The organism is Streptomyces sp. NPDC048604, assembly GCF_043199435.1.
Taxonomy (GTDB): domain Bacteria; phylum Actinomycetota; class Actinomycetes; order Streptomycetales; family Streptomycetaceae; genus Streptomyces.
Window position 1 is genome coordinate 1 of the sequence record NZ_JBICVX010000015.1, and the last position, 57,671, is coordinate 57,671.

General features: G+C 71.4%; 47 protein-coding genes and 2 pseudogenes (1 of these 49 running past the window's edge). 19 read left to right on the forward strand and 30 right to left on the reverse strand.

Annotated elements, in window-relative coordinates; all coding sequences use genetic code 11:
- From ACGFMM_RS27785 to ACGFMM_RS27805, 5 genes are all read left to right on the forward strand, one after another.
- A partial coding sequence (locus tag ACGFMM_RS27785; protein WP_393649323.1) for an aldehyde dehydrogenase family protein occupies positions 1-114 on the forward strand: 114 nt, incomplete at its 5' end.
- 188 nt (positions 115-302) lie between these two features.
- Complete coding sequence (locus ACGFMM_RS27790; RefSeq protein WP_393649196.1) at positions 303-1,730, forward strand: flavin monoamine oxidase family protein; 1,428 nt, start codon at positions 303-305, stop codon at positions 1,728-1,730.
- A 67-nt stretch (positions 1,731-1,797) separates the two neighbouring features.
- On the forward strand, positions 1,798-3,336 hold the full coding sequence (locus ACGFMM_RS27795; protein ID WP_393649197.1) for a flavin-containing monooxygenase: 1,539 nt from the start codon (positions 1,798-1,800) through the stop codon (positions 3,334-3,336).
- A gap of 10 nt (positions 3,337-3,346) precedes the next feature.
- Complete coding sequence (locus tag ACGFMM_RS27800; protein ID WP_393649198.1) at positions 3,347-4,258, forward strand: alpha/beta fold hydrolase; 912 nt, start codon at positions 3,347-3,349, stop codon at positions 4,256-4,258.
- A 148-nt stretch (positions 4,259-4,406) separates the two neighbouring features.
- A complete protein-coding gene (locus ACGFMM_RS27805; protein WP_393649199.1) occupies positions 4,407-5,669 on the forward strand; it encodes a PucR family transcriptional regulator in 1,263 nt (420 codons plus the stop codon).
- Positions 5,670-5,706: 37 nt separating this feature from the next.
- Here ACGFMM_RS27805 and ACGFMM_RS27810 read toward each other — a convergent pair whose 3' ends face one another.
- Both ACGFMM_RS27810 and ACGFMM_RS27815 read right to left on the reverse strand, forming a co-directional pair.
- On the reverse strand, positions 5,707-7,035 hold the full coding sequence (locus tag ACGFMM_RS27810; protein ID WP_393649200.1) for an NAD(P)/FAD-dependent oxidoreductase: 1,329 nt from the start codon (positions 7,033-7,035) through the stop codon (positions 5,707-5,709).
- Positions 7,032-7,532 carry an SRPBCC family protein gene (locus ACGFMM_RS27815; protein WP_393649201.1) on the reverse strand — a complete coding sequence of 167 codons (501 nt, stop codon included), beginning with the start codon at positions 7,530-7,532 and terminating at the stop codon, positions 7,032-7,034. Before ACGFMM_RS27815 ends, ACGFMM_RS27810 begins: the two co-directional genes overlap by 4 nt.
- Positions 7,533-7,744: 212 nt before the next feature.
- On the opposite strand from ACGFMM_RS27815, the pseudogene ACGFMM_RS27820 reads away from it, so the two are divergent.
- Together ACGFMM_RS27820 and ACGFMM_RS27825 are read left to right on the forward strand one after the other, a co-directional pair.
- Positions 7,745-8,152 (forward strand): annotated as a pseudogene (locus ACGFMM_RS27820) (MMPL family transporter); the annotation flags it as partial.
- Positions 8,153-8,194: 42 nt separating this feature from the next.
- Positions 8,195-8,615, forward strand: a pseudogene (locus ACGFMM_RS27825) (VOC family protein).
- Between the two features lie 120 nt (positions 8,616-8,735).
- On the opposite strand, the gene ACGFMM_RS27830 reads toward ACGFMM_RS27825, so the two are convergent.
- From ACGFMM_RS27830 to ACGFMM_RS27850, 5 genes are all read right to left on the reverse strand, one after another.
- The gene (locus tag ACGFMM_RS27830) at positions 8,736-9,593 is read right to left on the reverse strand and encodes a sugar phosphate nucleotidyltransferase (RefSeq protein WP_393649202.1); all 858 of its coding nucleotides are present in this window, start codon (positions 9,591-9,593) and stop codon (positions 8,736-8,738) included.
- Between the two features lie 165 nt (positions 9,594-9,758).
- Positions 9,759-11,879, reverse strand: coding sequence for a hypothetical protein (locus ACGFMM_RS27835; RefSeq protein ID WP_393649203.1), 2,121 nt, complete (start codon positions 11,877-11,879; stop codon positions 9,759-9,761).
- On the reverse strand, positions 11,879-13,330 hold the full coding sequence (locus tag ACGFMM_RS27840; protein WP_393649204.1) for a hypothetical protein: 1,452 nt from the start codon (positions 13,328-13,330) through the stop codon (positions 11,879-11,881). Before ACGFMM_RS27840 ends, ACGFMM_RS27835 begins: the two co-directional genes overlap by 1 nt.
- Before the next feature lie 183 nt (positions 13,331-13,513).
- Entirely contained in the window at positions 13,514-14,548 is a 1,035-nt protein-coding gene (locus ACGFMM_RS27845; RefSeq protein ID WP_393649205.1) for an Ldh family oxidoreductase, read from the reverse strand.
- Positions 14,542-16,134 (reverse strand): glycoside hydrolase family 3 protein, encoded by a 1,593-nt coding sequence (locus ACGFMM_RS27850; RefSeq protein ID WP_393649206.1) that lies wholly within the window; start codon positions 16,132-16,134, stop codon positions 14,542-14,544. Before ACGFMM_RS27850 ends, ACGFMM_RS27845 begins: the two co-directional genes overlap by 7 nt.
- Before the next feature lie 1,030 nt (positions 16,135-17,164).
- Between ACGFMM_RS27850 and ACGFMM_RS27855 the strand changes: the two genes are divergently transcribed.
- Positions 17,165-18,064 (forward strand): UTP--glucose-1-phosphate uridylyltransferase, encoded by a 900-nt coding sequence (locus ACGFMM_RS27855; RefSeq protein ID WP_393649207.1) that lies wholly within the window; start codon positions 17,165-17,167, stop codon positions 18,062-18,064.
- 112 nt (positions 18,065-18,176) lie between these two features.
- Here the strand turns inward: ACGFMM_RS27855 and ACGFMM_RS27860 are convergent, their stop codons facing one another.
- Together ACGFMM_RS27860 and ACGFMM_RS27865 are read right to left on the reverse strand one after the other, a co-directional pair.
- Entirely contained in the window at positions 18,177-19,505 is a 1,329-nt protein-coding gene (locus tag ACGFMM_RS27860) for a class I SAM-dependent RNA methyltransferase (RefSeq protein WP_393649324.1), read from the reverse strand.
- A 99-nt stretch (positions 19,506-19,604) separates the two neighbouring features.
- Positions 19,605-21,656 carry an APC family permease gene (locus ACGFMM_RS27865; RefSeq protein WP_393649208.1) on the reverse strand — a complete coding sequence of 684 codons (2,052 nt, stop codon included), beginning with the start codon at positions 21,654-21,656 and terminating at the stop codon, positions 19,605-19,607.
- Positions 21,657-21,891: 235 nt separating this feature from the next.
- Here ACGFMM_RS27865 and ACGFMM_RS27870 point away from each other — a divergent pair, with 235 nt between their 5' ends.
- Positions 21,892-22,560, forward strand: coding sequence for a potassium channel family protein (locus tag ACGFMM_RS27870; protein WP_393649209.1), 669 nt, complete (start codon positions 21,892-21,894; stop codon positions 22,558-22,560).
- The gene (locus ACGFMM_RS27875; RefSeq protein WP_393649210.1) at positions 22,560-23,240 is read left to right on the forward strand and encodes a potassium channel family protein; all 681 of its coding nucleotides are present in this window, start codon (positions 22,560-22,562) and stop codon (positions 23,238-23,240) included. Before ACGFMM_RS27870 ends, ACGFMM_RS27875 begins: the two co-directional genes overlap by 1 nt.
- 108 nt (positions 23,241-23,348) lie before the next feature.
- Here the strand turns inward: ACGFMM_RS27875 and ACGFMM_RS27880 are convergent, their stop codons facing one another.
- The 4 genes from ACGFMM_RS27880 to ACGFMM_RS27895 are packed head-to-tail and all read right to left on the reverse strand — an operon-like array spanning position 23,349 to position 27,934.
- A complete protein-coding gene (locus tag ACGFMM_RS27880; protein ID WP_393649211.1) occupies positions 23,349-24,110 on the reverse strand; it encodes a DUF3159 domain-containing protein in 762 nt (253 codons plus the stop codon).
- 3 nt (positions 24,111-24,113) lie between these two features.
- Positions 24,114-24,512, reverse strand: coding sequence for an OB-fold nucleic acid binding domain-containing protein (locus ACGFMM_RS27885; protein ID WP_393649212.1), 399 nt, complete (start codon positions 24,510-24,512; stop codon positions 24,114-24,116).
- A gap of 60 nt (positions 24,513-24,572) precedes the next feature.
- Positions 24,573-25,259 (reverse strand): response regulator, encoded by a 687-nt coding sequence (locus ACGFMM_RS27890; protein ID WP_393649213.1) that lies wholly within the window; start codon positions 25,257-25,259, stop codon positions 24,573-24,575.
- Positions 25,260-25,285: 26 nt separating this feature from the next.
- Positions 25,286-27,934, reverse strand: coding sequence for a DUF4118 domain-containing protein (locus tag ACGFMM_RS27895; RefSeq protein ID WP_393649214.1), 2,649 nt, complete (start codon positions 27,932-27,934; stop codon positions 25,286-25,288).
- 219 nt (positions 27,935-28,153) lie between these two features.
- On the opposite strand from ACGFMM_RS27895, the gene ACGFMM_RS27900 reads away from it, so the two are divergent.
- On the forward strand, positions 28,154-28,543 hold the full coding sequence (locus tag ACGFMM_RS27900) for a YciI family protein (protein WP_393649325.1): 390 nt from the start codon (positions 28,154-28,156) through the stop codon (positions 28,541-28,543).
- 24 nt (positions 28,544-28,567) lie between these two features.
- Here ACGFMM_RS27900 and ACGFMM_RS27905 read toward each other — a convergent pair whose 3' ends face one another.
- From ACGFMM_RS27905 to ACGFMM_RS27920, 4 genes are all read right to left on the reverse strand, one after another.
- Positions 28,568-29,299 carry an ABC transporter ATP-binding protein gene (locus ACGFMM_RS27905; RefSeq protein ID WP_393649215.1) on the reverse strand — a complete coding sequence of 244 codons (732 nt, stop codon included), beginning with the start codon at positions 29,297-29,299 and terminating at the stop codon, positions 28,568-28,570.
- Between the two features lie 124 nt (positions 29,300-29,423).
- Complete coding sequence (locus tag ACGFMM_RS27910; RefSeq protein WP_393649216.1) at positions 29,424-30,191, reverse strand: DUF3710 domain-containing protein; 768 nt, start codon at positions 30,189-30,191, stop codon at positions 29,424-29,426.
- A gap of 1 nt (position 30,192) precedes the next feature.
- Entirely contained in the window at positions 30,193-30,705 is a 513-nt protein-coding gene (gene dut, locus ACGFMM_RS27915) for a dUTP diphosphatase (RefSeq protein ID WP_393649217.1), read from the reverse strand.
- The gene (locus ACGFMM_RS27920; RefSeq protein ID WP_393649218.1) at positions 30,705-31,289 is read right to left on the reverse strand and encodes a PaaI family thioesterase; all 585 of its coding nucleotides are present in this window, start codon (positions 31,287-31,289) and stop codon (positions 30,705-30,707) included. Before ACGFMM_RS27920 ends, dut begins: the two co-directional genes overlap by 1 nt.
- 58 nt (positions 31,290-31,347) lie before the next feature.
- On the opposite strand from ACGFMM_RS27920, the gene ACGFMM_RS27925 reads away from it, so the two are divergent.
- On the forward strand, positions 31,348-31,815 hold the full coding sequence (locus ACGFMM_RS27925; RefSeq protein WP_393649219.1) for a DUF3093 domain-containing protein: 468 nt from the start codon (positions 31,348-31,350) through the stop codon (positions 31,813-31,815).
- A 22-nt stretch (positions 31,816-31,837) separates the two neighbouring features.
- On the opposite strand, the gene ACGFMM_RS27930 is transcribed toward ACGFMM_RS27925, so the two are convergent.
- The 4 genes from ACGFMM_RS27930 to ACGFMM_RS27945 form a co-directional block, all read right to left on the reverse strand.
- Positions 31,838-32,776 (reverse strand): hypothetical protein, encoded by a 939-nt coding sequence (locus tag ACGFMM_RS27930; RefSeq protein WP_393649220.1) that lies wholly within the window; start codon positions 32,774-32,776, stop codon positions 31,838-31,840.
- A 13-nt stretch (positions 32,777-32,789) separates the two neighbouring features.
- Complete coding sequence (locus tag ACGFMM_RS27935) at positions 32,790-33,086, reverse strand: DUF4193 domain-containing protein (RefSeq protein ID WP_003955561.1); 297 nt, start codon at positions 33,084-33,086, stop codon at positions 32,790-32,792.
- Between the two features lie 393 nt (positions 33,087-33,479).
- A complete protein-coding gene (locus ACGFMM_RS27940) occupies positions 33,480-34,718 on the reverse strand; it encodes a sensor histidine kinase (RefSeq protein ID WP_393649221.1) in 1,239 nt (412 codons plus the stop codon).
- A gap of 4 nt (positions 34,719-34,722) precedes the next feature.
- On the reverse strand, positions 34,723-35,376 hold the full coding sequence (locus ACGFMM_RS27945; RefSeq protein WP_393649222.1) for a response regulator transcription factor: 654 nt from the start codon (positions 35,374-35,376) through the stop codon (positions 34,723-34,725).
- Positions 35,377-35,735: 359 nt separating this feature from the next.
- Between ACGFMM_RS27945 and ACGFMM_RS27950 the strand changes: the two genes are divergently transcribed.
- A complete protein-coding gene (locus tag ACGFMM_RS27950) occupies positions 35,736-35,909 on the forward strand; it encodes a hypothetical protein (RefSeq protein WP_393649223.1) in 174 nt (57 codons plus the stop codon).
- An 82-nt stretch (positions 35,910-35,991) separates the two neighbouring features.
- Here ACGFMM_RS27950 and ACGFMM_RS27955 read toward each other — a convergent pair whose 3' ends face one another.
- Entirely contained in the window at positions 35,992-36,834 is an 843-nt protein-coding gene (locus ACGFMM_RS27955; protein WP_393649224.1) for an inositol monophosphatase family protein, read from the reverse strand.
- A 9-nt stretch (positions 36,835-36,843) separates the two neighbouring features.
- Positions 36,844-37,971: a ferrochelatase gene (locus tag ACGFMM_RS27960; protein ID WP_393649225.1), complete on the reverse strand. Its 1,128-nt coding sequence runs from the start codon at positions 37,969-37,971 to the stop codon at positions 36,844-36,846.
- Positions 37,972-38,123: 152 nt separating this feature from the next.
- Here ACGFMM_RS27960 and ACGFMM_RS27965 point away from each other — a divergent pair, with 152 nt between their 5' ends.
- The 3 genes from ACGFMM_RS27965 (at position 38,124) to sepH (ending at position 42,129) form a co-directional block, all read left to right on the forward strand.
- Positions 38,124-39,383, forward strand: a complete 1,260-nt coding sequence (locus tag ACGFMM_RS27965; protein WP_393649226.1) for an MFS transporter — start codon at positions 38,124-38,126, stop codon at positions 39,381-39,383.
- Positions 39,325-40,662 carry a D-arabinono-1,4-lactone oxidase gene (locus ACGFMM_RS27970; protein ID WP_393649227.1) on the forward strand — a complete coding sequence of 446 codons (1,338 nt, stop codon included), beginning with the start codon at positions 39,325-39,327 and terminating at the stop codon, positions 40,660-40,662. Before ACGFMM_RS27965 ends, ACGFMM_RS27970 begins: the two co-directional genes overlap by 59 nt.
- A 393-nt stretch (positions 40,663-41,055) precedes the next feature.
- Positions 41,056-42,129 carry a septation protein SepH gene (sepH, locus tag ACGFMM_RS27975; RefSeq protein WP_393649228.1) on the forward strand — a complete coding sequence of 358 codons (1,074 nt, stop codon included), beginning with the start codon at positions 41,056-41,058 and terminating at the stop codon, positions 42,127-42,129.
- A 79-nt stretch (positions 42,130-42,208) separates the two neighbouring features.
- Here sepH and ACGFMM_RS27980 read toward each other — a convergent pair whose 3' ends face one another.
- A complete protein-coding gene (locus tag ACGFMM_RS27980; protein ID WP_393649229.1) occupies positions 42,209-43,036 on the reverse strand; it encodes a sulfurtransferase in 828 nt (275 codons plus the stop codon).
- A gap of 206 nt (positions 43,037-43,242) precedes the next feature.
- Here ACGFMM_RS27980 and ACGFMM_RS27985 point away from each other — a divergent pair, with 206 nt between their 5' ends.
- Complete coding sequence (locus ACGFMM_RS27985; RefSeq protein WP_393649230.1) at positions 43,243-44,022, forward strand: VOC family protein; 780 nt, start codon at positions 43,243-43,245, stop codon at positions 44,020-44,022.
- 4 nt (positions 44,023-44,026) lie between these two features.
- Here ACGFMM_RS27985 and ACGFMM_RS27990 read toward each other — a convergent pair whose 3' ends face one another.
- The 3 genes from ACGFMM_RS27990 to ACGFMM_RS28000 are packed head-to-tail and all read right to left on the reverse strand — an operon-like array spanning position 44,027 to position 48,978.
- Positions 44,027-45,346, reverse strand: a complete 1,320-nt coding sequence (locus ACGFMM_RS27990; RefSeq protein ID WP_393649231.1) for a polysialyltransferase family glycosyltransferase — start codon at positions 45,344-45,346, stop codon at positions 44,027-44,029.
- A 35-nt stretch (positions 45,347-45,381) separates the two neighbouring features.
- Positions 45,382-46,347, reverse strand: coding sequence for a glycosyltransferase family 2 protein (locus ACGFMM_RS27995; protein WP_393649232.1), 966 nt, complete (start codon positions 46,345-46,347; stop codon positions 45,382-45,384).
- A 39-nt stretch (positions 46,348-46,386) separates the two neighbouring features.
- Positions 46,387-48,978, reverse strand: a complete 2,592-nt coding sequence (locus tag ACGFMM_RS28000) for a YfhO family protein (RefSeq protein WP_393649233.1) — start codon at positions 48,976-48,978, stop codon at positions 46,387-46,389.
- Between the two features lie 272 nt (positions 48,979-49,250).
- Between ACGFMM_RS28000 and ACGFMM_RS28005 the strand changes: the two genes are divergently transcribed.
- Entirely contained in the window at positions 49,251-51,101 is a 1,851-nt protein-coding gene (locus ACGFMM_RS28005) for a ricin-type beta-trefoil lectin domain protein (protein WP_393649234.1), read from the forward strand.
- A 78-nt stretch (positions 51,102-51,179) separates the two neighbouring features.
- Positions 51,180-54,290 (forward strand): glycoside hydrolase family 3 N-terminal domain-containing protein, encoded by a 3,111-nt coding sequence (locus ACGFMM_RS28010; protein WP_393649235.1) that lies wholly within the window; start codon positions 51,180-51,182, stop codon positions 54,288-54,290.
- A gap of 20 nt (positions 54,291-54,310) precedes the next feature.
- Here the strand turns inward: ACGFMM_RS28010 and ACGFMM_RS28015 are convergent, their stop codons facing one another.
- The 3 genes from ACGFMM_RS28015 to ACGFMM_RS28025 all read right to left on the reverse strand — a co-directional run.
- The gene (locus tag ACGFMM_RS28015) at positions 54,311-55,720 is read right to left on the reverse strand and encodes an FAD-binding oxidoreductase (RefSeq protein WP_393649236.1); all 1,410 of its coding nucleotides are present in this window, start codon (positions 55,718-55,720) and stop codon (positions 54,311-54,313) included.
- A 156-nt stretch (positions 55,721-55,876) separates the two neighbouring features.
- On the reverse strand, positions 55,877-56,527 hold the full coding sequence (locus ACGFMM_RS28020; protein ID WP_393649237.1) for a thymidine kinase: 651 nt from the start codon (positions 56,525-56,527) through the stop codon (positions 55,877-55,879).
- Positions 56,528-56,598: 71 nt separating this feature from the next.
- Positions 56,599-57,671, reverse strand: partial view of an alkaline phosphatase family protein gene (locus ACGFMM_RS28025; RefSeq protein ID WP_393649238.1) — the 3' portion only. It continues 139 nt past the right edge of the window; the window shows 1,073 of its 1,212 coding nt (coding positions 140-1,212); its start codon lies off the right edge, out of view; the stop codon is at positions 56,599-56,601.

Here is a 57,671-nt window from a genome sequence, read left to right on the forward strand (position 1 = left end):
GTCGCCGAGATGCCGCACGGCGGCTACAAGAAGTCCGGCTACGGCAAGGACCTCTCGTCGTACGGCTTCGAGGACTACACGCGCATCAAGCACGTCATGACGTCCCTCGGCTGATCGGCTAGGTCCCCTGCACGAGGCGGTGACCGGGCTTCTGCCTGGTCACCGCCTCCGTTTCTCTCCCCGGGTCGCTGTGCAACGTGCACACACCCCGGCTCCAGGCCGGAGCAGAGCGTTGTGGAGACGCCGCCCTCCGAAGCCGCAGGCTGCAGATACAGCCCGGCAACACCTCGGAGAGGAACGTCATGAGCAAGTCGTACACACCGCAGGAGGCCGACGTCGTCGTCATCGGCGCGGGCGTCTCGGGCCTCACTGCGGCCCGCCGTCTCGCGCAGGCCGGCCAGTCCGTGGTCGTCATCGAGGCGAACGACCGGGTCGGCGGGCGGACCGTCAACCTCGACGTCTGCGAAGGCGTGATCACCGAGGGCGGCGGACAGTGGGTCGGTCCGGGGCAGGACCGGGTCTGGGCTCTCATGGACGAGCTCGGCATCGAGACCTTCAAGACCTACACCGAGGGCAAGTCGATCTACCTGCGGAACGGGAAGACCAAGCTCTACCACGGCACCGTCCCCCCGCTCAGTCCCCTCGTCCTCGCCGACTACGCGCAGGCCCAGCTGCGCCTCGAGCGCATGGCGAGCACTGTGCCGCTGGAGGCCCCGTGGACCGCCAAGAACGCCCGCAAGTGGGACAACACCACCTTCGGCCACTGGCTCGACGCCAACACCTTCACCGACGAGACCCGCTCACTGTTCACCCTCGCGTTCAGCGTGACCGACGGCGAGGACCTCCACAGCACGTCCCTGCTGGTCCAGCTGGTCCGCATCGCGGGCTGCGGTGGAATCGACCACCTGGTCAACGTCACGGACGGAGCCCAGGAATCCCGGGTCGTGGGCGGCACCCAGCTGATCTCGCTCCGGATGGCCGAGCAGCTCGGACGGCGGGTCGTCCTCGACTCCCCCGTCTCCGAGATCGTCCAGGACGACCAGGGCGTCCTCGTGAAGTCCGCGCGGATCGACGTACAGGCCAAGCGCGCCATCGTCGCCATGGCGCCGTCCGACGGCAACCGGATCCGCTTCTCGCCCGACCTTCCGACCCGCCGGACCATGCTCCAGCGGCGGTGGTGCAACGGAACCGAGAGCAAGATATTCGCGGTCTACGACAGGCCGTTCTGGCGGGAGCGCGGCTTCAACGGCCAGGCCGTCACCGATCTCCCGGTCGCCGGCTACGTCGTGGACAACTCGCCGCCCGACGGCAGCGTCGGCATCCTGATGACCTTCGTCGGCACGGCCGGCTCCGGCTACGGCCTGCGCTGGACGGATGCGGTCCTGGACGACGCCGAGGCCCGCCGCGCCGCGTTCCTGGCCGACCTGACGGTCCTGTTCGGCCCGGAGGCCGCCCGCCCCACCGCGTACCTGGAGCAGGACTGGACGCACGAGCCCTGGATCGGCGGCTGCGTGAGCTCGCGTCCCCCGGGCGTCATCACCCAGTACACCGACGCCGATCGCGTGCCGGTCGGGCGCGTCCACTGGGCGGGCACGGAGACCGCCGTGCTCAACCAGGGCTACATCGACGGCGCGGTGAGCGCCGGCGAACGGGCGGCCGACGAGGTCCGGCGCGCGATGGGTGTGCAGTCTGCACCATCGGCCGACGCACGTCGCCACACGAAGGTGTAGTGGGCGTCTGATCCGCGCGGGCAAGGTGGCCGCATCGCGAGAGCGAGCCGAACAAAGGGTGAATGTGATGAGGAAATCGAAGAGCGCGGCCGAGGAATTCGACATCGTGATCATCGGTGCCGGGATCTCCGGGATCGGCGCCGCCCGCTATGTGACCGAGGCCTTCCCCCACAAGAAGGTGGTCGTCCTGGAAGGCCGGGACGACATCGGGGGTACCTGGGACCTGTTCCGGTACCCCGGGATCCGGTCGGATTCGGATCTGCACACCTTCGGATACGAGTTCAAGGCGTGGAAGGACCGGGCCGCCATCGCGGACGCCCCCCTCATCCGGGACTACCTCCACGAGACCGTCGAGGAGAACCGGCTCGACCGTCTCATCCGCCTCCGGCACCGCGTCGTCTCGGCCCACTGGTCCACCGCGGAGGCCGCGTGGACGCTGACCGTGGAGGTCGACGGCGCAGAGGGCCAGGAGTCCGTGCGCAAGGAGATCAAGGCGAACTGGATCTTCGCCGGCACCGGCTACTACCGCTACGACGAGGGGTACACGCCCCACTTCGAGGGCCGCGAGGAATTCACCGGCGACATCCTGCACCCGCAGCACTGGCCCGAGGGCTACGACTACGCGGGCAAGAAAGTCGTGGTGATCGGCAGCGGGGCCACGGCGATCACCATCGTCCCGTCGATGGCGACGGGTCCGGGCGCGGCGGCGCACGTGACGATGCTGCAGCGCACGCCCACCTATGTGATGCCCGCTCCGCGGGTGGACTCGCTGGCACTGCTGCTGACCCGGATGTTCGGGGAACAGCGGGGGTACCGGCTGACCCGGTTCAAGAACATCTGGATGGACCGCGGAATCGTGGTGGGCCTGCGCAAGTTCCCGCGTGCGGGCCGGGCGTTGATCCGCTACGTCAACAAGAAGGCGCTCCCCGAGGGCTTCGACGTCGACAGGCATTTCAACCCCCCGTACAAGCCGTGGGACCAGCGCCTGTGTCTGGCACCGGACGGGGACTTCTTCAAGGCGATCAGCGACGGCCATGCCTCCGTGGCCACCGACAAGATCGTCCGCTTCACCGAGAACGGAATCCTGCTGGCGTCCGGACGCGAGCTGAAGGCCGACGTCATCGTGACCGCGACGGGCCTGAACCTGCGCCTCCTGGGAGGAATCAGCCTCTTCAAGGACGGCGAGCCCATCGACCCCGCCAAGTCGATCACGTACCGCGGAACCCTGCTCTCGGGCATTCCCAACCTCGCCATGGCCATCGGGTACACGACCTCGTCGTGGACCTTGAAGATCAGCCTGGTCTGCCGCTACTTCTGCGATCTGGTCAAGCACATGGACGCCTTCGCGTACGACACGGCGGTCGCCGTGGCCGAGCCCGGCATGGAGACGCGGCCGGTCATGGACATCAGCGCCGGGTACGCGCAGCGCGCCAGCGCCATCACCCCGCGGCAGGGGACGGCGCAGCCCTGGCAGATGGCGCTGTCCTACCCGGATGACGCAAAGCTCCTGAGGGGACCGCTGTTCGACGACAGCCTGCGGTTCAGTTCTCGTGGCGACCAGACATTCCGCGAGCCTGCACGGTCGGCTTCGCGCGGCGGCGAGTAGAGGAGCGTCGATGCCCGAGATGACCGAAGCCGCAACAGCTTCACACGATCGTTTCATCCGACTGCCCAACGGCGCCCGGGTCTGCTACCGCCTCGACGGCGAGGCCGGTGCGCCGCCGGTCCTGCTGCTCGGCGGTCTCGGCGAGGACCTCTCCACGTGGTCGCCGCACTTCGTCAGCACCCTCGTGTCCCACGGATTCCTCGTGATCCGCATGGACAACCGGGACTGCGGCCGCTCGACGTACGTCCCGAGCCCGCCGCCGAGCGTCCTCCGCCAGTTCCTCGCACGGCCCCGCCACGACGCCTACACGCTGGTCGACCTGGCCCAGGACAGTGCGCTGCTGCTGGAGCACCTGGGGGTCGGGCCGGCCCATCTGGTGGGCCGGTCGATGGGCGGCATGATCGCACAGTCCGTCGCCGCGCGGTTCCCCGACAGCGTGAGATCTCTGGTGTCGATCTACTCGACGACCGGCGATCCCAAGGTCGGGCAGCCGGCAGCCGCCACGAAACTGCTCCTGGCCAGCCCGCCGCCACGGACCCGGGCACAGGCGGTTCAAGCGCACCTGCGGCTCACCGCCCATCTGGCCGGGACGCGTTATCCGGCGGACGAGGTGGCGGAAGCCGTCCACGCTGTCGCCACCTGGGGCAGAACGGCCGGTGACGGGGCCGCGGGCATCGCTCGCCAGATCCAGGCGATCCAGGCGTCGGGTGACCGTACGGCGCAGCTGGGCGCGGTCAAGGCCCCGACCCTCGTCATCCACGGCGACCGCGACCGCATGGTCGATCTGTCCGGCGGCCACGCAACCGCCGTCGCCATCGCGGGGGCGCGGCTGGTCGTCGTCCCCGGCATGGGGCACCACCTTCCGGACTCCCTGGCGGATCGTGTGACCAACGAGATCGCCGCCCACATCGCGACCGCGTAGCGGACCTCCGGCCGGCTGCGTAGGACGTACGCTCCGGGGCCCGGCGTCGGCCACCGAGACCTCGCGTCCTCGGTGTCCCGCCGGGCGATCCGGCGTGGTCGGGGCCTGCCTGACACCGAGCCTGGGGGCGATGGTGCACCATGCACGTATGGGCGAGACTGGATCAGTTCCGGGAGGATCGCCGGAATCCGAGGAGCTGTGGCCTCCGCCGCGGGACGAGGTGGCCGCGCTCATGCGCGCGGTCGCCGAGCGGTTCCTGCAGGCGTCTCCGGAGATCGTCGACGAGCTGCTTGCGGCCTCCCAGAGAGGCACCCGGTATCGGGCGATCGTCGAGGACCCGGTGCTCGCCGAGGGTGACCGGCGCATGAACAAGGCCAGCCTCATGCACTGGCTCACCGCGACCATCCACAGTCCGGGGCGTCGTGTGCCGCCCTGCGTCGAACCGGAGGTCCTGGCCTTCGCCCGCGACCTGGTTCGGCGCGGCATGCACATCGACGACCTGGGATCCTGGCGGGCCGCGCAGCGCGTCGCGTGGCGCCTGTGGATCGACGCCTGTTTCGCGGCGACGGACGACCGCGACGACCTGCGGGAACTGCTGGAGGTGTCGGCGTACTCGATCGCGACCTACGTCGACGACTCGATCAGCGTGCTGTCCGCCCGCATCGACGCGGAGCGTCAGGATCTGGCCCGCGGCGCGCAGGCCGAACGCCACGCGACGCTGCAGCTGTTGCTCGAAGGCGCCCCGATCAAGAGGGCGCGGGCGGAGGCGCAGCTCGGGTACGCGCTCACCGGTGACCACGTCGCGGCGATCGTCTGGGTCGACGGCATCGAGCGGGCCCACCGCCTGGAAGCAGCGGCCGAGCGGGTGATGCGTGCCTGCGGGGCCGGTCGCCGGCTGACACTGGTCGCGAGCACAGCCGCCCTGTGGCTCTGGATGCCCGCAGCCCGTACCCCGGCCGTGGCGGAGATCGAGCGCGAGCTGACCGACCTGCCAGGCGTACGCGTCACGTTGGGCCGGCCGGCGAAGGACCTCGAGGGGTTCCGCCGCAGCCATCTGGACGCCGCCGCGACGCAGCGGGTCCTGGCCAGGCTGGGCTCCGTACGCGCTGTCGCCCGCTACGAGGACGTCCAGCTGGTGTCCGTCCTGGCGTCGGACCTGACGCAGGCGGAGCAGTTCGTCGCGGACACGCTGGGGGACCTCGCGACAGCGGATACCCAGCTGCGTGAGACGGTGCTCACCTACGTGAGCGAACGGTTCAACGCGTCGAGCGCCGCAGAGCGCCTGTTCACGCACCGCAACACCGTCGAGCGCCGTCTCGCCCGCGCCGATCAGCTCCTGCCACTGCCTCTGGCACAGAACGCGCCCAGCGTGGCCGCCGCGTTGATGCTCGTCCAACTACGCGATGGCTGATCGACCGGACGGCTGCGGTTCGGTTCCCCGCGGTGGATCAGCCCTCCCGGCGGCCGAGCCGGTCCGACAACCGGTCCAGAGCCCACGCGGCCCTCAGCGCGAGCCCGCTGGACGCCGGGGAGGGAGTGAACCAGGGCCGCGGGCGCCAGAGGGTCCGCAGGTCCTCGTGCGGCGTCTCACCGGCGATCCGGTCGGCGAGCAGAGCGCCGAGGTAGGGCGCCTGGGCGAGACCGTGACCGTTGCACGCCATGGCGTAGTAGACGTTGTCGGTGGCTTCGCCCACCACCGGCAGCCAGGACGGGGTCATCGCGATCCATCCGCCCCACGCGCGCCGCGGTGCGACGTCGCGCAGCGAGGGGAACCTCTGCCGGAAGCCCCGCACCAGGTCGGCGGCGACCCTCGGATCGACCTCGCGCGCGCCGAGGGCACCACGGGCGGCCTCGGGCCGGCGGACGCCGAAGATGATCGTGTTGCGCGGGGTGATGCGGTAGCTCTCCAGGACGAGATGGTGGGTGGAGATGCCCACCCGGCTCGACCAGCCTGTCGCCAGCAGCCGCCCGGGATCGATGGGCTCGGTCTCGACGAGCGAGACCCACAAGGGTGCGGACATCCGGGGCGGGGTGATGGCGAGGTCGCGGGAGTGCGCGTTGTTGGCGATGACGACACGCTCCGCCCGGATCCGTCCGCCGGCCGTGGTCACCACGATGCCGGCGGGACCGGGCCGGATCTCTCCGACGGGGCTGTTCTCGAAGACCTTGGCTCCCGACTTGAGCAGCGCGTCGCGCAGTCCTCGTGCGTACATCCCAGGGTTGATCACTCCGCCCGCCCGCTCGAAGATCCCGCCGAGGAAGGCGTCCGGCAGGCCGAACTCGGGGCCGTGGACGAACTCGGCGTCCGCCCCGGCATCGACCAGGATCCTGGCACTCTGCCGAGACTTCCTCAGCTGCCCCTCGGTCACCGCGGCAATCACATTGCCTGTCCGCTCGTAGGCGCACTCGATGCCGTGCCGCTCCATCAGTCCCTCCGAGTACGTGACGGAGGAGTCGGCGAAGCGAATGGCCCCGCTCAGGCGCCGCGGATGAAGAGCGGCCAGCATCCGGGCGTCCCCGGCCAGGGTGTTCGTCAGGTAGCCGGCGTTGCGTGAGGCCGCGCCCCAGCCGCAGAACTGCGACTCCAGCAAGGTCACGTCGATGCCCCGCTCGGCCAGGCGCAAGGCCGTCCCCATGCCGAGCAGGCCGCCACCGACGACGACCACGTCGGTCTCGATGTCGCCCTCCAACGCCGGCGCGTACTCCGTGGGGCGATCGATCCATCCACTGAACGACGTGTACTCGATCCCCGTCGTGCCCGTGACTCCCGCGTTCATACCGCACCGCCCTTGTACGAGGCCGTGGCCCGCTGTGCGGCGAGTTGCTCGAGTGCGGCCAGGGACGTGGTGAACTCGGCGACGAGCATGCCCCTCAGCAGGCGCGCCACGATCCGGTCGAAGCCCTTGAGACGGAACGCGAGCGACGATCCGTAGGTGACGTGGGTGTGTTCCGCTCCGGACGCGTCGAGCATCGACTCGAACCGCAGGAAGGGCCGGACCTCGCTGACGCCCGGGAATCCCTTTCCGGTGTACCTCCGCTCGCGGTGGTGGTCGCTGCTCAGCAGCGTCCACGTGGTGATGGACGTCCAGGGGCCGAGCACGACGCTCCGCTCCTCAAAGCTCTGGCCGACTTCGAGGCTGTGGTCGGCCCGGGTCACCCGCTTCACGTTGTTGCACCACTCGGCGTTGCGGCGCGGATTGCTGGCGACATCCCACACCGCTGCCACAGGGACCGGCATCAGTCGGGAAGCACTGAACTCGTGGAAATTTGGCATACCGCTACGGTGCCGAGGCGGCCGTGCCCATCTCCACGCAGGAGTGCACCGGAGCGGGCGGCGGGATGCGACAGAGTGCACCGCCGTCACCGCGACGGTGAGTCGGTGCCCGTCGTCAGCCCTCCGATGAGGTCCCCGACGAGGCTCGCGGCCTGGTCCCTGGCCTGTCCGGGGTCGTCCGACTCCGGACTCGTGAAGGCCAGTTCGACGAGGGCACCGTAGAAGGCTGCGGCAATCAGCCCGACCGGGTCCTGGTGTCCCGCATGCGCGAGGCGTACGTCCACTGCGCCCGCCCCGCCGAGGCGGTCGTCACCGGCTTCCGCTACGGCGGCCGGGTCGTCAGCGCCGCGGCGATCATCATGACCAGCGTCTTCTCCGGCTTCATCATGGAGGACAACGACTTCGTCAAGATGATCGGCTTCGGCCTGGCCACCGCGGTCCTCTTCGACGCCTTCGTGGTCCGCATGGCGATCGTCCCCGCCCTCTTCGCCCTCCTCGGCAGGTCCGCCTGGTGGCTCCCGAAGTGGCTGGACCGCCTGCTCCCGAACATCGACGTGGAGGGCGAGAACCTCACCCCGCCCACCCGCATCACCCCCAAGGAGAAGCACCTGGTGGGCTGAGAGCACGCACGGGCCCGGCGGTCCTCCCGCCGGGCCCGACGTGTGTCTACACTCACCGCCATAGCATGCCGCATCAGCGAGTTGGTCATCGACTGCGCCGACCCCGAACGGCTGGCCGCGTTCTGGAGCGAGGTCCTCGGTTACGTCGAACTCGACCGCGAGGACGGAAGCAATCGAGATCGGCCCGCCCGACGCCGGCTTCGGCGGCCCGCAGCCCACCCTCATCCTCAGCCCCAGCAGAGATCCGCGCCCCGCGAAGCTCCGTCTGCACATCGACGTCAACCCCACGGACCGCGACCAGGACGCCGAACTGGAACGCCTCCTCGCCCTCGGCGCCGAGCCCGCCGACATCGGCCAGACAGGCGCCGAGAACTGGCACGTCCTCAGGGACCCGGAAGGCAACGAGTTCTGCCTGCTCCACAAGCGCCTGAAGCCACTACCGCCGCACACGGCCAACCGATAGCGGACCGACCGACAACGTCCGCAGCCTCCGTGTGAGCGGAGGTTCGCAGCAAGGGTTCAAACGAGCGAACCGGGTCGGCAGCGTGTGCGGACCCGGTTCGACAGCGTGACGTGGTGGGGGTTACCGGGTCTGGACACCCGGAACGGCCAGGCCCCGCGCCTGCGCGGCCGCGTGGTTCGCCGCAAGCCATCCGGTGGTGTTGCCGCAGTCGTAGTACTGCCCGCGGACGGGATGGATCAGGACGTCGTGATCACGGGCGTACGCAGCGACTGCGTCGGTGGCCTGGTACTCGCCATTGGCCGCCGGCTTCAGCTCGAGGAAGTACGGCACCGCATCCCCCGGCAGAAGAGTGCGGCTGATGTTGATGTAGGCGGTCGCTTCCTGGTACTCGGTCGGCTTCTCAAGAAGGGCGTCGAGCACCTGGTGGCCCTGAGCTCCGGCTCGGGGATTGAGGATGCCGTACCTGTGCGCGTCGGCCCCGGGCACGCTGGCAGCCGCCATGGCCGCCGGGGTACCGGCGGCGGCGCGGGCGGCCACGAGGTCCGCGAGGTCGGAACCGCCGTCGGTGCGGAGGAGGAGGTCGTCCCCCGCGAGAAGGAGGAAGTCGTCCCCGTCGATGAAGTCGCCGGCGAGCATGGCAGGCAGCGCGGTGCCGTACCTCTCGTCGCGGGGCTGCTCGATGAACGTGAAGTCGGCCTGGTCGTGCAAGTGGGCGATGGCTTCGTACTTGGCCTGCCAGCCTCGGCCCGCGAAGTACTGCTCGAGGTCCGGATCGTGGGTGAAGTAGTGGCGCACCTGACGGCCGGTCTCCCCGTCTGCGGTGACGAGCGCGATCTCGCGTGCACCGGCGGCGAGGCAGTCGGCAACCGCGTAGGCGACGACGGGCTCGTTCAGCACCGGCAGCATGCACTTGTTGATCGTCTTTGCCACCGGGAAGAAACGGCTTCCCATGCCGGCGACCGCGACTACAGCCTTCACGCGTGACCTTTCGTACCTGGACGTGGGACCAGTTGGGGGGTTGCCCCGCAGGCCGGTCCGCTATCGATCAGTTCTGACAGTCTACGCACTGCCAGGGATCGGTGGACGTATGGCAGGTGCCACGACCGAGGGGCGGGCTGCCCGGGCAGCCCGCCCCTCGTGCACTCAGAGTGGAGTGGTCGAGAACGTCAGGTCGACGGGCTGCGGCTGGGCGGCCGCGGCGAGGGATCCAGCCGCGCGGACCTTGTCCCACATCCGGGTGGACCGGGCCTCGGGATCGAAGCCGTGGCGGACTGCCTGGAGGTGGACGGCGGCGAGCATGGTGTCGTAGTCCCGCGGCGTCCCGACTCGGCCGTCCACATAGTGGTGGAGAGCGGCGACGCCGACTTCGGCGACAGTGTGACCGGCTCGCTGGAGGACGGCGAGCAGTTCGGTGTCGAAACTCAGCCTGCGATCCGCGACGAGGGGCAGGGCGGTACGCACCGCGGGCGAGGTGAACGCCTTGAAGCCGGCCTGGGGATCGGTGACATCCAGGTCGAGGAGTTCGTTGACGACCTCCTGGTAGAGGCGGGTTTCACGGGTGGGTCCGGCGGGCGGGTAGTAGCCGTGGGAACCGGCGAGGCGGCGGGAGCCGATGGCGGCGCCGGTACCCGGGTGGTCGAGCGTCGCCAGCAGGAGGCCGAGCTGGTCGAGGGGGTAGGTGAGGTCGAGGTCGGTGTAGGCAAGAGTGGTGTGACCGGCGTCGAGGAGCTGCGCCAGGCCCCACAGGACGGCACCACCCTTGACGCTGGTTCCGGGCTCGGACCGGGTGGCGATGGTGAGCTGGATCTGAGGGTGGCTCGCGGAGATCCCGGCGGCGGCGCCGGCCGAGGCTCCGTCGGGGTCCTCGTCGACCAGCAGGATCTGGGCGTGGGCGTCGGGGCGTGCTTCGAGAAGCCAAGCCAGCTGGGCGACCTTGGTCGCGAGCGCGTTCTCGCCGTCCTCGGCACCGGGGCCGGACGGGCGGATGCGGTGGGCCTCGTCCCGGGTGGGGATGACGATGCCGATGTTCTGAGTGGTGGGATGGGTGAGCAGGTGAGCCTTGGAGCGGGCGGCCTTGACCGCGGCAACAAGACCGGAGATCTGCAGGCCGCCGGGGATCTTGTCGCGCCGGTTCTTCGCCAGCCCGCGGATGAAGGAGATCAGCAGGGCGTCGTCGAAGTGGGACAGCGGGCTGTGGCCGTCATGTCCCGTGAGGTGGTCGGCGATGACGTGGATCAGGGCGCGCCCCGCGGGGTCCATGGCCCAGCACTGGGTGGGGGTGGGCGGGGTCTCGCGGTCCGCGCAGGCTGTGCGGACGTGGGTGGCGAGCAGGTCGTAGCCTGCGACGAGCGCACGCTGGGTGGGGTCCCACAGAGAACCGTCTTCGGTCGTCTCGGCCGCGGTCCATGCCCGGGTCCAGACGTCGGGGTGCGAGCGCGCGGTGCGGGCAGCTGCTGTGACCTGGTGCCAGCGGGCCTGCACGGCTGGCCAGGTGCACTCCGGATCCTCGCCGGCTCCCAGGGCAGCGCCGGCGAGGCCGACCAGGGCGAGAGCCCTTTCAGCCTGCTCACTGGTGTCGGCGGCGGCCGTCACCGCGTCGTACCACGTGGTGGCGGCCAGGGTCAGGCCCCCGGTGTGCTGGGCGATCTCACTGATCGTCTGCTCTCGCCGGGCGACGAGCGCCTCGCGAAGGTGGCCGAGGCGGGTGCGCTCCCGGGCGGCATCCGCGGCCAAGGACAACGGCGAAGTCACCGGACGGGCGGCGAGCAGAGCAGCCAGGCCGGCGTCGGCGGACTCGGCGAGCCGGGCCGAGGACAAGAGCGGGCCGAGGAGGTCGTGCAGTGCCGACTCGTCGGCCGCGCCGGCCGCCGTGTGGAAGCGGTCGGTGCTCAGGAAGTACTCGTCGATGTTCTCGGGTCGGTGAGCGAGGGCAGCCATGGTCCGGGTGAAACGGTGGCAGCCGGCACCGTCCGGGAAGAGATGGTTCTTGAGACGGCTGGTGGCCTTCTTGAGGTCCGGTCGCTGGGCGACGAGGACCGCGAGTGCGTCCGGGCCGAGGTCGGTGCGCTCGTCGAAGGCCTGGGCGATTCGCTCGGCGACGTCGGAGCGGGTGATCGACAGCAGCGAGCGGAGGGTGGCCAGGTCCGGGGCGGCGGTCTCGGCGAGGTTCACAGCGAGATCGGCGTACTCGGACGCGGCTTGCTGGGCGGCGAGCAGCGGACTCTCGGCCAGCGGAAGGAAGGTTCGGACGGGCGCGGTGGTCATCAGCGGATCCTTCCAGCGATGAGATCGGCGGCCTGGCGGGCCGTGTGAACGGGAAACAGCAGGTTCTGGCGCAGGAAGGTGCGCTCGAACTGGCTGAGCTGGGCATGGACGATGACCGTCGCGCCGGTTATCTGCACGCGGGTGTCGGGCCGGTTGATGCGGGTCAGCAGTTGACGAACCTGCTCCTCGCCCGGCATCTGGGCGCCTGCACAGACCTGGTGCTGTGCGGTGGGGCAGCGGAGCCGGCAGTTGGTCCCGGGCAGGTCGTAGTGGCTGTTGTAGTCGGGGATGTGGCTGCCGCGCTCCACCGACCTGCCGCAGGAGCTGCGCTTGAGGACCGCCGGACGCCGGTCGGCGGGGACGTCGGCGTACACCTCGTCGAACATCGCCATGATCCGCGCTTCCGTGGCACCGGTGAGGAGCTTCTTGCCGGGGGTGAAGCTGCCCTGCGGCAGCGGCAGCCCGTAGGACATGAAGGAGTGGACGTGGTCGTCCCCGAACTTCAGGCCGCCGAGGACGACGGTGCGGGCGTCGGCCTCCTTGAAGGTCTCCCAGACATGACGCAGGTGTGCGTCGGTGGTGTTGATGCCTTCGGCGATCGGCCGGTAGTACGCAAGTACGTTGATCTTGTCCGAGTGCAGGATGCGGCGCAGGAAGTCGATCCGGCGCTTGCGGTTCGGCGGCTCGATCGCTTCGGGCATCGCGGCGTAGCAGACGTTGACGTCCAGGTCGACGTTGACGAGGGACTCCAGGCAGGCGATCTGCTCGTCGGACAGCGTGTACTTGGTGATGCACGAGATCCGGTTGGTCAGGCCAAGGCCGTCGAGCAGCTGCAGGACCCTCCAGGTCCTGGGCCACAGCTTGGGGAGGAACGCCTCGGACGTGGACATGTGCAGTCCGACGGGCGTGACGTGCGGAGTGAACCAAGGGTGGGCGAGCAGGCGCTCCACCACCTCTTCCGGCTCGAGGAACCCGGTGGGCTCCCAGGATCCGAGGTAACCGTCGACGGTGTCGCCCTCGCGCCGGTAGCAGTAGGCGCACATGAGCGGGCAGCCGATCCCGAAGTCGGCGGACATGCCGCCCTTCATCTGGCTGATCATGTAGTCGGTGTTCAGGCCGTCAGGGCCGGCGTTCGCCTGCGAGGCGGCTATCTCCTCCGCTGTGGCGAACGGTTTGAAGCCCTCGGGCAGGGTCTCCTTGAGTGCGAGAGGTGCGTCCGGGGTGCCGACGATGCCGGGGAAGGCGAAGGTGCATCGCAGCGTGAAGTGCAGCGCCTCCGTCTGGTCCGGATCGAGGTGATGGTCGCGCGCCAGAGCGGTCAGCACCTGGGAGGGCACTTCCTGCAGCGGAACGCGTCGGCCGGTCCGTTCGTGCAGCAGCCGGCGGTCGGCGACCTCGGCCAGGGCCTGCTCCAGGGGGCCGTCACACAGCTGTCGCGCGGCGGCGACCACTTCGTAGGGGCCTGCCGTCTCCAGAACATCCTGGAGAACACGGGCTACCTCAGGCCGTCCTGCGCCACGATGCAGGACCTGCGGTCCTCGGGCAGCGAGCTGCTCGAGGCCATGGGTACGCGAGACTTCGACTTGAATCGTCACAGATGTCGCTCCTTCACGGTCAACACGAATGCACTTTCATTAGGTGCGTGCGGAGGTGGTCGGATGGATGGCCCAGCCCGCCGGGGCAGGGACCGCTGGACGGCCGGCTTCGACGAGCGCACGCAGGTCGGCCTCATCCAGCGAAATACCGTGCGCCACGGCGTCGGCGCGTTGGGCCCACGCCCGGTCGCCCGGCATCCGTGCGCCGCCGGGCGCGCGCACCGTGTGCCCGACCTCCTGAACGCCCGCCACCAGTTGGGGGGCGATGCCGAGGTGGGCTGGGTCGATGGCCAGGCACAGCAATCCGCGTCCCTCCTGTCCGGCCGGGAGGGGGCTGCTACCGGTCAGCGTGCCGACCAGTAGCTCCAGGAGGATCGCCAACCCCTGGCCCCGGGCGCCGCCGGGCAGCAGTGCCGCGGCCTCAGTGGGATCACGCACCTGGTTCCCGTCACGGTCCAGCGCGCAGCCCTCGGGCAGCAGCCGGCCCGTGCGGGCGTGCTGGTGTACAGCGCCCCAGGACATCGCCGCCGTCGCCATGTCCAGGAGCACCGGCTGCTCGGGTTCAGGGCCTGGGACGGCGATCGACAACGCCGAGTTGCCGAGCACCGGCTGCCCGGTTCCACCGTGCAGGGCCACGCTTGCGGACGAGGTCTGCGCCGCCAGGACTCCGATCAGACCCTGCCGCGCGGCTCGGGTCACATGGACGCCCAGTGCCCCTGCGTGGCCCGATCCGCGTACGGTCACCAGGCCCACGCCTGCGCGGCGCGCGCGCTCCACGGCGCCGCGCACGGCGCGGGCGGCCGCCAACGGGCCGGGCGCGAGATCGCCGTCCAGGGTGAGGCACCCCGCGCTCTCGGCGAGGACCGTCATCCGGGATCGGGGGTTGAGCCGGCCGGAGCGGAGTTTGGCGAGGTAGTTGGGGGCGAGTCGGCTGCCGTGGCCGGGGATACCTCTGAGGTCGGCCTCGACGTGGGCTTCGGCCATCGTCCGACTGTCGGCGGGGGCCATTCCCACTGCCTGGTACAAGCGCTCCAAGTAGTCGGTCAGTTCCGCGGCAGGTATCCGGGTCACCATGACGGCCCCCGGACGGGAAGGGTGCCGTGGGCACGTCCCTGGCCGAACAGGATGTCGGCGACGGCGGACACGCTCGCTCTGTGCGGGCTGAAGGCGGCAATCACCACGTCCGCCGGCGAGCCGGTGAGGTCGTCCGTGTCGCCGAGCGCGATCTGCACCACCGGAAGTCCGCGACCAGCCAACCGCGCCGCTTCGCTTGCCGCCAGGCTCCGCGCGCCGGCCTCGGTCCGCGTGTCGTAGCTGTACACCACCACCGTGCGGGCGCCCGGCGGGATCTCGCAGCCGACCCCCATCTCGAGCAGTGCCGAGTGCCGCTCGAGAAGCACGGAGGGAACGAGGTCCGGTCCGTTCCTGGCGCTGTCGGCCCGCCGCTGCCCCGAGTCGGGCACGCGCAGCAGGCCCAGTGGGGCGCTCGGGGGCAGCGCGAGGGGCAGCAGGTGCGCGCCGCGCAGCACGGTCACCGACTTCTCGGCGATCCGGCCGGCCGCCTCGCCGGCCAGCGCGTTCGCCTGTTGCCAGTCCGGCTGGTCCGATCCCTGGCAGAAGCCGAAGCGGTGGTGGAGTCGGAGAACGCGCTCGGCGGCCCGGCTGATCCGCTGACGACTGATCAGACCGGAGTGAACGGAGGCGACAAGCGCTTGGACCACCTCGGCGCGGTGTCTCACCGCGGCCTTCCTCGCCCACTGAGGCTGATGTCCGCGGGACACCTCGGAATCCAGCATCACCACATCCACCCCGGCGGCCACGGCGGCGACCGCCGCCCGCGCGATCCCACCCAGCGGCTCGTGCACTGCGGTGATGGAGAGGTTCTCGCTCACGACCACCCCGTCGAAGCCGAGCTGATCACGCAGAAGTCCGATCGCCCGCGGGGAGATCACGGCCGGCTGGTCGTCGATCTCACGGACCACGTGACTGCCGATCATCACGGATGCCGCACCGGCATCCACAGCCGCCTGGAACGGGACCAGCGCTCCGGGCGCGAGCCGGTCGACGATCGGCACGGCGTGGTGAGGGTCAGCGGCCACTCCACCAAGGCCGGGGAAGTGCTTGGCAGTCGCCGCGACACCGGCCGACTGCAGCCCACGGACGAAACCGGCGGCCAACCGCGCGACGTGCTCGGGGTCGGAACCCAAGGCCCGTGTACCGACAGCAGATACCGACGGCCAGTCAGCCAGGTCGCAGACCGGTGCCAGGTTCCACGTCAGCCCCACCGCCCTCAGCTGAGCGCCGATCGCCTTGCCCGCGAGCTCTGACATCTCCTCCTCGCCGGCCGCTCCGAGCGCCAGAGCGCCGGGGAGCTGGCTTACCTGCTCCCAGTCCAACGCGTTGAGCCGACCGCCTTCTTGATTGACACTCAACAACAGCGGCAACGGCGAGGCCCCGCTCGCGGCGCGGGTGGTCCGGCGAAGTTGCTCCGGGCTGGTGACCCGGTCCTTTCCGATCCGCCCGGATCCGTCGCCGTCCTCCGGGCACAGCTGGTCCTCCGCAGGTCCGGGCACGAGACGCTGCCGCCCCGGCCTGACCAGCAGCTCGATCTCGTCACGCAGAGCCGTCGTGCCCACTGAACCGATGGGATGCCGCAGCACGTGACCGTCCTTGACTACGAGAAGGGTGGACGCCGTCCACCCGGAAGGGATGAGTTCGCGAGCATTATCGAACACGCATTCGAGCGACACGGGATGACAAGGACATCCCGCGCGCATCCAAGAGATGTGACGAGTTGTCAGCCGTGATGGGCGAGATCTGCACGGCCGTTGCGCCGGTGAGCCCCGGATGAGGGAATCGCTCGCACTGTGGAGCCAATACCACTCGACCAGCGGGACCGACCACCCGTCACCCGGCAGGAAGGAGCGCCCCCGGGGCACCCTCTGCCGCCGATGTCACAGTCACGACAAATGCGGCCGACCTGGCGCCGGCGTGTCCGCGCAGGCAGACGGGGACGCAGGATCGTCCCCCACCGCGCATCGACCTCATAGATGGAGCACTCGTTCAATTGCCACAGACCTCCCCCGTGCGTGGCATACTCGTATGTGAATCACACAAGATCCAGATACGCGTTGGAGCGACCCTGCCACACCCGGGCGATTCAAGCCAACACATTTGAGGTAATGGCGAGTTGGGCTGGCCTTCACCCGATGCACGACCAAGTGGGCCAAGGTCACCAACCGCGCCTGCTCGGAGCGGGCGGCGGGCTCCGATGCCACGTCGTGACGCGGCAGCCCGCTCCCACGGCGAGGCGGTCGACGGCATCGCCGCCGCGCAGCGCCGGCGCGAGTGGCGGGTCCCGGCGCTGCGGCCAAGTCGAACGCGACGACGGCCGACGCACCGGAAGGCCCTTCGAAGCCGAGCCGATCGAGAGAAGGGCGCGGGAGGCTGCTTCGACGCCCGCGACTCCATTCACCGCCCCTCCGACCGTGCCCTTCAATTGAAGACGACATGGAAATCGGGCGAATGCAGCGTGGCCGGTCGAGACGAGCTCAGTCACACGTTCACAAGGGCGGGACCACTGACTCCCAACAGCGGGCGGCGGACCTGCAATAGCCAAGTTGCTCATGCCATGATGTCCGGCATCCGCAGACCCACAGATTCTGCCCCCCAACCACGAGGTGGACCTGCATGCCGTCAATTCGTAAGGCCGTCATCCCCGCTGCTGGTCTCGGCACCCGCCTCTTTCCGCTGACCCGAGCCACGCCCAAGGAGATGCTGCCCGTCGGAGGGCAGCCCGTCATCGAGCACACGATCCGCGAGCTCGTCGCCAGCGGAATCGATGAGATTACCGTGGTGATCTCCGGCAACAAGGCGCTCATCCAGGAGCACTTCGCCCCCGACGACCAGCTCGCAGACCAATTGCTCCTCTCGGGCAAGCCCGAGCTGGCGGCGGCGGTGAACGAGCTTTCCGACCTCGGCGCGCATTTGAACTTCGTCTACCAACGCGGTCCGTACGGCAATGGGACTCCCATCCTCACTGCCGCCTCCCGCTTCCTCAACGACGAACCGTTCCTCGCTCTCTGGGCCGATGACGTCTTCGTCTCCGACCGACCGCGGGCCCGGCAGTTGATCGAGGCCTACGAGGCCACCGGATCACCGATCATCGCGCTCATGCCGATGCGACGTGAGGAATCCGTACGCTACGGCGTCCCGATCGTCGAGAAGGACCTCGGCGAAGGCCGCCTGCGCATCTCCGGCCTCGTTGAAAAGCCGAAGCCGGAAGACGCTCCCTCGCTGTATGCGGCGATTGGGGGCTATGTCATCACCCCGGAGATCATCGCCGAACTCGCCGCCCGGACTCGGCGCTGGCAGGAACTGCGCGATGGCGAGATCTACCTGACCCACGCGTTGCACGCATACGCCGTTCAGCACACGCTCGTCGGTCAACTCCTGGAAGGCACCTGGTACGACACCGGAAATCACCTGTCCTACCTCAAGGCCCAGTTCGCCGCGGCACTCGCCGACCCCGTCCATGGTCCCGAGTTGCGTCAGTTCATCCACCAACTCGATACCCCTGTAGGCGCCTGACTCCGCGCCTTCTCACGTGGTGGCTCTGCTGTTCGCAGCTCCTGATCAGCAGAGCCAACAGGTCGGGCCGAGCCAACAGGTCGGGCCGACCGGAGCTGCGGCTGATCGCAGGTCAGGCGTCCTTCTTCACCGGCTCAAGGATCGCCACGCACTCCACGTGGTGCGTCATCGGGAACAGGTCGAAGGCGCGCAGGGTGCGGACGCGATAGCCCGCGTCGCGGAAGTAGGCGAGGTCGCGGGCGAGGGCGGCGGGGTCGCAGGCCACGTAGGCGATGCGGCGGGCGCCCAGGGCGGCGAGGTGGTCGACCGTCTGCTTGCCGGCGCCGGCGCGCGGGGGGTCCAGGACGATGAGGTCGACGTCGGTGATGCGGGTGCGGGGGAGGACGGTCTCGACCTTGCCCTGTTCGATGCGGACCCGGTCGAAGTGCTGCAGGTTGTGCCGGGCGTCCTCGACCGCGCGCTTGCCGGACTCGATGCCGAGCACCGCGCCCTTGTCGCCGACGCGGTCCGCGATCGCGCCGGCGAAGAGGCCGACGCCGCAGTACAGGTCCAGCGCCATGTCGCCCTTGCGCGGCAGCAGGCCCTGCATCACGGCCTTCACCAGCGTGTCCGCGGCCTTCGGGTGGACCTGCCAGAAGCCGCCCTCGCCGACGCGGTACGTGCGGTCGTCGGCGCGCTCGCGGACGAAGTCGCGGCCGTGGACGCGGTGGACCGCCTTGTCCTTCTCCCCGATGCGCAGGACCGAGACCGGCTTGTTCAGGTCCACGATCGGCAGGCGGGCGCCCGGGCGGGGAGTGAGGACCACCTGGCGGTCCTGGGAGCCGGTGGCCGCGATCGCCTCGATCGACGCCATGCCCTCCCAGGTGCGGTCCTCGATGCCGAGTTCCGACACGCCTTCCGCCGCGATCATGCAGTGGTCGACGACCTCGACCTCGTGCGAGCGGTGCCGCCGCAGGCCCGCGTGGCCGTCCGCGTCGACCGCGTACTGGACGCGGGTGCGCCACTGCGGGACCTCGCCCGCCGGGAGCTTGTCGCCCTCGGCCGGCATGACCGTGCCGTCCCAGCCGGCCTCCTCCGGGGTGAGCCCGGCGAGGCGCTTCAGCTGTTCGGCGACGACCTCGCCCTTCAGGCGGCGCTGCGCGCCCGGCTTGGCGTGCTGCCAGTCGCAGCCGCCGCAGCGGCCCGGCCCCGCGAAGGGGCACGGTGCCTCCACCCGGTCCTTGGACGGCTGGAGGATCGTCACCGCGTCCGCGCGCAGGAAGCGCGAGGTCTCCTCGCCCTCCGTCACCCGCGCCACGACCCGCTCCCCCGGCAGCGCGTGGCGCACGAACAGCACCCGGCCCTCCGACGTGCGGGCGATGCAGTGGCCGCCGTGGGCCACCGGGCCGACCTCGACCTCGTACTCGGTCCCGATCAGCGATTCGGCGGGGGCGTTCTGCATGATCGGGGGCTCCATGGGGCGTATGGGAGGAAGGGAGAGGCGCGCTGGCGTGAGGCGGCGTGAGCTGGTGGGTGCCGGTTCTTACGGCAGCCCACCAGTCTAGTTGCTCTTCGCCGCCGGTTCCTTCGTGCCCTTCTCGACCGGGCCGCGGCGCACCGATCCCGGCGCGTTCCACTCCTGGCGCTTGCGCGCCCGCTTCCTCGCGGCCTCGGAGGACTGGAGCTGGTACGGGACCGAGGTCACCATCACGCCGGGCGTGAACAGCAGCCGGCCCTTGAGCCGCAGGGCGCTCTGGTTGTGCAGCAGGTGCTCGTACCAGTGGCCGACGACGTACTCGGGGATGTAGACCATCACCGCGTCGCGCGGGCTGTCCTTGCGCAGGTTCTTGACGTACTCGATGACCGGGCGGGTGATCTCGCGGTACGGCGAGTCGAGGATCTTGAGCGGCACGTTGATGGCGCGCCGGTCCCACTCCTCCTTGAGGGCCTTGGTGTCCGCCGGGTCGACGTTGACGCTCAGCGCCTCGAACTCGTCGGCGTGCATGAGCTTGGCGTACGCGAGGGCGCGCAGCGTCGGCTTGTGGAGCTTGCTGACCAGCACGATGGAGCGGACGCGGGAGGGCCGGACGTACTCGTCGGGACGCTCCTCGGCGGCCGCGATCTCGTCGGAGACGCTGTCGTAGTGCCGCCGGATCGCACTCATCGTCACGTAGAAGATGACCATGCCGAGCAGTGCGACCCAGGCGCCGTGGGTGAACTTGGTGGCGAGGACGACGACCAGGACCAGGCCGGTGAAGAACGCGCCGAAGGTGTTGATCGCGCGGGAGCGGATCATGTGGCGGCGCTTGGCCTGGTCGCGCTCGGTCTTCAGGTGGCGGTTCCAGTGCCGGACCATGCCGGTCTGGCTGAGGGTGAAGGAGACGAAGACGCCGACGATGTACAGCTGGATCAGCTTGGTGGAGTCGGCGCCGTAGATCCACACCAGCAGGATCGCAGCGCCTGCCAGCAGCACGATGCCGTTGGAGAAGGCGAGCCGGTCGCCGCGGGTGTGCAGCTGGCGCGGCAGGTAGCGGTCCTGGGCGAGGATCGAGCCGAGCAGCGGGAAGCCGTTGTACGCGGTGTTCGCGGCGAGGAACAGGACGAGCGCGGTGGCCGCCGCCAGGACGACGAAGAGGAACGTGCCGTCGCCGAAGACCGCCGCCGCGACCTGCGAGATCACCGGGTCCTGGACGTAGCTCTCGCCGACCGGCTTGCCGTTGCTGATCAGGTCGTGGGCCGGGTTCTCGGCCATCCGCACGTCGGTGGCCATGGCGAGGAAGATGATGCCGCAGAACATGGTGACGGCCAGGCCGCCCATGAGGGCGAGTGTCGTCGCCGCGTTCTTCGACTTCGGCTTGCGGAAGGCGGGCACGCCGTTGGAGATCGCCTCGACGCCGGTGAGGGCGGCACAGCCGGAGGAGAAGGCGCGCAGCAGCAGGAAGACCAGCGCGAAACCGGACAGGCCGACGTGTTCGGCCTTGATCTCGAAGTCGGCGGTCGGGGCCTTCATGGTGTCGCCGAGGACGATGCCCCGGTACGCGCCCCAGGCGATCATGATGAAGACGCCGGCGACGAAGACGTACGTCGGGATGGCGAAGAGGCTGCCGGACTCCTTCACGCCGCGCAGGTTCATCAGCGTGAGCAGCACGATGATCGCGATCGCGCAGAGGACCTTGTTCTCCACGACGAACGGGATGGCCGAGCCCAGGTTCTCCACTCCGGAGGAGATGGAGACGGCGACGGTGAGGACGTAGTCGACGAGCAGGGCGCTGGCGACGGTCAGTCCGGCCTTGGGGCCCAGGTTGGTGTTGGCGACCTCGTAGTCGCCGCCGCCGCTCGGGTACGCGTGCACGTTCTGCCGGTACGAGGCGACGACCGTGAACATCAGGACGACGACGGCCAGCGCGATCCACGGGCTGAAGTGGTACGCCGAGAGCCCTGCGATCGAGAGGACGAGCAGCACCTCGCCGGGCGCGTACGCCACGGAGGACAGCGGGTCGGAGGCGAAGACGGGGAGGGCGATGCGCTTCGGAAGGAGCGTTTCCCCGAGTCGGTCGCTGCGCAGGGCCCGCCCGATCAGGATCCGTTTGGGCACGTCGGTCAGTTTTGGCACGCGGAGGATCGTAAGCGTTGGGAAAGCATCAGGACCACCGCAGGGCCGATCTCCGCACCGAATCTCCCTGCATGGCACCTCGGATGAGGTCCCGGCCGAGGTCGCCGCATAAGCTCGGACCGGACAGCACGCGTGTGCGTTGTCCGCCGCAGCCCGGGCCAGTCGGGCGAGGAAAGTTGTGAGCAGGGTGTATTCGCAGGTCAGCAAGGCGATCAGGAGTGCGGGGTAAGGGGACGTGCACATCGTCATCATGGGCTGCGGCCGAGTGGGTGCCGCCCTCGCGCAGACCCTGGAACAGCAGGGACACACCGTCGCGGTCGTGGACCAGGACCCGACGGCGTTCCGCCGCCTCGGCTCCGGATTCGGCGGTCGGCGGGTGACCGGCGTCGGCTTCGACCAGGACACGCTGCGGGAGGCCGGCATCGAGGAGGCCGGCGCGTTCGCGGCGGTGAGTTCCGGCGACAACTCGAACATCATCGCGGCGCGGGTCGCCCGCGAGATGTTCGGCATCGAGAACGTGGCGGCGCGGATCTACGACCCGCGGCGCGCCGAGGTCTACCAGCGGCTGGGCATCCCCACCGTCGCCACGGTCCGGTGGACCGCGGACCAGATGCTGCGGCGGCTGCTGCCTTCCGGCGCGGAGCCGCTGTGGACCGACCCGAGCGGCGGGGTCCAGCTGGCTGAGGTGCACACCTCCCCCGCGTGGATCGGGCACAAGATCAGCCGGCTCCAGGACGAGACCGGGGTCCGTGTCGCGTTCCTCACCCGGCTGGGCGAGGCGGTCATCCCCAGCTCGCAGACGGTGCTGCAGGAGGGCGACCTCGTGCACGTGATGATGCGTACGGACGAGATCGAGAAGGTCGAGGCGGCGTTCGCCGCCGGGCCCGAGGAGGGCGGTCACTGATGCGGGTCGCTATTGCGGGCGCGGGTGCGGTGGGCCGTTCCATCGCGGGCGAGCTGTTGGAGAACGGGCACGAGGTGCTCCTGATCGACAAGGCGCCGACGGCCATCTCGGTGGAGCGGGTGCCGCAGGCCGAGTGGCTGCTGGCCGACGCCTGCGAGATCACCTCGCTGGACGAGGCGGCGCTGCAGCGCTGCAACGTGGTCATCGCGGCGACCGGCGACGACAAGGTGAACCTGGTCGTCTCGCTGCTCGCGAAGACCGAGTACGGCGTGCCGCGCGTGGTCGCCCGGGTGAACAACCCGAAGAACGAGTGGCTGTTCACCGAGGCCTGGGGCGTGGACGTCGCCGTGTCGACGCCGCGCCTGATGTCGGCCCTGGTGGAGGAGGCGGTGAGCGTCGGCGACCTGGTCCGGCTGCTGCGCTTCAGCCACGGCGACGCGAACCTGGTGGAGCTGACGCTGCCGCCGGAGTCGGCGATCGCGGGTACGGCGGTCGGCGACGTGGCCTGGCCGCAGGACACCTCGCTGGTCACGATCATCCGCGGCTCCCGGGTCCTCACGCCGAGCGCGGAGGAGACCCTGGAGGCCGGTGACGAGCTGCTCTTCGTGGCGGCCCAGGCCCGCGAGGAACAGCTGGAGGACCTGCTGTCGGTCCGCCGCGAGGAGGAGTCCGCCGGCTAGCAGCCTGGCGGCTGACGCCGACGGCGGATGGACCGCCCGTACGACGAAGGGGCCCGGGAAGCGGCAATCGCTTCCCGGGCCCCTTTCGTACGGGTCCGCGCTTGGTGCTTACGCCTCCGGCTGCTGCTGGGTGGCCCGGGCGGCCTCGGCCTTGCGGGCCTCCTCGGCGCGCTCTTCCGCCTCCATCTCGGCGAAGACGTCGATCGGCGGCGGAGCCTTGGCCAGGAAGACCCAGGTCAGGTACACCGCCAGCAGGAACGGCGGGATCTTGAGGGCGACCAGGACCCAGCCGAGCTGGGTGGTGTCGGCCCACCAGTACAGCGGGAAGAGGATCGCGCACTTGGCGAGCAGGATCAGGCCCCAGGCCCAGCTGGCCTTGGCGTAGGCCTTCTTCCGGCCGGGGTTGCGGGTCCGCCAGGAGAGGTTCTCCTTGAAGACCGGGCCGAGGATCAGACCGATCAGCGGCACGCCCGCCAGCGTCGTGATGATGTACGCGAGGGCCAGGCCGAGCGTGTACAGCATGCCCGGCAGGTAGAAGTCCTTCGCGTTGCCGGTCATCATCGCGAAGACGACGCCGAAGGCCACGCCGAAGACGCCGCTGAAGGCGTGCTTGACCGTGTCCCGGCGGATCAGCCGGACCGCCACCAGCACGAGCGAGACCGCAAGCGCGGCGATCGCCGAGAGGTGCAGGTTCTTGTTGATCGTGAAGATCGTGACGAAGAGCAGCCCCGGCAGCACCGTCTCGATCATGCCCCGCAGGCCGCCGAACGCCTCGAACAGCGCGGCCTCCGTGACCGCCTTCGAAGCCGGGTCCACGCCGTCGCGCCGATCGTCCTGCTGATCCGTCGTCGGCTTGTCGAGAGACGTCACCGGCTACTCCTGTCCGAGCGGTCGCAGCTCGTATTTGGGGTTGAAGAGGACCCGTCGGCCGTGGCTCATGGAGATCCGGCCGGAGGCGATCATCTTGCGGCCCGGCTCTATGCCCACGATGGACCGCCGGCCCAGCCACACGACGTCCAGCGGCGCGGTGCCGTCGAACAGCTCGGCCTCCAGCGCGGGCACGCCGGCGCGGGGACGCAGCGTGACCGTGCGCAAGGTACCAGTCACCTTGACGATCTGGCGGTCGGAGCAGTCGGAGATGGGCGTGCACCCGGACGCCTGGGTGTCCTCCTGGAGCTCCTCCGACTCCAGGTCCTCCTGCGAGGAGGACAGCCGGTCGAGCATCCGCCGGAACCGTCCGGCGGGCTTCTCCGTACGCGGTGCAGCACTCATAGAGAAAGCGTACCGGGCCCCGCTGTCAGCCGATCGGACGGCGGGAGGCCGGTATTCGGATCAGTGCTCGAAGCGGTACCCCATTCCCGGTTCGGTGACGAAATGGCGGGGGTGCGAGGGGTCCGCCTCCAGCTTCCTGCGCAGCTGCGCCATGTAGACCCGCAGGTAGTTGGTCTCGGTGCCGTACGAGGGGCCCCACACCTCCTGGAGCAGCTGCTTCTGGCTGACCAGCCGGCCGCTGTTGCGGACCAGGACCTCCAGGAGGTGCCACTCGGTGGGGGTGAGCCGGACGTCCCGGCCGCCGCGCTGCACCTTCTTGGCCGCCAGGTCGACGCTGAACGAGTCGGTCTCGACCATGACGGCCCCGTCCTCTCCCCCGCCGACGGGTTCGGAGCGGCGGACGGCGGCCCGCAGCCGGGCCAGCAGCTCGTCCATGCCGAAGGGCTTGGTGACGTAGTCGTCGGCGCCGGCGTCGAGGGCCTCGACCTTCTCGTCGGAGGTGTGCCGGGCGGACAGGACGAGGATCGGTACCCGGGTCCAGCCGCGCAGGCCCTTGATGACCTCGACCCCGTCCATGTCCGGCAGGCCGAGGTCGAGCACGACGACGTCAGGGTGGCGTTCGGCGGCGAGCTTGAGCGCGGTCGCGCCGTCGGGCGCGGCGTCCACCTCGTACTTCCGCGCCTTGAGGTTGATCACCAGGGCGCGGACGATCTGTGGTTCGTCGTCGACCACGAGGACCCGGGTCATGGAGTGGTACCTGCTTTCTGCCGGCGTCACGAGACGGCCTGGGCGGTGGTTGCGTCGGAGGAGGCGGACGAGGCGTCCGGGGAAGCCGAAGAGGCGCTCTGGGAGGCCGGGGAGGCGTTCCGGGAGGCCGGGGAGGCGTCGGGGGCGGCTGCGGCGGAGTCCGGGGCTCCGTCGCGGCCGGGTGCGGCGCGCAGCGTCAGGACCATGGTGAGGCCGCCGCCGGGCGTGTCCTCGGCGGTGATGGTGCCGCCCATGGCCTCCACGAAGCCGCGGGCGACCGCGAGGCCGAGACCCACGCCCGCGCCGCGCGGGGCGTCGCCGAAGCGCTGGAACGGCTCGAAGATGCCGTCCTTGCCCTCGTCGGGCACGCCGGGCCCGCGGTCGACGACGCGCAGCTCGACGCGGTCGCCGAGCGCGCTGGCGGCGACCATGACCGGGACGCCCTCGGGGCTGTACTTGACGGCGTTCTCGACGATGTTGGCGACGGCCCGCTCCAGGAGCCCCTTGTCGACCCGCACCATCGGCAGGGTCTCGGGCACGTCGAGCTCCGCGCTGCCGTCCGGGACGCCGCCGAGCGCCATGGGCACGACCTCGTCGAGGTCGGTGTCGCGGATCAGCGGGGTGACGGTGCCGGTCTGGAGCCGGGACATGTCGAGCAGGTTGCCGACCAGGTGGTCGAGCCGGTCGGCGCCGTCCTCGATGCCCTCCAGGAGCGCCGCGACGTCCTCCTCGGACCATTCGACGTCGTCGGAGCGGAGCGAGGAGACGGCGGCCTTGATGCCGGCGAGGGGGGTGCGCAGGTCGTGGCTGACGGCGGCCAGCAGGGAGGTGCGGATCTTGTTGCCCTCGGCGAGCTTGCGGGCCTCCTCGGCCTGGTCGACGAGCCGCTGCCGGTCCAGTACGACGGCGGCCTGGGCGGCGAACGCGCCGAGCACGCGCCGGTCCTCCGCCGGCAGCACCCGGCCGCTGAGGGCCAGCGCGAGCCGGTCGTTGACCGGCATGTCGACGTCGGCGTCCTCGGGGCGTACGGCGGGGTGCGGGCCGACGCTCGCGGCGCAGGTCCACGGCTCGACGTCGCCGGCGCGTTCCAGCAGGGCGACGGAGTCCATGGAGAAGGTCTCCCGCACCCGCTCCAGGAGGGCCTCCAGCGTGGTCTCGCCGCGCAGCACGCTGCCGGCGAGCAGCGAGAGGGTCTCCGACTCGGCGCGCAGCCGGGCGGCCTGGTGGGTGCGTCGGGCGGCGAGGTCGACCACGGAGGCGACCGACATGGCGACGAAGAAGAAGACCGCGATGGCGACGATGTTCTTCGGGTCGGCGATGGTGATCTTGTGGATCGGCGGGGTGAAGAACCAGTTCAGCAGCAGTGAGCCGATGGCCGCGGAGGCCAGCGCCGGGAACAGCCCGCCGAGCAGCGCGGCGGCCACGTTCAGCGCCAGGAACAGCAGCATGTCGTTGGCGAGGCCGAGGTCCGCGTCCACGTGGGTGAGCAGCAGCGTGAGCAGCAGCGGGCCGCCGACGCCGACGAGCCAGCCGGCGATCAGCCGGGAGCCGCCGAGCCGGGCGCCGCGCGCGACGGGCAGTCCGCGGCCCTTGGCGACTTCCTCGTGGGTGACGATGTGGACGTCGAGGTCCGGGCCTGACTCCCGGGCGACGGTCGCGCCGACGCCGGGTCCGAGCATGTACTGCCAGGTCCTGCGGCGGCTGGAGCCGAGGACGATCTGGGTGGCGTTGACGCCGCGGGCGAACTCGAGCAGCGCCGAGGGGATGTCGTCGCCGATGACGTGGTGGAAGGTGCCGCCCAGGTCCTCGACGAGGGTGCGCTGGATGGCCAGCTCCTTCGGCGAGGCCGCGGTGAGGCCGTCGCTGCGGGCGATGTAGACGGCGAGGACCTCGCCGCCGGCGCCCTTCTCGGCGAGCCGGGCGGCCCGGCGTATGAGGGTCCGGCCCTCGGGGCCGCCGGTGAGGCCGACGACGATCCGCTCGCGGGCCTGCCAGGTGGTGCGGATGCCGTGCTCGCCGCGGTACTGCCTCAGGTACTCGTCGACGCGGTCGGCGGTCCACAGCAGGGCCAGCTCGCGCAGGGCGGTGAGGTTGCCGGGGCGGAAGTAGTTGGACAGGGCCGCGTCGACCTTGTCGGGCTTGTAGATGTTGCCGTGGGCCATGCGGCGTCGCAGCGCCTGGGGCGACATGTCGACCAGCTCTATCTGGTCGGCGCGCCGGACGACCTCGTCCGGGACGGTCTCCTTCTGCCGCACGCCGGTGATCGCCTCGACGACGTCGCCGAGTGACTCCAGGTGCTGGATGTTGACCGTGGATATGACGTCGATGCCGGCCGCGAGCAGCTCCTCCACGTCCTGCCAGCGCTTGGCGTTCCGCGAGCCGGGGACATTGGTGTGGGCGAGTTCGTCCACCAGGGCGACGGCGGGCTTGCGCGCGAGGACCGCGTCCACGTCCATCTCGGTGAACGCGGCGCCCCGGTACTCGAGGGCCCGGCGCGGCACGTGCTCCAGGCCGTGCAGCATCACCTCGGTGCGCGGCCGGTCGTGGTGCTCGACGAAGGCGACGACGCAGTCGGTGCCCCGCTCCACGCGGCGGTGGGCCTCGGCGAGCATTGCGTAGGTTTTGCCCACGCCCGGTGCCGCACCGAGGTAGATACGCAACTTGCCTCGTCCCATGGGACGACCATACGTCCAGCACATCGGACGTTCCGTACGCGTGAGCGACCCTCGGGACGACCTTGACGGGATTCTTATGTTTGGTGCGACGGATCCCCGGAAGGAATTTTCCCGGCGATGCAGACGGCGATGTAGAGAGCGCGCGGTCGGCTCCGACCTCAGGGTGGAAGGCAACGTGGAAGCACCACCACAGGACCCGAGGAGCACACCGTGAAGTACATGCTGCTGATGCAGTTCGCCGAGAACACGCTGGACATCCCGCGGATCGACACCTGGCAGTCGGAGGACGTCGGCGCCCACATCGACTTCATGCGGCGCACCAACGAGAAGCTGATGGCCGACGGCGAGTTCGTGGAGGCGCAGGGGCTGGCGATGTCGGAGACGGCGCTGATCGTGAAGGCGGGACCGGACGGGGCGCCGCTGGTCACCGACGGGCCGTTCGCGGAGACCAAGGAGTTCCTGGCCGGCTGGTGGATCGTCGACGTCGCTTCGGAGGAGCGGGCGATCGCGATCGCCGCGCACGTCTCCACCGCACCCGGGCCGGGCGGCACGCCGATCAACATGCCGATCGAGGTGCGCGCGGTCGGGACCGCCCCGAAGGACTTCTGAGCGGCCCCCTCGCGCCGCCGCCCCTCAGTGCTCGATCAGCTCGCCGTCGCGCAGTTCCAGGACCCGGTCCGCCAGGCCCAGGAGCTGCGCGTCGTGCGTGGCGACGAGGGCGGTGACGCCCTCGCTGCGGACCACGGCGCGCAGCAGTTCCATGACCGCCAGGCCGGTCTCGGCGTCGAGCTGGCCGGTCGGCTCGTCGGCGATCAGCAGGGAGGGCCGGTTGGCCAGGGCGCGGGCGATGGCGACGCGCTGCTGCTGGCCGCCGGAGAGCTCGCCGGGTCGCTGGGCGGCGTGGTCGGCGAGGCCGACCAGGGCGAGCAGCAGGGCCACCCGCTCCTCGCGCTCCTTGGGGTCGGTCTTGCGCAGCCGCATGGGGACGCCGACGTTCTCCGCGGCGGAGAGGATCGGGATCAGTCCGAAGGACTGGAAGATGAAGCCGATGCGGTCCCGGCGCAGCTCCAGGAGCCCCTCCTCGCCGAGGTCCGCGAGGTCGGCGCCGGCGACCGTGATCCGTCCCCCGTCCGGGGTGTCGAGGCCGCCGACCAGGTTGAGCAGTGTGGTCTTGCCGGAGCCGGAGCGGCCCCTGAGGGCGACCAGCTCGCCGCGCGGTATCTCGAAGGAGACCCCGCGCAGGGCGTGCACGGCCGCCGCGCCGGATCCGTACGAGCGGCGCAGGCCCTCGACCCGGACCATGGGTCCGTCGGCCCGCTCCGCCACCGCGGTCGCGCCGGATTCCGCCCCGGTGTTCTCGCCCATCCCCGCTGCCCCCTCGATCCCCTGATCCCCGTCGATCCCCTGGCCCGGCCAGTATGTGTCGTGGACACGGTCCGGGGCCAGGGATCACAGCGAAGGGGCGGGGATCAGGCAGGGGGACGAGGGGTCAGCGGACCTCGGTGATCTCGGGTCCGCGCTGGAGCTGGCCCATGCCGCCGGAGAACCGCGAGGTCTCCGCCTCCTCCTGCTGCACGCCCTCGGGCACCATCTGTGCGTCGTCGGGCAGCTTCAGGACGATCGGGTCGCGCGGGGCCATCGGGCCCTCGCCGCGGACCACGACGGCGTCGCGGACGATCTGCTCCAGCAGGCCCGCGGCCTCGGGCTGGACCGCGCCCTGCCCGGAGATCACGCCGCGCAGGAACCAGCGGGGCCCGTCGACGCCGACGAAGCGCACCAGCTGCACGCCGCTGTTGCCGTCCGGCAGCTGCACCGGGACCTGGGCCCGCAGCTCCCAGCCGAGGGGGCCCTCGACCTCGTCGACGACACCGCCCTGCTGGGTGATGCCGGAGGCGATCTCCTCGCGGACCTCGCCCCAGATGCCTTCCTTCTTGGGCGCGGCGAACGCCTGCAGCTGCACGGCGCTGTCACGCAGTACGACGGTGGCCGCGACGATCGCGTCGCCCGCCACCTCCACCCGCAGCTCCATGCCCTCGACTCCGGGCACGAAGATGCCGCCGAGGTCCACACGGCCCTCCTCGGGCCGGGTGACCTCGGAAATGTCCCAGGGACCGTCGGGCCGGGGCGCCGGCGGAAGGTTCACCCGCCGCGGGGCCGCGTCGGCGGCTTCTTCGCCGTCCACCGCGTCGACGACCTGCTCGGCCTCGCCCGCTGCGTCCTGGGCAGCGGCACCGCTCTTCTTGCGACGTCCGAACACGTCACTGTCCTTCCCGGTCGGATACGACCGAAGCGTATCGATTCCCACCCGTGGTGCCGTCCACGGCGGCATGACCGCCGGTGGACCCGAAGCCCCCCTCGGCCCGCGCCGAGCCGGGAAGCTCCGCCACCTCGTGGAAGCGCACCTTCTCGACCTGCTGGACGACCAGTTGGGCAATCCGGTCGAAACGTTCGAATCGCACACTCTCGCGCGGATCCAGATTGACCACGATCACCTTGATCTCCCCACGGTACCCGGCATCCACCGTCCCCGGGGCATTCACCAGCGCCAGACCGCAGCGGGCGGCCAGACCGGAGCGGGGGTGCACGAACGCGGCGTAGCCGTCCGGCAGCGCCACGGCGATGCCGGTGGGCAGGACGGCGCGCTCGCCGGGGGCGAGCTCAGCGGCCTCGGTGGTGACGAGGTCGACCCCGGCGTCGCCCGGGTGCCCGTAGGCGGGGATCGGGACCTCCGGGTCCACGCGGCGGATCAGTACGTCGACAGGGTTGCGCATCAGGGGTTCACCTCGAAGGCGCGGGCGCGCCGGACCTGGTCGGGGTCGGACATGGCGGCCTGGATCTCCTCCGGGCGGCCGTTGTCGATGAAGTGCTCCACCTTGACCTCTATGAAGAGGGCGTAGCCGCGCACGGCGACGGGGCCGTCGGGCCCGCCGATCCGGCCGGTGGCGGTGGAGTAGATCTTGCGGCCGCGGACGGCGGTGACCTCGGCCTGAAGGTGCAGCACGGTGCCGACCGGCACGGGGCGCACGAAGTCGGTCTCCAGGCGGCCGGTGACGGCGATGACGCGCAGCAGCCAGTTCAGGGAGCCGAGGGTCTCGTCGAGCGCCGTGGCGAGGACGCCGCCATGGGCGAGGCCGGGGGCGCCCTGGTGGTCGGGGGTCACGGTGAACTCGGCGGTGACGGTGACGCCCTCGCCGGCCCGTGCCTCCAGGTGCAGCCCGTGGGGCTGGCCGCCGCCGCAGCCGAAGCACTGCGCGTAGTGCGAGCCGAGCAGCTCGCCGGGAGCCGGCGCCTCGGGGTGGCGTACCGGCGGTAGGGCGTCGGCCGGCGGGGTGAGGGCGGCAGAAGTTCCAGTCACAGCCGCAGACCTTACCCGCGCGGGTAGCCGCAGGTCGCGCCGTGCCAAGCTAGGAGCCATGCAGCCTTCCGCCCCGTCCTACGACGAACGTCTGACCGCCCCCGGCTCCTGGTGGGTGATCGCGGCTCTGCTCGGCCTCTCGGGGGGCCTGGTGATGTTTCCGCTGGGCAATGTGCCGATGCTCGCCGGGGTGATCGTGGCGGGTGCGCTGGCGGCGATGGCGGTGTCCTCGTACGGCTCCGCGCGGATCCGTGTGGTGGCCGGCTCGCTGGTCGCGGGCGAGGCCCGGATCCCGGCGGCGGCGCTGGGCGCGCCGGAGGTGCTGGACGCGGAGGAGGCGCGCGCCTGGCGCACGTACAAGTCCGACGCGCGCGCGTTCATGCTGATGCGCGGCTATGTGCCCGGGGCGGTGCGGGTCGAGGTGACGGACCCGCAGGACCCGACGCCGTACGTGTACCTCTCCTCGCGCGACCCGGAGGCGCTGGCGGCCGCGCTGGAGGCGGTGCGCGCCGAGGCGGGCCGATAACCCCTCGGCGGGCCCGGAGCGGCTAGAAGCCGATTTCCTTGGGGTTCTCGGGCTGCTCCAGCGGCGGCAGCTCGGGCAGGGCGCTCCAGGGGATCTGGCGGCGGCGCAGGTCGGCGCGGATGTGCCCGGCGAGCTTCTTGGTGTCGCGGCGGTTCATCACCGCGCCCACGGCGGCGCCGACCATGAACGGCATCAGGTTCGGCAGGTTGCGCATCATGCGCTTCACGATCTGCTGGCGCAGCTCGCGTTTGAGCTGACCGCCGAGCGCCGCGTTGACGGTGGTGGGCTTGGTGGGGTCGATGCCCCGTTCCTCCGCCCAGGAGGTCAGGTACGCGGTGGAGCGCTGGGTGAGCGAGCCGGGCGGACGCAGGCCGTAGACCTCGTGCAGCTCGGCGATGAGCTTGAGCTCGATCGCGGCGACCCCGGTGATCTCCGCGGCCAGCTCGGCCGGCAGAGCGGGGGGTACGGGCATCATGGCGGCGGCGCCGATGCCGGCGCCGACGGTGGAGCTGGCGTTGGCCGCGCCGGAGACCAGCTTGTCGGCGATCTCCTCCGGGCCGAGGCCGGGGAAGTGCCGGCGCAGCGTCGCGAGGTCCCGTACGGGGATGCGCGGCGCGATGTCGATGAGGCGGTCGGCGAGGTGGCCGATGCCCGCTCTGGCGGCCTCGCCGGTCTTCTGCACGCCCCTTCTGACCGCGTCGTACCCGGCGCCTCGGCGCAGGGCTTCCAGGCGGCGGCGCCGGGGCGCGTGCTCGACCGGTACGGGGTGGGGTGCCGCTGCTTCGAGCGAGGCCGGAAGGCCTCGCTCGTCGTCACGTGCACCGGGGGACGGCAGGGGGGCGGAGTGCTCGGTGTCGGGTGCCTCGACGGCGCCCTCCACCTGGCCTGAGCCGCCCTGCTGCGAGTCCGGCGTCCTGGGGAGCCGGAAACGCCGCTTCCGAGACGGGGTGTCGCCTGCCACGGCCGACCTGACCTCAGTCGCAGTCGCGGCAGATCGGCTGGCCGTTCTTCTCCCGGGCCAGCTGGCTGCGGTGGTGCACGAGGAAGCAGCTCATACAGGTGAACTCGTCAGCCTGCTTGGGCAGCACACGGACGGCCAGCTCCTCGTTCGAGAGGTCGGCGCCCGGCAGCTCCAGGCCCTCGGCGGCCTCGAACTCGTCGACGTCGACGGTCGAGGTCGACTTGTCGTTCCGGCGGGCCTTCAGCTCCTCAAGACTGTCCGAGTCGACGTCGTCGTCGGTCTTGCGTGGGGTGTCGTAGTCGGTTGCCATGTCGCTTCTCCCCCTCTGGGTGGTTGCGGTGTCTCCAGCGCACGTAACGCGTGAGAGGCCGGACTTGTGCCCGACCCGAGGCGGAGATTTTGCCTCACATCAAGGTCTGTTACTCAATCGACACCCAACGCGACCCCTCACGGGTGATCGGGTTTGGGTGGCGAAGCGGACCGTACACGGTCCGTCTGCCGCTCTTCACGGGTGCCACCCCGTGTACTTCCCGTGATTCGGGGCCCCGGAAACCCGGACTTTTCCTGGTTTTCCGGCAGCTTTGACGGTCACGGAGAGTAGATGGCCGAAACATCTCGCCTGTGATCGATCACACACGGTCTCTTCGGGAACAGTTCCCGAAAATTCCGCGCAAAGCGAACATCCGACCGGCTCGTGCGTGTGTCAGATCGGCAGGGTGACACGCATCACGAGGCCGCCGCCCTCGCGGGGCTCCGCGATGATACGGCCCCCGTGGGCCCGCGCGACGGACCGGACGATCGACAGGCCGAGTCCGACGCCCTTGTCGCTGCCCGTCCGCTCCTGGCGGAGCCTGCGGAACGGCTCGAAAAGGTTGTCGATCTCATATGCCGGGACCACCGGTCCCGAGTTCGAGACGACCAGGACCGCCTGTCCGTGCTGGGTCTCGGTGGTGACCTCGGCCCAGCCGTCCTCCGGAACGTTGTACCGCACGGCGTTCTGGATCAGGTTCAGGGCGATCCGCTCCAGGAGCACGCCGTTGCCCTGGACGACCGCCGGAGCCTGCTCGCCGCGGATCTCCACGCCCTTGGCGTCGGCCTCCGCCCGCACCTGGTCGATGGCCCGGGAGGCCACCTCCGCGAGGTCGACCGGTTTGCGCTCCACGATCTGGTTGTCGCTGCGGGCAAGCAGCAGCAGGCCCTCGACCAGCTGCTCGCTGCGCTCGTTGGTGGCCAGCAGCGTCTTGCCGAGCTGTTGGAGCTCCACCGGCGCGCCCGGATCGGAGAGGTGCACCTCCAGGAGCGTGCGGTTGATCGCCAGCGGCGTGCGCAGCTCGTGCGAGGCGTTGGCGACGAAGCGCTGCTGGGCGGTGAAGGCCCGCTCCAGGCGCTCCAGCATCTCGTCGAAGGTGTCCGCCAGCTCCTTCAGCTCGTCGTCCGGACCGTCCAGCTCGATGCGCCGGGCCAGGTCGGAGCCGGCCACCTGGCGGGCGGTCCGGGTGATCCGGCCGAGCGGCGACAGGACCCGGCCGGCCATCGCGTAGCCGAAGGCGAAGGCGATGATGCTCAGGCCCAGCAGGGCGAAGAGCGAACGGCGCAGCACGTCGTCCAGGGCCAGGTCGGTCTGGTGCCGCAGACAGATCGTGAGGGCCGCGTTGAGCTCTTCGGTCGTCGGGGTGCCGGGGAGCCGGCACAAGGGCGTGGTGGCCTCCACCCTGCCGGTGGCGACCCTGAAGGGCAGCTGCGCCGTGGCGTCGTTGACCGCCTGGGCGGTGAACAGGTAGATGATCGAGAGCAGCAGGATTCCGGCGATCAGGAACATGCCGCCGTACAGCAGCGTGAGCCGTATCCGGATGGTCGGCCGCAGCAGCGGACGTACGGGATCCCGGGGATCCCAGGTGGGTTTCGGGGGCGCCTGGGGGTGGGGCGCGGGGGTCGTCGCCATGGGGTCAGATCCGGTAGCCGGAGCCCGGCACGGTGACGATCACGGGAGGTTCGCCGAGCTTGCGGCGGAGGGTCATGACGGTGACGCGGACGACGTTGGTGAACGGGTCCGTGTTCTCGTCCCAGGCCTTCTCCAGAAGCTGCTCGGCGGAGACCACGGCGCCCTCGCTGCGCATCAGGACCTCCAGGACCGCGAACTCCTTGGGGGCGAGCTGGACCTCCTTGCCGTCCCGGAACACCTCGCGGCGGTTCGGGTCCAGCTTGATCCCGGCGCGCTCCAGGACCGGCGGCAGCGGCACCGTGGTGCGGCGGCCGAGCGCCCGGACGCGGGCGGTGAGCTCGCTGAAGGCGAAGGGCTTGGGCAGGTAGTCGTCGGCGCCGAGCTCCAGGCCCTCCACGCGGTCGCTGACGTCGCCGGAGGCGGTGAGCATCAGGATGCGGGTGGCCATGCCCAGTTCCACGATCTTGCGGCAGACGTCGTCGCCGTGGACGAGCGGCAGGTCGCGGTCGAGGACGACCACGTCGTAGTCGTTGACGCCGATGCGTTCGAGAGCGGCGGCGCCGTCGTACACGACGTCGACTGCCATGGCCTCCCGGCGCAGTCCGGTGGCCACCGCATCGGCGAGCAGCTGCTCGTCCTCGACGACGAGTACGCGCACGTCGCTGTTCCTTCCTCCGAGCCCTGGCCCCGGCGGGGACGGGCGGTCCTGAGCACTGACTGTGCGTATCCATCCTGCCCGTTACGTGCGTAAACCGGCTGTAAGGCGGGGTGCACGAGGGGTACGCGGACGGCGCGGGGCGCGGCGGACGCGTTCCGGAGCGCCAAGAATTCACCTGATTCGCGCGGCAGTTGAGGTTTCTCTGAGGAAGGGCCTGGGGAGGACGTCTGCACACCCCGCGATCACGCCCTGTATGTGGCGCGCCACCTGCCGCTCTGTCCCCCAGAGGTTGCAGCGCGTGATCCGTTCCGACCCTCGGCACACCCCCGTGCCACCGACCCATGACGAGGGGGCGCACGATGGACGCTTTCACCGCAGGGCTGCTGCAGCGCATCAGGACCACGCAGTCCGACCTCACTCGGGCTCGCGAGCAGGGCGACGACTTCCTCGTGGAAGTGGAGGAGGCCGAGCTCGACGACCTCCACCGCCTGGCCGCGGAGCACGGTGTGGAGATCGGCGCAGCCAGCGTCTGATCCCGACCGCCGTCGCCCGAAGGGCCCCGGAGCCGCATCGGCTCCGGGGCCCTTCGGCCTGTTCGGGGGCGTGTGCGGCCCCTCAGTCGTGCCAGGCGCCGTACTCCTCCAGGAGGGCCTGGAGCGGCTCGAAGACGCCTGAGGAGGCCGCCACGGCCAGCTCGCCGGACGGCCGCTCTCCGGGACGGCCGCCGGTCAGCGCGCCGGCCTCGCGGGCGATCAGGTCGCCCGCGGCCAGGTCCCAGGGGCTGAGCCCGCGCTCGTAGTAGCCGTCCAGCCGGCCGGCGGCGACATCGCTGAGGTCGATCGCGGCGGAGCCGCTGCGGCGGATGTCGCGCAGCTGCGGGATCAGCCGCTGGGCCACGTCGGCCTGGTGGGAGCGGACGGTCTGCACGTAGTTGAACCCGGTCGAGACCAGCGCCTGGTCGAGCGGCGGGGCCGGGCGGGCGGCCAGCGGACGCCACTGACCACCGTCACCGGCCCGCATGTACGCGCCGCCGCCGCGCACCGCCCGGTACGTCTCGCCGCGCATCGGGGCCTCGACGACGCCGACGACGGTCTCGCCGCCGACCTCGGCGGCGATGGACACGGCCCAGGTGGGGAGCCCGTACAGGTAGTTCACCGTGCCGTCGAGCGGGTCGACGACCCAGCGGACGCCACTGGTACCGGGGCTGGCCGCGCCCTCCTCGCCCAGGAAGCCGTCGTCGGGGCGGTGGTCGGCGAGGAAGCCGGTGATCAGCTTCTCGGCCGCCAGGTCCATCTCGGTGACCACGTCGATCGGGCTGGACTTCGTCCGGGCCACGGACAGGTCGTGCGGGCGGCCGTCGCGCAGCAGGACGCCCGCACGGCGGCCGGCCTCCAGGGCGAGGTCGAGCAGCTCGGCGAGCAAGGCGTCGGTGGGTTCGGTGGGGGCGTTGTCGGTCATGGGGTCTCCCTACGCGTACGGGCTGTCGGCGCCGGCCGCCGCGGGCCGGTCCGCGCGGGCCGGGCAGCAGCCGATCGGGCAGAGGTCGTGCGAGGGGCCGAGGGCGCCCAGGGCGCAGCGCTCGACCACGAGGCCGCGCTCCGCGGCGGCGCGCTCCAGGACCAGCTCGCGGACGACGGCGGCGAACCGGGGGTCGTCGCCGACGGTGGCCGAGCGGCGCACCGGCAGGCCCAGCTCGGCGGCCTTGGCCATGGCCTCGGTGTCGAGGTCGTAGAGGACCTCCATGTGGTCCGAGACGAAGCCGATCGGCACCATGACGGCGGCGGGCGCGCCGGCGCCGTGCAGCTCCTCCAGGTGGTCGCAGATGTCCGGCTCCAGCCACGGGATGTGGGGGGCGCCGCTGCGGGACTGGTAGACGAGCTTCCACGGGTGGGCGACGCCGGTGGCCTCGCGGACGGCCTCGACGATCACCCGGGCCACGTCGAGGTGCTCCTCGACGTACGCGCCGCCCTCGCCGTGCGCCTCGAGCGGGCCGGAGGAGTCGGCGGCGGAGTCCGGGATGGAGTGGGTGGTGAAGGCGAGGTGGGCGCCGGCCCGGACGGACTCGTCGAGTTCGGCGAGCGAGGCGAGGACGCCGTCGGTCATGGGTCCGACGAAGCCCGGGTGGTTGAAGTAGTGCCGCAGCTTGTCGACCCGGGGCAGCGGCAGCCCTTCCGCCTCCAGGGTGGAGAGCGCGTCGGCGAGGTTCTCGCGGTACTGGCGGCAGCCGGAGTAGGAGGCGTACGCGCTGGTGGTGAGGACGGCGATGTGGCGGCGGCCGTCGGTGACCATCTCCCGCAGGGTGTCCGTGAGGTACGGCGCCCAGTTCCGGTTGCCCCAGTAGACCGGCAGGTCGAGGCCGGCCTGCGCGAAGTCCTCCCGCAGCGCGTCGAGCAGGGCGCGGTTCTGGCCGTTGATGGGGCTGACGCCGCCGAAGAGGAAGTAGTGCTGCCCCACTTCCTTGAGCCGCTCCGTGGGGATGCCCCGGCCGCGGGTCACGTTCTCCAGGAACGGGACCACGTCGTCCGGTCCTTCCGGACCGCCGAAGGAGAGCAGCAGCAGGGCGTCGTACGGGGCGGGATCGCGCTGATCGGACATGCCACCGATCCTCCCACCCGGTGCCGACAGCGGGTGGCCGGGTCCATCCGCGTGTGGGGAGGGCGTCCGGAAAAGTTCGTGACCCATTCGCTTCGAAGGCTTAGGCTTTAGGAGTTAATTACACGTGTTGATCAGATACGCCGGAGCCTCCCTTGGCCAGTCCCTATCGCGCGATCTTCGAGAGTCCGGGCACCCGGGCCTTCTCGGTCGCCGGCTTCCTCGGCCGTATGCCGCTGTCCATGATGGGCATCGGCATCGTGACCATGATTTCCCAGGTCACGGGCCGTTACGGGCTCGCCGGCGCGCTGGCGGCGGCCCTGGCGATCTCCGCCGCCGTGCTCGGCCCGCTGGTCTCGCGGTACGTGGACCGGTACGGGCAGCGCCGGGTGCTGCGGCCGGTGACGCTGGTGAGCCTCGCGGGCGGCGCCGGACTCCTGCTGTCCGTCAGCTTCGGTCTGCCCGACTGGACGCTCTTCGTCTTCACGGCCGTCATCGGCTGCGTGCCGTCGCTCGGCGCGATGACCCGGGCCCGCTGGGCGGCGATCTACGAGGGCCGCTCCGGGATGCTGCACACCGCGTACGCGTGGGAGTCGATCGTCGACGAGGTGTGCTTCATCTTCGGCCCGATCATCTCCATCGGTCTGTCGACCGTCTGGTTCCCGGAGGCCGGTCCGCTGATCGCCGGGATCTTCCTGGCCATCGGCGTCTTCTGGCTGACCGGCCAGACGGCCACCGAGCCGAAGCCCCGTCCGCAGGAGGAGCACACCGGCGGCTCGGCCCTGCGCTCCCCCGGACTGCAGGTCCTCGCGCTCACCTTCATCGCCATGGGCGCCGTCTTCGGCGCCGTGGACGTGGTGACGGTGGCCTTCGCGGAGGAGCGCGGTGCGAAGGCCGCGGCCAGCCTGGTCCTCGCGGTGTACGCGCTGGGCTCCTGCCTGGCCGGCGCGGTCTTCGGAATGCTGCGGCCGAAGGGCGAGGCGTCCCGCCGGTGGCTGGTGGGCGTGGCCGCGATGGCCGTGAGTATGATCCCCCTCCTACTGGCCGGGAACCTGCCGTTGCTGGCCGTGGCGCTCTTTGTCGCGGGTATGTCCATCGCGCCGACGATGGTGACCACCATGGCCCTCGTCGAAGTGCACGTACCGCGCGCCAAGCTCACCGAGGGCATGACCTGGACAGGGACCGGGCTCGCGATCGGTGTGGCACTCGGCTCGTCGGCCGCCGGGTGGGTGGTCGACTCCTCGGGCGCCGCCGCGGGGTACGTGGTGCCCGTCGTCTCGGGCGCCGCCGCGGTCGTGATCGGGCTCCTGGGCTATCGCCGGCTGAGCAGGTCGGCGCCGACGCGGGAGGGGCAGCGTGAGCGAGACGCCGAAGAGCGCGAGCAGGAGGACGGGCAGCAGCAGCCCGTGGCGTAACTGGGCGGGCACGGTCGAGTCCCGGCCGGTCCGCGAGGTCGCCCCGGCGTCCGCCGAGGAGCTGGCCGCGGAGGTCCGCCGGGCGGCCGAGGACGGGCTGCGGGTCAAGACGGTCGGCACGGGCCACTCGTTCACCGCGATCGCCGCCACGGACGGGGTGCTCGTCCGGCCGGACCTGCTCACCGGCGTCCGCCGGATCGACCGCGAGGCCATGACGGTCACCGTGGAGGCGGGCACGCCGCTCAAGCGCCTGAACACGGCGCTGGCCCGCGAGGGCCTGTCGCTCACGAACATGGGCGACATCATGGAGCAGACGGTCGCCGGGGCCACCTCCACGGGCACCCACGGCACGGGCCGGGACTCCGCCTCGATCGCCGCCCAGATCCGCGCCCTGGAACTGGTGACCGCGGACGGGCGGCTGATGACCTGTTCGGAGAAGGAGAATGCCGAGGTCTTCGCGGCCGCCCGGATCGGGCTGGGCGCGCTGGGCGTCGTCACCGCGATCACCTTCGCCGTGGAGCCGGTGTTCCTGCTCACCGCCCGCGAGGAGCCGATGAGTTTCGACCGGGTGACCTCCGAGTTCGACGCGCTGCACGCGGAGAACGAGCACTTCGAGTTCTACTGGTTCCCGCACACCGACAACTGCAACACCAAGCGCAACAACCGCAGCGCGGGCCCCGAGGCCCCGCTGAACCCGGTGAGCGCCTGGGTCGACGACGAGCTGCTGTCCAACGGCGTGTTCCGGCTGGCCTGTTCGCTGGGGCGGGCGGTGCCGCCGGTGATCCCGGGGATCGCGAAGCTCTCCAGCCGCGCCCTGTCGGCCCGTACGTACACCGACATCCCGTACAAGGTGTTCACCTCGCCGCGCCGGGTCCGGTTCGTGGAGATGGAGTACGCGCTGCCGCGCGAGGCGGCGGTGGCCGCGCTGCGCGAGCTGAAGGCGATGATCGAGCGCTCCCCGCTGAAGATCAGCTTCCCGGTGGAGGTGCGGACGGCGCCGGCGGACGACATCGCCCTGTCCACCGCCTCGGGCCGGGAGTCGGCGTACATCGCGGTGCACCTCTACAAGGGGACGCCGTACCGCGCGTACTTCACCGCGGTGGAGCGCATCATGACGGCGCACGGCGGACGGCCGCACTGGGGCAAGATCCACACCCGGGACGCCGCCTATCTCTCCGACGCCTATCCGCGCTTCGGCGAGTTCACCGCGCTGCGCGACCGGTTGGACCCGGAGCGGCGCTTCGGCAACGACTATCTGCGCCGGGTGCTCGGCGACTGAACAAATCGTTCTCTTTCCACCCATTCCCTGAACTACCCCTCAGGGAACGGGAGATCACGCGGACTCAACTCCCGTACCGGCGGAGAAACTCGGCGGCGCGGCGGTCCACCCAGGTGGCCCGAATGGAGTACTGTGGCGAACCCGGGGTCGTGCTTCCTCACGGGCGCACGGAGCACCGGGAGGGGGCCGAAAGCGGCACTCGAACCGGCGGCGCCGCTGCACCGCACGGCGCCTGCTGCACAGCGTGACCGCGTGGTCACTCTGCGTTGCAAATAGGTAACCGTGCCATAACGGCGTTTCAGGGTCCACGCCCGACACGCCGGGCAACTCGGCAAGGTTGTGGCAGGCTGCACCCGGGCAGGCCACACTCGACTAGCGGAAGCAGCGACGCACGTGACGTCGGCAGGCACCACCCGGGAGGTCCCCATGCCCGAACTGCGTGTCGTGGCCGTCTCCAACGACGGCACACGACTGGTGCTCAAGGCTGCGGACAACACGGAGTACACGCTTCCGATCGACGAGCGGCTCCGTGCCGCGGTGCGCAACGACCGCGCGCGTCTCGGTCAGATCGAGATCGAGGTGGAGAGCCACCTCCGCCCCCGCGACATCCAGGCGCGGATACGAGCCGGTGCCTCCGCGGAGGAGGTCGCCCAGCTCGCCGGGATCCCCGTCGACCGCGTCCGCCGCTTCGAGGGCCCCGTGCTCGCGGAGCGGGCGTTCATGGCCGAGCGGGCCCGCAAGACGCCGGTGCGCCGGCCGGGCGAGAACACCGGACCCCAGCTCGGCGAGGCCGTCCAGGAGCGGCTGCTGCTGCGCGGCGCCGAGAAGGACACCGTGCAGTGGGACTCCTGGCGGCGCGACGACGGCACCTGGGAGGTGCTGCTCGTCTACCGCGTGGCCGGCGAGGTGCACAGCGCCAGCTGGACGTACGACCCGCCGCGCCGCCTGGTGCAGGCCGTGGACGACGAGGCGCGCTCGCTGATCGGCGAGACCGACGACACGATCACCGCCCCGGAGCCGAGCTTCCCGTTCGTGCCTCGGATCGCCCGGCTCCCCCGGGACCGGCCGCTGGACCGCGCCCTGGACCGCCAGATCGAGCGGTACCAGCCGCCGGCCGCGTCCGCCGAGGACGAGTCGAGCGAGCGGGACTCGCTGACCAGCCTCCTGGAGGCGGTGCCGAGCTTCCGCGGCGACATGGTCGTGCCGGACCGCTCCGACGACGCCCCGTCCTCGGAGCCGGACCAGGAGCCGGAGGCGGAGGAGCCGCCGGCCCCGGCGGCCTCGGCCGGCGCGGGCTCCGCGTACGCGGACGTGCTCATGCCCCGCGCGGTCTCGGGCCACCGCGACCGTCTGATCGGCACCACCGACCGGCAGGCGGAGGCGGACGGCGTCCGCCCCGGCCGCCGTGCCGCGGTGCCGAGCTGGGACGAGATCGTGTTCGGCACGCGGAGGAAGAAGCAGGACTGAGGCGCGGACGCAGCGTTTGAGGGGCCGGTACCCGACATAGGGACCGGCCCCTGTCCGTTCCACGGGTTCGGGCCCGTGTCTACGGGTTCGCGCCCGTGGCCACCGGGCGGTCCGGGTCACTGATCCACTCCGACCAGGAGCCCGCGTACAGGGCCGCCGGGACGCCGGCGAGCTCCAGGGCCACCAGCTGCTGCGCGGCCGACACACCGGAGCCGCAGTACACGCCGACCTCGGGGGCCTCCATCGCGCCGAGGGCCTTGAAACGGGCGGCCAGCGTCTCGGTGGGCAGGTAGCGGCCCGTCGCGTCGACGTTCTCCGTGGTGGGAGCGGAGACCGCGCCCGGGATGTGACCGGCGACCGGGTCGATGGGCTCGGTCTCGCCGCGGTACCGCTCCCCCGCCCGGGCGTCCAGGAGCAGGCCGGTACGGGCCAGGGCCGCGGCGCCGTCCGCGTCCAGGAGCCGCATCGCCCCGGGCGCCGGGACGAAGTCGCCCTCCTCGGGAGACGGGGAGTCCGTCGACAGGGGGCCGGTCCAGGCCGGCAGGCCGCCGTCGAGGATCCGTACGTCGGCGTGTCCCGTCCATCGCAGCAGCCACCACGCGCGGGCGGCGGCCCAGCCCTGGCCGCCGTCGTACACGACCACGGGCGCACCGGACCGGACGCCGGCCCGCCGCATCACCGTGCCGAAGGCGTCGAGGTTCGGCAGCGGGTGCCGGCCGCGGCCGCCGCCCGGCGGGTCGGCCAGCTCCTCGTCCAGGTCGATGTAGACCGCTCCGGGCAGATGCCCGGCCGCGTACGCGGGGCGTCCGGGCGGACCGCCCATCTGGTAGCGGACGTCGAGCAGCACCGGAGGCCGCGACCCGGCGAGCTCGCTCGCGAGTTCGGATGCGGAGATGATGGGTGTCATGGGAGCCATCCTCGCGCAGTCGCGGCCTGCCCGGCCGCGGCCGTAGCGGGAACGACGCCACGACAAAGACGGCGAACAGGACATCCTCTCGCGGGATCGCGCCGAATTCGGCGCGGTCGGGGCGCGCGACGCGCCGGGTGGTGCGAGCATCGGCACTGGACACGCGACACCACGGCCACCGGCGATGGTCCGAGGAGAGAGTGACGATGACCGAGGCGACTCGGCGCACACCGGGTGCACCCTGCTGGGTGAGCCTGATGGTGCACGGGCTCGAAGCCACGCAGGAGTTCTACGGCGAACTGTTCGGCTGGGAGTTCCGCCCCGGCCCTCGACAGCTTGGCCCCTACTCCCGCGCGCTGCTCGACGGCAAGGAAGTGGCGGGCATCGGCCGGCTGCCCCCCGACCGTCATCTGCCGATCGCCTGGACGACCTATCTCGCCACGAACGACGCGGACGAGACCGCCGAGCTGATCCGCTGCTGCGGCGGCACCGTCGCGGTCGGCCCGCTCGACGCCGGGGACGCCGGCCGGCTGGCGATCTGCTCGGACCCGACGGGCGCGGTGTTCGGCATCTGGCAGGCGGCGGCGCACCACGGCACGGCGATGGCGGGCCCGCCCGGGACACCGGTCTGGAACGAGCTGCTGACGTACGAGACCGCGTCGGTCGCCAAGTTCTACCAGTCGGTCTTCGGGTACGGGATCGAGCCGGTCGTCTCCGCCGACTTCGACTATCTGACCCTCCACCTCCAGGACCGGCCGGTGGCCTCCCTGCACGGTGTGGGCACGGGGCTGCCGCGCACCAGGGGCGCGCACTGGATGACGTACTTCGAGGTCGCCGACACCGACGCCGCGGCCGCGCTGATCACCGAGCTGGGCGGCCAGGTGCTGCGGCCGCCCCGGGAGGGCACGGCGGGACGCCTCGCGCTGGTGGCCGACCCGGAGGGGGCGGTGTTCACCCTCGTGCACTCGGCGCCACGGGAGGGCTGAGCCCTCAGCCGCCCGTGCGGGCCGCGCGGCGCAGCAGCCGGGAGCGCCGGCGGGGCAGCGAGCCGCCGGGCAGCTTCAGCTCGGTGAGCCGCTCGGCCGGGAAGCAGTGCGCGGTGCCCGCGTCGCGGGCCAGCCCGGGCAGCAGTCCGGCGATCTCGTCGCGCAGTCCGGGGTGGCTGGTGGGGCGCATGCAGTAGCCGACCGCGCGGACCAGTGCGGTCAGCGAGGCCGGCGCGGCCCCGGGCACGACGGGCGTCGCGCCGGCCTCCAGGTCCGGAACGAGGTGGTCGACGATCGTCAGCGGCACCCGGTTGCTGTTCTCGTACGGGGTGAGCCGCTCCAGGACCGTGCGGGTGCCGACCCGGGCGACGGGCACGTCGTAGTACACGGAGGCGGTGAGCATCGCGGTGGAGAAGCAGCCGACGACGAGCCGGGGCCGGCAGCGCTCGTAGAAGGTCTCGGCGAGCAGCGGCCCGTCCAGGACGGTCAGCCGGACCCCTGCGGCGTCGGCCGCCTCGTTCAGCGCCAGCGAGTAGCGGGCCGGGGCGGTGGGGTGGGGCTTGAAGACCACCGACTCGTGGCCGGCCGCGGCGGCGGAGCGCAGCATGCGGACGTGCAGTTCCTCCTCCTCGTCGGCGGTGAGGATGCCGAGCGCGGCGAGGTACTGGCCGAGCAGCAGCGCGGTCGGGGCGGCGGCGACGGCCCGGTCGACCTGTGGATCGCCCTCGGCCGCGGCGGCGATCTCGGCGAGCACCGCGCGGAAGGCGTCGTCCGGGACCAGTTCGGCCTCGACGCCGTACTCGGTGAGCAGCATCGGGCGCAGGCCGGGCACCAGGTCGAGGTGGAGCAGCCGGTGGATGCGGCAGGCGATGGACTGGGGCAGTTCGTCGCGGGTGGGGCCGTAGCTCATGAGGCCGTCGGCGTACACCTGGATCGAGCTCTCCGCGAAGGAGGCGGCGAGCGCGCGGGCCGGGTTGACCTGGATGGACTCGACGATCAGCTCGACGGGGGCGTCGTCGAGGTCCCAGGCCGTGCGGAACACCCGCTGCCACAGCGGGGCCTCTTCGGGGCGCGGGGCCCAGGTGCCGGGGTGGTGCGGCCGGATCGTGTCGTTCCAGTCGAGCACGCCGTCGAAGCGGGCGGCGATCCGCTCGTAGCCGGTCATCTCCTCGAGGCGGAGCGCCGTCTCGGGGATCTCGGCGTTGTGGGAGAGCAGCAGCAGGCGGCGGGCGCCGTCGCGGGGGCCGAACCGGCCGGCGTCCAGGGCGGCGGCGAGGGTGGCCGCGCCGTAGAGCGTGGACACCTGGAAGATCTGTGTGCGCATGGGGAGTTCGGGCTTCCTGCGGGTTCGGTGGTGGGTCAGGCGGCCCGGTGGGCGCCGCGCAGCCGCCGGAGCAGCGTGCTGCGGGTGGCGTCCATCGTGGCGAGGGTCTCGTCGAGCACCGCCTGCGGCATGCGCGCGAGCGCGTCGGACACGTCCCGGCGGAGGCGCTTGGCGACGGCCGACTCGTACTGGTCGGCCTTGGCCATGTGGAAGGCGATCATGGCGCAGTACGTACGGACCGCCTTGGGCAGGAAGCGGTCGGCGTCCGGGTCCGCGGAGACCTCCTCCAGGAGCAGGTCGTAGGACGGGATGAAGTCGAGCTGCCGGTTGTCGGTGATCTGGGTGAGCGAGGTGGTGACGCCGCGCCGGTAGAACACGCCGTGCAGCGAGAGGGCCGCGTAGGTGGTGGCCTTGAGGTGCAGCCGCCAGATCCAGAGCCGGTCCTCGGCGGTGCGCAGTTTCGTCTCGAAGCGCGACTGCCCGTCGTGGAAGAGCCGGCCGCTGTAGATCCCGAACGGGACGAACGGGTAGTCGACCATCGTGACCATGCTGGCCGGGGCGATGCCGTCGCGCGGGTTCATCACCTGGTCGCGGAAGCGCGCCGGGGCGTAGCGGATCTGCCGGTTGCGGCCGGTGGACTGGACGTGGTCGGTGCGGGCGAAGTCGCAGCCGAGCCGCTCGACGCGGTCGACCATGGCGCGCAGATGGCCGGGGGCGTACCAGTCGTCGCCGTCGAGGAAGGTGATGTAGTCGCCGGTGGCCGCGTCGATGCCGGTGTTCCGGGCCTGGGCCACGCCCTGGTTGGTGGCGTGCCGGATCACGGTGGCGTTGGGCACCCGGTCGAGCCAGTGGTCGAGGACGTACGGGGTGTCGTCCGTGGAGCAGTCGTCGATCAGCAGGAACTCGAAATCGGGGTCCGCGTTGCCGGCGAGGCTGCGCATGGTGTCGGGGGCGTACGGCCCGACGTTGTGGAACGGGACGACGACGGACAGCTTGGGCACACGGATTCCCCACACTCGAACGGCACTCCGCCCGGCACGCTAGTCCGCCCCGATTCCGGCGGAACGAGGCTCAGGGGCACGGTCGGTGAACTCTTGCCGTCGTGCCGAGGAACCGCGCCGGTGCAGCCACCACACGCCGGCCAGGGCGAGCAGCGCCGTCGCGCCGGCCGCGCCGCCGAGCCTGAGCCCCGGCGGCTGGAACACGCAGGTCACCGAGTCCGCGCCGGAGCCGAGCGGCACGGCGAGCAGGCCGAGCCGGCGGGCGGCCGGGGCGGGTTCGGCGTCACCGGCGGCACAGCGCCAGCCGGTGATCCGTGGCGCGGCGATCACGGCGGTCCCGGTGCTGCCGGAGGGCAGCTCGGCGGTGAGGGTGCGGCCCGAGACGCGTACGTCGGTGGCGCCGGTGGCGGTGAGCCGCTGTACGGCGCGGTCGAGGCGGTCCTGGACGAGGCAGGCCACCGGCTCGGCGGGCAGGGCGGGTTCGGCGGTCTTGGCGGCGTGGACGACGACGCGGACGGCGCCGGAGGGCGGGACGGCGCCGAGGGACTGCATGGGGGCGCGTACGGACGGCGGCTTGCCGTCGAAATGGGCCGGGGGGCGGCCGTCGAGCGTGGCGGTGCCGGTGTGGTCGGGGGCCCAGAACCAGACGTCGGAGCCGGCCGGGCAGCTGCCGGTGAGGGTGACGGTCTTCCCGTCGGCCGTGCGGCGCCCGCCGGCCGGGAGGTCGTACACGTCGGCGCCGAGGGCGAGTTCCTGGTTGGCGAAGGCGGAGTCGCCGTACCGGAGGGTGTCGACCGGGCCGGGGTGAACGGTGACCAGCGGCGGCACGGTCCGTTCCACGGTGGTGACGTCGGCCTCGGGGAGGGCGTCCTCGCGGACCGGGGCGGTGGGCGTGGAGCGGATCCGCGCGCCGACGGAGAAGATCGCGTCGGCGACGGGGCTGTCGAGGGTGACCGGGTGGCGGCCCTTGGCGTAGGAGCCGAAGCCGAGCGCGGACACGGTCTGCGAGTACACACGGGACGTCAGGCTGCTGTAGTAGTCGGCGCCCTGGCCGCCGGTGATCAGGACGTCGTTGCCGCCGGGGGTCTCGCCCGGGTCGGTACGCCGCTTGGGCCAGTCGTCCGCGCGGGCGACGGCCGCGGCGACCTCGTCGTGCCAGGGGCCGAGGCGCGGGGCCCAGGAGACCTTGCTCAGCTGTTCGCGCTCGATGCGCGCGCCGGTGACGGCGGCCTCGCCGGCCTGTGCGGCGACGAGCAGGGCGACGGCGAGCACGGGAAGCAGGCGACCCGCCGCGCGCCGGGAGGCCAGGACGGCGCAGGCGGCCGCGAGTACGGCGAGGGCGGCGGCCGCGCCGAGGGCGGGGAAGGTCCGCCGGTCGATGTCCACGCTGTCGCGGGCGGCGAGGGCGAGGGCGGCGAGCAGCACGGCTCCGCCGGCCGGCGCGGGGAGCCGGGGCAGGCCGCGGGCGGTGGAGAGCCAGCCGGCCAGGACCAGCAGGCCGCACAGGACGAAGGTCTGGCGGTACGGGATGCCGTTGGGCGAGGCTCCGGCGTGCCAGAGCAGATGGGTCGGCTCCCACTGGAGCGAGAGCGCGACCAGGACGACCGCCGCGGTCCACGCGAGGCGCTCCCGGCGCGGCACGGCGGTGTTGAACGGCAGGGTGAGCGCGAGGGCGAGCGCCGCGGTGCCGATGTACAGGGCGGGCGTGGCCACGCTGGAGGTGGCGGGCAGCAGCCGGGCGAACACGTCGGTCCACGCGGCGGCGGCGAACGCGGTCGGAGGCGTGGGGTCGGCGACCCGGGTGGCGAAGAAGATCACGGCGACCAGCGGCGCGGCGAGCCCGATGCCGATGAGGACGCTGCGGGAGGCGCGCAGCAGCCCGGCGAGGCGGCGGCGCGCGCCCTCGTCGGCGGTGAGCAGCCGGACGGCGAGGAAGACGGCCGCGCCGAGGGTGGCCATGTACGCGGTGTAGAAGTTGGCGGTCCAGGCCAGGGCGACGACGAGCGGCCCGAGGACGGGCCGGCGTCCGCGGCGCGCCCACTCGCCGACCAGGCAGAGCAGCGGGAAGGCGAGCAGGCCGTCCAGCCACATCGGCACCGTGGCCCCGTAGCTGAACGTCCAGCCGGAGAGCGCGTACGCGGCGCCGAGGACGGCCGCCACGGGCCAGGGGCCGCGGCGCAGGGTCAGCAGCAGCACCGTCATCGCCGCCCCGGCCGCGGTGATCTTGGCTGCGGTGATGACGTAGAGCGCGAGCTCGATCCGGTCGGCCGGGAAGAGCACCACCATCAGGTCGAACGGGCTGCTCAGATAGGTCCCGAGGTCGCCGAGGAAGTTCGAGCCGAAGCCGGAGTGCCAGTTGACGAAGAGGTCGCCGTCGGCGTCGCCGAGCAGGAACCGCCGCCAGTGCGCGTGGTACGGCAGGTACTGCTGACCGAGGTCGACGATGTTGCGGGTGACGGGTCCGAAGGGGTACGTCCGGGCCAGGATCCCCGCGAGGCAGAGCACGACGCACGTGAGCCCGCCGCCCGCGAGCGCGCCCCACAGCCGCGTGCGTCCCCCGGGCCGCGGCGGCGACCCCTCGTCGGCTGCGGGGTCGGTCGGGGCGGGCGCGGTCTGCAGGGCGGAGGACACCGGCCCATTACGGCGGAGCCGGGCGACCCGTACCCGATCGCGGGGCGAGGCCCGGGCGCACCGGAGATGAACTCCGGGTGTCGTCATCTCCTGAACGCCGTGCGGTGCTTGAGTGGGTGAGGCATTCGAGTCTTGTATGCACAAGGGGTTGACGGGCAGGGCGCGGCTCCCTAACTTCACAGCTTGATATAAGACTCCGACAAAGCGGCGGTGAAGGATGAAGAATGAGGGATTGTCAGGTGCATAACAAACCACGCAACAGACTCCTCCGCATGCTCGCCTCCGCCGCCCTCGTCGCGAGCGCCCTGGTGCTCTCCGGCCCCGGCACCGCACAGGCCGCCGGCGAACGCGTCGACGTCTGGCTCACCACCACCTCCGACTCCGGGGGCCGTACCGTCACCCGGGGACTCGCCCCGCAGGCGCCCCTCGCGTTCGGCCCCGCCGGCGGCGCCGCGGCCCACATCATCAGCGTCGACGAGAGCACCGCCTACCAGCAGTTCGAGGGCGGCGGCGCGTCCATCACCGACACCACCGCGCACCTGCTGCGCGGCGGAGCGGTCAGTGCGGCCACCCGCGACGAGGTGATGCGCAAGCTGTTCTCGCCGACCGACGGCATCGGCCTCTCCTTCGTCCGCAACCCGATCGGCGCCTCCGACCTCTCGCGGCCCGGCAACGTCTCCCTGGACGACACCTGCTGCGACCTGAACGACTTCGGGTCCAACGGCTACGACACGAACGTGCGGCTGCTGACCGTGCAGGCGAGGCAGCTCAACCCGGCGCTGCGGGTCAAGGGCGTGCCGTGGAGCGCCCCGGGCTGGATGAAGGACAACGGCCGGATGGACCAGATGGGCTGGCTGAAGTGGGAGTACTACCCGCTCTACGCCCAGTACCTGGTCAAGTACGTCCAGAGCTACCAGGCGGCCGGGATCAAGGTCGACTACCTGTCCGTGCAGAACGAGCCGAACTGCTGCCAGGCCGGCAACCCCACGGCCATGAACTACCCGGGCATGAGCTGGAACCCGTCCGGCCTGGCCGAGTTCACCAAGAACCACGTCTACCCGGCCTTCCGGGCCGCCGGGATCACCACCAAGGTCCTGGTGCACGACTGGAACTACGGCGACTACGCGAACTTCGGCTCCGGTGTCCTCGGCGACGCGGGCGTACGCAATGACCCCCTGTTCGGCGGGATCGCCTGGCACGGCTACTTCGGCGACCCGGGCGTCGGCAGCCAGGTCCACGACCGGTATCCGTCGGTGCGGCAGTTCAGCACCGAGCACTCGGGCGGCACCTGGATCGGGAACCAGCACAACGAGGACCTGAACGACATCGTCGCTTACGCCCGCAACTGGAGCAGCAGCCTGGTGAAGTGGAGCCTGGCGCTCAACCAGAACATGGGCCCGCACAACGGCGGTTGCGGCACCTGCACCGGACTGGTCACCGTCCAGGAGGGCGGCCCGCGCGCCGGACAGGTCGACTACACGATCGAGTACTACACGACCGGGCACCTCACCAAGTTCGTGCGCCCCGGCGCGTACCGCATCGCCTCGACGGCCAACTCGACCGTGCAGAACGTGGCCTGGCGCAACCGCGACGGCTCGAAGGCGCTCATCGCGCACAACGGCGGCGGCTCCGCGCAGTCCGTCCGCGTCGACTGGGGCGGCCAGTCGTTCGCGTACAGCCTGCCGGCCCGCACCACCGCCACGTTCACGTGGTCGGGTACGGCGGCGAGCGCGCCGACCGGGCCGCTGACGGGCCTCGCCGGCAAGTGCCTGGACGTGGCCGGCGCGGCCACCGCCGACGGCACCCCGGTGCAGCTCCACACCTGTAACGGCACCGCGGCGCAGCAGTGGACCCTCGCGGCCGACGGCAGCGTGCGGGCGCTCGGCAAGTGCCTGGACGTCTCCGGAGGCGGGACCGCCGACGGCAGCAAGGTGCAGCTCTACACCTGCAACGGGACCGGGGCGCAACGCTGGTCGTACAGCGCCGCGACCCACGACGTGGTCAACACGGCCGCGAACAAGTGCCTGGACGTCACGGGCAACACCTCGGCGGACGGGACGCGCGCCCAGATCTGGTCCTGCACGGGCGCGGCCAACCAGAAGTGGACGCACCAGCCGTCCTGAAGTGCCTGAACACCCCGGCCGGGACTCGCCCCTCGCCGTCCCGGCCGGTTCTTGTCACCCCTCTCCACAGGAGCCCGCATGTCGCACCCGCACCCACGCCGGCGAAGAGGAGCGAGCGCCGCATCGCTCGCCGCCACCGCCGTCACCGCCGCCACCGCCGTCCTCGCCGGGCTGCTCGCCGGAGCCGTGCCGAGCTCCGCCGCCCCGGCCGAGGCCGACCCGGTGCCCCGGGCCGTCGACCGCTTCGAGGGCGAGGTCCCGTTCGCCGGGCCGCCCGCCGAGGGCCTGTTCACCTGGGGCAGCGACGCCGACGACCATCCGACGCTCGCCCTCGCCGAACGTGCCGACGCCCCCGAGGGCGCCAAGGTCCTCGAAGGCCGCTACGACATCAGCGGCTGGGGCGGTCTCACGCACGACTTCGCCTTCGACAAGCCGGCGCAGGACTGGACCCCGTACAAGGGCATCCGGTTCTGGTGGTACGGCCAGAACACCGCGCCGCTGCCGCCCGGTTCCGGCAAGCGGATCAACTTCGAGATCAAGGACGGCGGGGCGAACGGAGAGGCGTCCGAGCTGTGGACGACCTCCTTCACCGACGACTGGGAGGGCTGGCACCTCGTCGAGATCCCGTTCTCCGAGTTCCGCTACCGCGCGGACTACCAGCCCGTCGGCGGCATCGACCAGGTCCTCGGGCTCGACAGGATGTGGGGCTACGCGCTCACGCTCCCGACCGGCGCACCGGGGTCCTTCGCCCTCGACGCCGTCGAGCTGTACGGCACGGCGGACCCGGCCCTGAACACCCGGGTGGTGACGGGCTCGGCGGTGCACCCGGTCGACGAGGGCGGCACGGCCAGGGTCGACGTGACGGTCGCGACCACGGGCTCCCAGCCGACCGGTGAACCGGTCACCGTCACGTACGCGACCGACGACACCGGGCCGGCGCAGGCCGGGACGGACTACCGGCCGGTGAGCGGCACCTTCGAGTTCCCCGCCGGGACGCCGTCCGGGACGACACGCTCGATCACCGTGCAGACCCTGAAGGACCGGACCGGCGAGGAGGCCGAGACGATCCCGGTGAAGCTGACGGTCGAGGGCGCGAAGGCGCCGGCAGAGACCCCGGTCGTCACGGTGAACGCGCACGGACTGCCGTACCTCGACGCACGGCTGCCGGTGAAGAAGCGGGTCGCGGACCTGCTGTCGCGGATGACGCTCCAGGAGAAGGCCGGGCAGATGACCCAGGCCGAACGCAACGCGCTGCGCGCCCCGGGCGACATCGCGGGCTACGGGCTCGGCTCGCTGCTGTCCGGCGGCGGTTCGGTGCCCACCCCGAACACGGCGGAGGCGTGGGCCGGGATGGTCGACGCGTACCAGCTGCGGACCCGGGCGACCCGGCTGCAGATCCCGCTGATCTACGGCGCGGACGCGGTGCACGGGCACAACAACGTCGTCGGCGCGACGATCATGCCGCACAACATCGGCATCGGCGCGGCGCGCGACCCCGGTCTGGCCGCGCGGACGGGAGCCGTGACCGCGAAGGAGGTGCGGGCCACCGGCGTGCCGTGGGACTTCGCCCCCTGTCTGTGCGTGACCCGGGACGAGCGGTGGGGCCGCTCGTACGAGGCGTTCGGCGAGGACCCGGCGCTGGTGACCGCCATGGAGACGGTGATCGACGGGATGCAGGGCGCGGCGAACGGCAAGGACCTCGACCGCAACGACAAGGTCCTGACGAGCGCGAAGCACTTCGTGGGCGACGGCGGTACGGAGTTCGGCTCGTCGACGACGGGCTCGTACACGATCGACCAGGGCGTCACGAAGGTCACGCGCGAGGAGCTGGAGGCCGTCCATCTGAGCCCGTTCGCGGAGGCGGTGAAGCGCGGCGCGGGCACGGTCATGCCGTCCTACTCGTCCCTGGACATCGTCGGGGACGACCGGGGCCCGGTGAAGATGCACGCCAACGCCGAGATGATCAACGGTGTGCTGAAGGACCGGATGGGCTTCGAGGGCTTCGTCATCAGCGACTGGCAGGCGATCGACCAGATCCCCGGGGACTACCCGAGCGACGTGCGGACGTCGGTCAACGCAGGCCTGGACATGATCATGGTCCCGACGAACTACCAGGAGTTCACCCGCACCCTGATCGCGGAGGTCGAGGCGGACCGGATCGCGACGACCCGGATCGACGACGCGGTACGCCGCATCCTGACCCAGAAGTTCCGCCTGGGCCTGTTCGAGAAGCCGTACGCGGACACGACGAACCTGGCGTCGGTCGGCTCGGCGGAGCACCGCGCGGTGGCGCGCGAGGCGGCGGCCGCGTCCCAGGTGCTCCTGAAGAACGAGGGGGGCGTACTCCCCCTGAAGCCCTCCCAGAAGGTCTACGTCGCCGGCTCCAACGCCGACGACCTCGGCAACCAGGCCGGCGGCTGGACCGTCACCTGGCAGGGCGGCTCGGGCCGCACGACGCAGGGCACGACGATCCTGGAGGCGATGCGGAAGGCGGCGCCGGACGCGGACATCACGTACTCGAAGGACGGCTCGGCCCCGACCGACGCGCACGAGGTCGGGGTCGTCGTGGTGGGCGAGACCCCGTACGCCGAAGGCGTGGGCGACGTCGGCAACGGTCACGACCTGGAACTGAGCGCGGCCGACAAGGCGGCCGTGGACCGGGTGTGCGCGGCGATGCCCTGCGCCGTCCTGATCGTCTCCGGCCGCCCGCAGCTGATCGGCGACCGCCTCCCCGCGATCGACGCCCTGGTCGCCTCCTGGCTCCCCGGCACGGAGGGCGACGGCGTGGCCGACGTCCTGTACGGCAAGCGGCCCTTCACCGGTCAACTGCCGGTGACCTGGCCGAAGTCCGGCGAGCAGCTCCCGTTGAACGTGGGCGACGGCGCGTACGACCCCCAGTTCCCGTACGGCTGGGGCCTGACCACCCTCGGCGACACCCCGAAGGGCGGCGAGACGACCCTGCGGGCGCTGGAACTGGCCGCCCGAGCCCTCCAGTCGGCGGGTCGCGGCGCGTCCCCGGAGGCCCGCCGACTGGTCGCCCGGGCCCGTCTGATCGTCCAGGAGCGGATCGGCCAGGACATCACGGAAGCGGCGTCCAAGCCGTTCGCCGATGCGGACCACCTGCTCCTCACGGGCAACCCGGCGGGAGCGGTCCGCGCGCTGACGCAGGCGTACCGAGCCGCGAACTGAGACGGAAGGACCCGCACGGTTCAAGGGAGCAGGGGCGCGAGCACTCCCGTGCTGTCGTAGCGGTCTCGCAGCGCCAGGAGGCGGGGCAGGTTGCCGCCGTAGGCCGCGCGGGTCTCGGGCCCGGCCTCGGGGAGGTCGGGCCGCAGTTCGACGTTGTAGTACCCGACGGTGTGCGCGGCCAGTTGCCGCAGCGTGTCGCGGGTCCACGCCGTGCAGGCCTCGTCGTCGGCGGCGTCGTCCCAGATCGCGTTCAGCGGGACGCTCCACTCGGCGGTCCTGCCCCAGAACGCGGTGGCGGTGTCGTCGACGTCGGCAAGCGCTCCGCCGGTGTGCTGGAAGTCGATGCGGCAGGCCCGCGTGGGCGCGGCGCGGATCCGGTCCACGAGGGCGTCGGCGACCTCGGCGTCGAGCGTGGGGCCGGTGAAGGCCGCCTTGCCGAAGAACGAACCGCGCCGAGCGTCGCCCTGCCGGGGCAGCGGGATCGGTGCGGGCTCGGCGCCGCCGGCGCCGGGGACGGCGAACTCGGGCAGTCCGGCCGGATAGAGGGCCGAGGTCTCCGAGCGATAGAGCGGCGCCGCGCCCGCGCCGGCGACGACGGCGGAGACGGCCGACCTGGCCCGCCCGACGGCGTCGTCGTGCCGGCTCGCGCACACGGTGTAGAGGAACAGGACCGGCTCGTCCGGCGAGAGCGGGGTCCAGCCGAGGACCGCGCTCATCGCGGTGTCGCGCGGGAGTTCGGGGGCGACCCGGAAGTAGGCGGCGAGCGCGTCCGCTCCCACCACGGCCCGGTCGACCCGGACCGGGCCCCTCGCGTGCGTCCGGAACTCCGCGGAGGTGACCACCCCGACGCCGGGCGCGCAGCCCCGGACGGCCCACCACAGGTCGGCGTCCTCGCCCGAGCTCCGCTCCGAGAGGTGGACGACGTCACCGGACGGGAGCACGAGTTCGGCCCCGACGAGATGGTCGAGGGTGAGCCCCAGGGATCGCGTCAGATGGCCGATGCCGCCTCGGGTGGCCATGCCCAGGCCGGCGTGGCCGGTGACGCCGACGGGCACCGTACGGCCTGCCGGGGCGAGGGCCCCGAGCATGGTGGCCACGGTCGCCCCACCGCCGACGACCACGCGGTCCGCGGAGGGGCGGGCGGAGTCCAGATGCTCCGAGAGGTCCAGCATGACGGCCCCGTCGGCGACGCAGTTCGAGCTCAGACCGCCGCCCCGCACCGTCACCCGGGCTCCCGCGGCCGTCGCGAGCCGCATCACGGTCGCGATGTCCTCGACCGTGCGGGGCGCCACGACGCATGAGGGCTTTCGGCGGGCGGCCTCGGGGAAGAAGACCCTGGCCAGAGCGTTCTCGTAGCCCGCGGTTCCCGGCGGGCGCACGGCTGTGCCGAGCGCGGCTCGTAACTGCCCGACGACGTCGTTACTGGTCACGGTGACCCCGATTCCCGGTGATCGGGTTTCGGGCGCGGAGCCTTCGGTTGTCCCGGATGGATGGACAGGCGACACCGGGAGGCTAGACGAGCCGGAACCCGCCCACAAGAGAAGGACTTTGACGGGAAGTCAGGACTGCTTCGGACCTGGAGGGCCTCAGCCGGAGGTGACCGGGAGGACGTCCGGGGACAGGGCGGCGGACCGGGACGTCGCGCTGGTCATGCGCTTGCGGTGGTGCCGGCGGCACAGGACCTCGTAGCCGACGACCTCCGCCGCGCCGCCCACGTCGCCGACGACGACCTGCTCGCCCTCGACGACCATCTCGCCGTCGACCGTACGGGCGTTGTGCGTGGCGCGGGCGCCGCACCAGCACATGGCCTCGACCTGGAGGGTCTCCACGCGGTCCGCCAGCTCGATCAGGCGCTGGGAGCCGGGGAAGAGCCTGGTGCGGAAGTCGGTCGTGATGCCGAAGGCGAAGACGTCGAGGTTCAGGTCGTCCACGATCCGCGCCAGCTGGTCGATCTGTTCCGTCCGCAGGAACTGGGCCTCGTCCACGATCACGTAGTCGACCTTGCCGCCCCGCGACATCAGGTCCACCACGAAGCCGTACAGGTCCCGCTCCGGCGCGGCCTCCACCGCCTCGGTCACCAGGCCGAGCCGCGAGGACAGCTTGCCCTCGCCCGCCCGGTCGTCCCGCGTGAAGATCACGCTCTGCAGGCCCCGCGCCGAGCGGTTGTGGGCGATCTGCAGCGCCAGCGTGCTCTTTCCGCAGTCCATCGTTCCCGAGAAGAACGCCAATTCGGGCATGGGGAGGTGATGGCCTTTCGGATCCGGAGAGGGGTGAGGGTGTGTTCGGAGTGCGTCGCCGCGCGCTCCGGCTACGTGCGGACTTCCAGCAGCGGGACCAGCTGTTCCGCCGGGGTCATCGAGCCGTGGACGCCGGTCATCGCGGACTCGTTGGGCTCGTTGACGGAGGCCGTGATGATCACGTCGTCGTACGCCGCGGCGATCACGTCGCCGAGCCGGCCGTAGACGCGCTCGTCGTACCACCCGGGCGGGCCGAACCAGCCCGCCGCGAGCGCCTCCTCCCGGCTCGCCACCCAGAACTGCTCGCCCAGCACCTCGCGCCAGCAGGTCAGCACGTCGGCCTCGGCGCCCGGCACCGCGTACACGTGCCGGGCCCGGCCCTCGCCGCCGAGCAGCGCGACGCCGGCCCGCAGCTCCCAGTCCTCGTCGAAGTCGATGCGGTGCTGCTCGTCGAAGGGGATGTCCACCATGCCGTGGTCCGCCGTGACGTACAGGGCGCTGCGCGGCGGCAGCTGCTCGGCGAGCCGCTGCACCAGCCGGTCGACGAACATCAGCTGGCCGCGCCAGGCGTCGGAGTCGACGCCGAAGCGGTGGCCGGCGCCGTCGAGTTCGCTGTAGTACGTGTAGACCAGCGAACGGTCGCCCGCCGCGAGCCGTTCCGCGGCCGTGTCCACGCGCTCCTCGCCGGAGAGCCGGCCGAAGAACGTGCCGCCGCTGAGCGCCACCTTGGTCAGCGGCGTGTCCTGGAAGGCCGGCGCGGAGACCTGGGCGGTGTGCACCCCCGCCTCGTGGGCGAGCTGGAACACCGTCGGGTACGGCTGCCAGACGCGCGGCGAGGTCCACGGCTGCCAGCGGAGCTGGTTCATCAGCTCGCCGGTCTCGGGGTTGCGCACGGTGTAGCCGGGCAGGCCGTGCGCGGCGGGCACCTGACCGGTGCCGACCGAGGCCAGCGAGGTCGCGGTGGTGGCGGGGAACCCGGCCGTGACCGGACGGCCCGTACCGCCGCGCGAGGTGCCGAGGAGGGAGGTGAGGTACGGGGCCTCGTCCGGATGCGACCTGATCTGCTCCCAGCCGAGACCGTCGATCAGGAACACGCAGTTCCGGTCGGCCGGGGCGAGCTCCGCGATACGCGGCTCGAAGCCCG

Bases quoted from the DNA above. Each gene is read 5' to 3' on its own strand.
- ACGFMM_RS27835 (WP_393649203.1), bottom strand. From the start codon at position 11,879: ATGACCACCGCGCCCGTCCGAACCTTCCTTCCGCTGGCCGAGAGTCCG.
- ACGFMM_RS28005 (WP_393649234.1), top strand. From the start codon at position 49,251: ATGCTCGCCTCCGCCGCCCTCGTCGCGAGCGCCCTGGTGCTCTCCGGC.
- ACGFMM_RS27980 (WP_393649229.1), bottom strand. From the start codon at position 43,036: ATGACACCCATCATCTCCGCATCCGAACTCGCGAGCGAGCTCGCCGGG.
- ACGFMM_RS27960 (WP_393649225.1), bottom strand. From the start codon at position 37,971: ATGTCCGATCAGCGCGATCCCGCCCCGTACGACGCCCTGCTGCTGCTC.
- ACGFMM_RS27845 (WP_393649205.1), bottom strand. From the start codon at position 14,548: ATGGTGACCCGGATACCTGCCGCGGAACTGACCGACTACTTGGAGCGC.
- ACGFMM_RS27985 (WP_393649230.1), top strand. From the start codon at position 43,243: ATGACCGAGGCGACTCGGCGCACACCGGGTGCACCCTGCTGGGTGAGC.
- ACGFMM_RS27860 (WP_393649324.1), bottom strand. From the start codon at position 19,505: ATGCAGAACGCCCCCGCCGAATCGCTGATCGGGACCGAGTACGAGGTC.
- ACGFMM_RS27810 (WP_393649200.1), bottom strand. From the start codon at position 7,035: ATGAACGCGGGAGTCACGGGCACGACGGGGATCGAGTACACGTCGTTC.
- ACGFMM_RS27900 (WP_393649325.1), top strand. From the start codon at position 28,154: ATGCTGCTGATGCAGTTCGCCGAGAACACGCTGGACATCCCGCGGATC.
- ACGFMM_RS27885 (WP_393649212.1), bottom strand. From the start codon at position 24,512: ATGAGTGCTGCACCGCGTACGGAGAAGCCCGCCGGACGGTTCCGGCGG.
- dut (WP_393649217.1), bottom strand. From the start codon at position 30,705: ATGCGCAACCCTGTCGACGTACTGATCCGCCGCGTGGACCCGGAGGTC.
- ACGFMM_RS27875 (WP_393649210.1), top strand. From the start codon at position 22,560: ATGCGGGTCGCTATTGCGGGCGCGGGTGCGGTGGGCCGTTCCATCGCG.
- ACGFMM_RS27940 (WP_393649221.1), bottom strand. From the start codon at position 34,718: ATGGCGACGACCCCCGCGCCCCACCCCCAGGCGCCCCCGAAACCCACC.
- ACGFMM_RS27805 (WP_393649199.1), top strand. From the start codon at position 4,407: ATGGGCGAGACTGGATCAGTTCCGGGAGGATCGCCGGAATCCGAGGAG.
- ACGFMM_RS27935 (WP_003955561.1), bottom strand. From the start codon at position 33,086: ATGGCAACCGACTACGACACCCCACGCAAGACCGACGACGACGTCGAC.
- ACGFMM_RS28010 (WP_393649235.1), top strand. From the start codon at position 51,180: ATGTCGCACCCGCACCCACGCCGGCGAAGAGGAGCGAGCGCCGCATCG.
- ACGFMM_RS27990 (WP_393649231.1), bottom strand. From the start codon at position 45,346: ATGCGCACACAGATCTTCCAGGTGTCCACGCTCTACGGCGCGGCCACC.
- ACGFMM_RS27955 (WP_393649224.1), bottom strand. From the start codon at position 36,834: ATGACCGACAACGCCCCCACCGAACCCACCGACGCCTTGCTCGCCGAG.
- ACGFMM_RS27950 (WP_393649223.1), top strand. From the start codon at position 35,736: ATGGACGCTTTCACCGCAGGGCTGCTGCAGCGCATCAGGACCACGCAG.
- ACGFMM_RS27800 (WP_393649198.1), top strand. From the start codon at position 3,347: ATGCCCGAGATGACCGAAGCCGCAACAGCTTCACACGATCGTTTCATC.
- ACGFMM_RS27795 (WP_393649197.1), top strand. From the start codon at position 1,798: ATGAGGAAATCGAAGAGCGCGGCCGAGGAATTCGACATCGTGATCATC.
- ACGFMM_RS27905 (WP_393649215.1), bottom strand. From the start codon at position 29,299: ATGGGCGAGAACACCGGGGCGGAATCCGGCGCGACCGCGGTGGCGGAG.
- ACGFMM_RS27890 (WP_393649213.1), bottom strand. From the start codon at position 25,259: ATGACCCGGGTCCTCGTGGTCGACGACGAACCACAGATCGTCCGCGCC.
- ACGFMM_RS27925 (WP_393649219.1), top strand. From the start codon at position 31,348: ATGCAGCCTTCCGCCCCGTCCTACGACGAACGTCTGACCGCCCCCGGC.
- ACGFMM_RS27790 (WP_393649196.1), top strand. From the start codon at position 303: ATGAGCAAGTCGTACACACCGCAGGAGGCCGACGTCGTCGTCATCGGC.
- ACGFMM_RS27815 (WP_393649201.1), bottom strand. From the start codon at position 7,532: ATGCCAAATTTCCACGAGTTCAGTGCTTCCCGACTGATGCCGGTCCCT.
- ACGFMM_RS27895 (WP_393649214.1), bottom strand. From the start codon at position 27,934: ATGGGACGAGGCAAGTTGCGTATCTACCTCGGTGCGGCACCGGGCGTG.
- ACGFMM_RS28020 (WP_393649237.1), bottom strand. From the start codon at position 56,527: ATGCCCGAATTGGCGTTCTTCTCGGGAACGATGGACTGCGGAAAGAGC.
- ACGFMM_RS27855 (WP_393649207.1), top strand. From the start codon at position 17,165: ATGCCGTCAATTCGTAAGGCCGTCATCCCCGCTGCTGGTCTCGGCACC.